Consider the following 57419-nt stretch of genomic DNA (forward strand, 5'->3'; position numbering starts at 1 on the left):
ATAAACCCCACCCAAAAAACCACCTCCCACCCCCCCCCCCCGCTCCCCGGCCCGCGGGCGGCCCCCGCGGCGCCCCCCCCCCGCGGCCCCCCCCCCCCGGCCCGGTCAGTGCGGCAGCGTCGCCGGGCTGCCGCCGTTGGCCTCGTAGCCGGCGACCGCCAGCGCCCGGTACACGGCGAACTCGGCCGCCGGATCCGGGGAGAGCGTCCACGGCAGGGCGCCGACATGGCCGTCGACGTGTATCAGCTCGGTCATGGCCTCGGCCCAGCGCTCGGCGCGGACCAGGAAGAACACCAGCAGATGGCGAACGTGCGCCAGCATCGGGTCGTCGGCGCGCGCCGAGTGCACCGCGTGCAGCGCGCCGTGCATCGCCTTGGTCACGACCTCGCTCTGGTAGAAGGCGCTGACCAGGTTGACCTCGGGCAGATGCTCGAACACCGCGAACAGCGGCATCGCGGCCAGCAGCGAACCCCGCGGGGCGCGCGCCGCGGCGGCCTCGGCGAAGCCGTACGCCTGCTCCCGCGAGCCGTGCCACTTCTCGCACCAGTAGTGCAGCGCCGCCAGATGCGCGCCCATGTGGTTCGGGGCGCGGTCCAGGATCTTCAGCCAGACCTGCTCGAACTCCGGCTGGGAGTACGCCAGCCCGCGGGCCACCGACAGCTCCACGATGTACGGGATCGGGTCGCCCGGCGCCAGCAGCGCCGCCTCGCCGCAGGCCGCCCGCGCCTCCTCCATGATGATCCGGAACGCGTCCGTGCCCGGCACCGCCGTACGCCACGCCTGCTGCACCAGGAACTCCGCGTGCACCGCCGCACCGCCCGCGTCCTTCGGCTGCTCGGTCCGCCACACCCGCAGCCACTGCCCGCCGGGGCTGTCACTCACCCCCCCGGGCCGCTGCGCGAGCTCCAGCGAGGCCGCGCCGGCGAAGGCCTGCACCCGCTGCCAGCGCCGCTCGCCCTCACCCTCGGTGCCCGCGAGGAGCTGCGCGGCCGCCCGGTAGTCCTGGCTGCGCTGCACCAGGTCCAGCACGTCCAGCAGGTCCTGGTCGGGGCCGGGCATGCGGACGTCCAGCTCCTCCTGCCGTGCGAAGCCGTAGTTCGCGGGGTCCGCCGCGTCCGGGTGGCCCGGCGGGACCTGCTCGATCATGCCCCGCCGGCGCCGCATGAACGGCAGCACCACAAAGCCGATCATGAGCAGTGCCATCAGGACGAAGAGAATCTCCATGACACAAGCGTTCCAGACGGCAGTGACAATTGGCCAACCCGGTCCGCGGCCTGTGGACAACTCCTCCGGACCCCGCGCAGCCGTCGGCCGCGTCCGTCATCACGGCCGTCGGCGCACTACGCTCGTGAACCATGAGCGACAGGCACATCAGTCAGCACTTCGAGACGCTCGCCATCCACGCGGGCAACACGGCGGACCCCCTCACCGGCGCGGTCGTGCCGCCGATCTACCAGGTCTCGACCTACAAGCAGGACGGCGTCGGCGGCCTGCGCGGCGGCTACGAGTACAGCCGCAGCGCCAACCCCACCAGGACCGCCCTGGAGGAGAACCTCGCAGCCCTGGAGGGCGGCCGGCGCGGCCTGGCGTTCGCGTCCGGGCTCGCCGCCGAGGACTGCCTGTTGCGTACGCTGCTCAGCCCCGGCGACCACGTGGTGATCCCGAACGACGCGTACGGCGGCACGTTCCGGCTCTTCGCCAAGGTCGTCGCCCGCTGGGGCGTGGAGTGGTCCGTCGCCGACACCAGCGACCCCTCCGCCGTACGCGCGGCCATCACCCCGAAGACCAAGGCCGTATGGGTGGAGACCCCCTCCAACCCGCTGCTCGGCATCACCGACATCGCCGCCGTCGCGCAGATCGCCCGGGACGCGGGCGCGCGGCTCGTCGTCGACAACACCTTCGCCACGCCCTACCTCCAGCAGCCGCTCTCGCTCGGCGCCGACGTCGTCGTGCACTCCCTGACCAAGTACATGGGCGGCCACTCCGACGTCGTCGGCGGCGCCCTGGTCGTCGGCGACGAGAGCCTCGGCGAGGAACTGGCCTACCACCAGAACGCCATGGGCGCCGTCGCCGGGCCCTTCGACTCCTGGCTGGTGCTGCGCGGCACCAAGACGCTGTCGGTGCGCATGGACCGGCACAGCGAGAACGCCACCAAGGTCGCCGACATGCTCTCCCGGCACGCGCGCGTGACGAAGGTGCTCTACCCGGGCCTGCCCGAGCACCCCGGTCACGAGGTGGCCGCCAAGCAGATGCGCGCCTTCGGCGGCATGGTCTCCTTCCAGGTAGACGGCGGCGAGGAGGCGGCCGTCGAGGTCTGCAACCGCGCCAAGGTGTTCACCCTCGGTGAGTCCCTCGGCGGCGTCGAGTCGCTGATCGAGCACCCGGGCCGCATGACCCACGCGTCGGTCGCCGGCTCCGCCCTGGAGGTCCCCGCCGACCTGGTCCGCCTGTCCGTCGGCATCGAGAACGTGGAGGACCTCCTGGAGGATCTCCAGCAGGCGCTCGGCTAGAGCGACATCACCAACCGGTGAGCGGTGGAGTCGTCTCCGACGGCGGCTCCACCCACGGCTGCACGGTCAGCGCCCACACCGTGAACACCACCACCGCCACGAACCCCAGCAGCCACATCAGCCGCCGTAGGGCACGCCGCCGCCGCAGCATTCGGCCACCCCGCCGGACCGCCTCCGCATGCAGATCGGGCGGTACGACGGGCCCGGTGCGCTCCATGATCCGCCGCGCCGCGGCCTCCCGCTCGCTCCGGCTCACGACGCGGCCGCCCTCGCCCGGACCACGGCGGGCGCCGGCCCGCGCGGCGGATGCAGCAACGTCGCCGTCGCCCGGTCGCAGATCGTCCGCACCCGCTCCAGGGGCAGCCCGAGCAGCGCCGCCGTCTGCTCCTCGGCGATCCCCTCGAACAGTCTGAGGACCAGGATCAGCCGCTCCTGCGGGCCGAGCACGGCCAGCACGCTGTCGGCGTGCGGGCGGGCCCGGCCGAGGCCGCCGTACTGATGCCACGCGCCGTGCGCGAAGCGGGTGGCCAGATACCGGCGGGTGCGGTCGTAGGGGTCCTCCCCGCGCAGCCGGTCCCAGTCGGCGTAAGTATGGGCCAGCGCCAGCGCCAGCAGGCGCCGCGCGCGCGGGTTGTCGGCCGGCGACTCCGCCGTCAACAGCGTGGCGGTGCTCAGCAGCCGGCCCGCCGCGCCCGCGACGAACGCCTCGAACTCCCTGGCCCGCCGGGCGTCCTGGGACGCATGCCGTTCCCGCACCGCGCCTCCCGCCTGAGAGCGACCTCCCGAGTGGTCGGATCCCGGCCACGTACGGACGTACGAACAGGACCCGGTCTCATATGAGGCCAGCGGCGGCCCGGGGTCAAGAGCCCGGCAGAAAGGCTCAGGACGCGGACGTCGGCGCCGGCTCCGCGCCGGGCACGCCGTGGGCCGCCATCCGGGCGGACAGCGCGGTGTTGAAGCGCGTCAGGAGCGTGCAGAACGCCACGCGCTCCTCCGGCGCCCAGTCGTGTGTCAGCTCGGCCATCAACTGACGCCTCGACGAGCGCACTTCCTCCAGCCGCGACTGCCCGCGCGGGGAGAGCTGGAGTACCACGGCCCGCCCGTCCTCGGGGTGCGAGGTGCGCTTGACGAGCCCGGTGTCGACCAGCGGCGCCACCTGCCGGGTGACCGTCGAGGAGTCGATCCCCATGCTCGCGGCGAGCGCCTTGACCCCCATGGGGCCTTCCTTGTCGAGCCGGTTGAGCAGCAGGTAGGCGGCGCGGTCCATGGAGTTGCGCACCTGCCCGACCCCGCCGAGCCGGGTCTGTTCGGCACGGCGGGCGAACACCGCCACCTCGTGCTGCAAGGTGTCGAGGAGACCGGTGTCGCCTGCGGTCGACATGTCCATCGACATTCCAGGTGTTGTGGGCATGGCCGGGGGCTCACTTCATGAGGGCTGCTGGGATGGGGGACAGGGTACGCGGCCGGAAGGCGGGCCGTACCGGCGCTGCGCAAACCGGTCTCGGTGGTTGGTCACAGCCGCACCCCACCGGTGTGAACTGCGAGACTCGAGTCATGAACTACCGCAAGGCCGACCTGCTGCCGCCGGTCACGCTCGACGACGTGCGCGGTGCTCAGAAGATGCTCACGGGCGTGGCGCGGGTGACGGCCATGGAGGGCAGCAGGTACCTCAGCCGGCTGGTGGGCGCGCCGGTGCACCTCAAGTGCGAGAACCTCCAGCGCACCGGCTCGTTCAAGCTGCGCGGCGCCTACGTCCGGATCGCCGGCCTGCTGCCCGAGGAGCGGGCCGCGGGGGTCGTCGCGGCGAGCGCGGGCAACCACGCCCAGGGAGTCGCCCTCGCCTCCACCCTGCTCGGCGTGGCTTCGACGGTGTTCATGCCCAAGGGCGCCCCCCTGCCGAAGATCAGTGCGACCAAGGACTACGGCGCCGAGGTCCGGCTGCACGGCCAGGTCGTCGACGAGACGCTGGCCGCCGCCCAGGAGTACGCGGCCGAGACCGGCGCGGTCTTCATCCACCCCTTCGACCACGCCGACGTCATCGCCGGCCAGGGCACGGTCGGCCTGGAGATCCTCGACCAGTGCCCGGAGGTGCGCACGATCGTCGTCGGCATCGGCGGCGGCGGACTCGCGGCCGGCATCGCCGTCGCGGTCAAGGCGCTGCGGCCCGACGTACGGATCGTGGGCGTCCAGGCCGAGGGCGCGGCCGCGTACCCGCCCTCGCTGGCGGCCGGCCGCCCGGTGTCCGTGCGCAACCCGGCGACGATGGCCGACGGCATCAAGGTCGGCCGGCCCGGCGACGTCCCCTTCGGGATCATCGGTGAACTGGTGGACGAGGTCCGCACGGTCACCGAGGACGAGCTGTCCACCGCGCTGCTGCTCTGCCTGGAGCGCGCCAAGCTGGTCGTCGAACCGGCCGGCGCGAGCCCCGTCGCCGCCCTGCTCGGCGACCCCGGCGCCTTCGAGGGCCCGGTGGTCGCGGTCCTGTCCGGCGGCAACGTCGACCCGGTGCTGATGGAGCGGGTGCTGCGGCACGGCATGGCCGCCCAGGGCCGCTACCTGGCCGTACGGCTGCGGCTGACGGACCGCCCGGGGGCGCTCGCCACCCTGCTCGGGGTGCTGTCGGCGGCCGACGCCAACGTCCTGGACGTCAGCCACGTACGGACCGACCCCCGGCTCGGACTGACCGAGGCGGAGGTCGAACTGCACCTGGAGACCAAGGGGCCGGTGCACTGCGCCGAACTCGGCCAGGCCCTGCGCGAGGCCGGGTACACGGTCATCGGCTGAGGCGGGCGGACGGGGTGGTGCCCGCAGGCTGATCCGGGCTGCCGGGCTGCCGGGCTGCCGGGCTGCCGGGCTGCCGGGCTGATTCGGGCTGATCCGGGTTGATACGGGGGCTTGCGGCGAGGCCCCACCGGCCCGTTCACTCGTTCGGGTAATTCCGTTGAGAGACGCGATACATCGCGTTACGGTGGTTCGCGTGTCGCTCTCCGCGTCCTCTCCCTGTCCACCGACCGGCCCGGCGGCGGAGGGGGGCGGAGCGCACCGCACCTACCCAGGCTCACCGAAGAATCCCCGAAGACGTGGAGACTCATATGCCAGGCGCCATCCATGCCGAAGGTCTGGTGAAGACCTTCGGCGACGTACGAGCGCTGGACGGAGTGGACCTCGACGTGCCGGAAGGCACCGTTCTGGGCCTGCTCGGGCCGAACGGCGCGGGCAAGACCACCACCGTCCGCTGTCTGACGACCCTGCTGCGCCCCGACAGCGGCCGGGCCGTCGTCGCCGGAATCGACGTGCTCGGCAACCCCGACGCCGTACGCCGCTCCATCGGCCTGTCCGGCCAGTTCGCGGCCGTCGACGAGTACCTCACAGGCCGCGAGAACCTCCAGATGGTCGGCCAGCTCTACCAGATGCGGGCCAAGGCCGCGAAGGCCCGGGCCGACGCCCTGCTGGAGCAGTTCGACCTCGCCGACGCCGCCGACCGGCCCACCAAGACCTACTCCGGCGGTATGCGCCGCCGCCTCGACCTCGCGGCCGCGCTGGTGGTCTCACCGCCCGTGATGTTCATGGACGAGCCGACCACCGGCCTCGACCCGCGCAACAGGCAACTGCTGTGGGAGGTCATCAAACAACTCGTCTCCGGCGGCACGACCCTGCTGCTGACCACCCAGTACCTGGAGGAGGCCGACCACCTCGCCCATGACATCGCCGTCGTCGACCACGGCAAGGTCATCGCCCAGGGCACCTCCGACCAGCTCAAGGCCCGCACCGGCGGCGAGCGCGTCGAAGTGGTGGTGCACGACAGGGAGCACATCCCGACCGCCGCCGAGGTGCTCGGCGGCTTCGGCAAGGGCGAGACCACCGTCGAGGACCACATGCGCAAGCTGACCGTCCCGGTCACCGGCGGCGCCAAGCTCCTCGCCGAGGTCATCCGCGAACTCGACACCCGCGGTATCGAGATCGACGACATCGGGCTGCGCCGCCCGACCCTCGACGACGTCTTCCTCTCCCTGACGGGCCACGTGGCCGAGGCCAAGGACCAGGAGAACGAGAAGGAGACCGCCCAGTGAGCGCCGTCACCGACGCCGTGCCGGTCGCGGCACCGTCCCACCCGCTGGTCCAGTCCGTACGGGACTCCCTGGTGGTGGCCAAGCGGAACCTGATCCGCATGAGCCGGATCCCCGAAATGATCATTTTCGGGCTCATCCAGCCAATTATGTTCGTGGTGCTGTTCAGTTATGTCTTCGGTGGCTCCATGAACATCGGGGGCACCACCGATCCGCAGGTCTACCGCGAGTTCCTGATGGCCGGCATCTTCGCGCAGACCGTCACCTTCGCCACCGCGGGCGCCGGCGCGGGCATCGCCGACGACATGCACAAGGGGCTCATCGACCGCTTCCGCTCCCTGCCCATGGCACGCGGCGCGGTCCTGACCGGACGCACCCTGGCCGACCTGGTGCAGACGGCCCTCACGCTGTTCGTGCTGGCGATCGTCGCCCTTCTGGTCGGGTGGCGCACCCACACGAGCTTCGGCGAGGTGCTCGGCGCCTTCGGCCTGCTGCTCCTGCTCGGCTACGCCTTCACCTGGGTCGGCGCGCTGATCGGCCTGTCCGTGCGCACCCCGGAGGCGGCCACCTCGGGCGGACTGATCTGGCTCTTCCCGGTCACGTTCATCTCGAACGCGTTCGTGGACTCCAGCCGGATGACCCCCTGGTTGCAGCACGTCGCCGACTGGAACCCCTTCAGCGCCACCGTCCAGGCCTGCAGAGTGCTCTTCGGCAACCCCGGGGTCTCCACCTCGGACGCCTGGCCCATGCAGCACTCGGTGTGGGCGTCCCTGATCTACTCCGTGCTGATCATCGCGCTCTTCCGGACCCTGGCCGTCCGCAAGTACCGGTCGGCGTCTGCCTGACCGCGCCCCCGGCGTGACCGCGCCCCCGGCGTGACGGTGCCCCCGGCATGACAGTGCCCCCGGTGTCACGGGGACGCCGGGGGCACTTCAAGGGCTTGCGCGCCGGGTGGGCGGCGGTGCCGGGTCAGCCGCTGTAGGGCTCGGCCTTCAGGATCCGCACCGAGGCCTTCTTGCCGTTCGGCAGCTCGTACTCCGCGTCCTCGCCGACCTTGTGGCCGATCACTCCGCTGCCCAGCGGGGACTGCGGGGAGTAGGTCTCGATGTCGGAGCTGGCGTATTCGCGCGACGCCAGCAGGAAGGAGAGGGTGTCGTCCTCGTCGCCGTCGAAGGCGATCGTCACGACCATGCCGGGCGCGACCTCGCCCTCGGCGGACGTGGGAGCCTCGCCGACCTTGGCGTTCTCCAGGAGCTGGGTCAGCTGGCGCACACGGAGCTCCTGCTTGCCCTGCTCCTCCTTGGCCGCGTGGTACCCGCCGTTCTCGCGCAGGTCGCCCTCCTCGCGCGCGGCCGCGATCTTGGCGGCGATCTCCGTGCGCGCAGGACCAGTAAGGTGCTCAAGCTCGTCCTTGAGCTTGGTGTACGCCTCCTGGGTAAGCCAGGTGACGGACTCGCTGGTCTGGGTCACAGGTGCTCCTCGTCGGTACTGGGAATACAAAGCATCGCCCTACCAAGAAGAATGTTCGCTCTCGGATGGGCGAAACCACGAGCCTAACAATTCAATCGCGCCAAGGGGAGGACATAAGCCACCAGAATTACGTCAACGCTGGTCAGCGCCTGTGTGACGAAGGCGGGCCCGGGAGCTGCGGACCGGTTCAGTCCGCGTGACAGCCCAGCAGCTGGGCCGTCGACCCCTCCGACGTCGTACGGAGCGTGACGACCTCGTCGATCCGGGTGGCGTCCCCGTCGAAGCGGAAGTCCGCCCGGCCGACCTCGGCGCCGTCCTCCGCCTGGGAGCGGATCGTGCAGTAGCCGGAGGCGCCGGAGTCCTTGCGGACCTCGATGTGGACCTGGACCGCGCTCGGGGTGGAGTCGAACTTGATGATCTCCGCGCTGATCTTGTTCTGGCCCACGTAGTGGTAGCCGAAGTAACCGACCAGGGCGATGAGCAGGGAGCCGAGGACGATCCCGGTGATCTTGAGGGTGCGGTCGGCGCGCTCGTCCGAGGAGCGCCCGTAACGGCCCTTGGGCGGCCGCGTGCTCGCCGTGCTCATGATCGTCCTCTCGGAGGGGCAGGGCCCCGGAATTATTCCGCCCCCGATTCGGTCACTATAGAAGCCGCCTTATGCGCCCGTTCACACCGGGGGCGCCGACCTATGAGGATTGAGTCTTGACTGACCAGCTGCGACTGATGGCCGTCCACGCCCACCCCGACGACGAGTCGAGCAAGGGCGCGGCCACCATGGCGAAGTACGTGTCCGAGGGGGTGGACGTGCTGGTCGTGACCTGCACGGGCGGGGAGCGCGGCTCCATCCTCAATCCCAAGCTTCAGGGCGACAAGTACATCGAGGAGCACATCCACGAGGTACGCAAGAAGGAGATGGACGAGGCCCGCGAGATCCTCGGCGTCAAGCAGGAGTGGCTCGGCTTCGTCGACTCGGGCCTGCCCGAGGGCGACCCGCTGCCGCCGCTGCCGGAGGGCTGCTTCGCCCTGGAGGACGTCGACAAGGCGGCCGGCGAACTGGTCCGCAAGATCCGCTCCTTCCGTCCCCAGGTGATCACCACCTATGACGAGAACGGCGGTTACCCGCACCCCGACCACATCATGACCCACAAGATCTCGATGGTGGCGTTCGAGGGCGCGGCGGACACCGGGAAGTACCCCGAGGCCGAGTTCGGCCCCGCCTACCAGCCGCAGAAGCTCTACTACAACCAGGGCTTCAACCGCCCCCGCACCGAGGCGCTGCACCAGGCGATGCTCGACCGGGGCATGGAGTCGCCGTACGGGGAGTGGCTCAAGCGCTGGGACGAGTTCCAGCGCGCCGAGCGCACGCTGACCACGCACGTCCCGTGCGCGGAGTTCTACGAGATCCGCGACAAGGCCCTGATCGCGCACGCCACGCAGATCGACCCCGACGGCGGCTGGTTCCGGGTGCCGATGGACCTGCAGAAGGAGGTCTGGCCGACGGAGGAGTACGAGCTGGCGAAGTCCCTCGTCGATACCTCCCTCCCCGAGGACGACCTGTTCGCGGGCGTCCGCGACAATGCCTGACATGAGCGCAAGCGCAAGCCTGGCAATGACGCACCTGGCCACCCTCGCCAAGGAGGTCGACGAGGACAAGGTCACCCCCGGTGTCCTCGGCTTCATCGTCTTCGCGGTGATGGCCCTGGCCGTGTGGGGCCTGATGAAGTCGATGAACAAGCACATGGGCAACGTCACCTTCACCGAGGCCCCCGACCCCGACGCGCCCGCCCCGGCGGACGCCACGGCGGGCGAGCGGGACGGCTCCCCGAAGGACTGACCTCACCGGGCGTGCGCCGCCAGTGACAGCAGCAGGTGCGCCGACTCCGGCCGTACGTGGTCGGAGTGGGCGCCCGACCAGCCGCGCCCGCGCACGAACACCTCCGAGGCGTCCACGCTGACGAACCGGTGGTCGAGGGCGCCCGGCGGATACGGCTCGGCCGGGCCGCGCATCAGGACCGAGGAGACCGGCGCGGGCGCCGTCCCGATGCCCGCGTGACCGATCCCCGGCCGTTTCTCGGCACGCACATGCCAGAAACCGGTGGCGCGGTCGGCCTGGGCGTACGTCGCCACGACCGGGCCGTGCAGCGGGGCCTCGTCGAGCGCGTCGAACAGGGTCGTGAACGCGTCCCGCGGCGCCGCCATCTGCAACAGCAGCATCGAGTCCGCGGTGAACGGCCGGCCCGGCGGCCGGGGCGTGCTCCAGCCCAGCGTGTCCGGCCCCTCCGCCGCCCACCGCACCGCCTCGCACAGCACCCGGCACCCGAAGGAGTGCCCGACCAGGTGCAGGTACTGCCCCTCGCGGTTGCCCAGCACCTCCGGCGCTGCCGGATCGCCCCGTGAGGCGTCCACGTAACCCAGCAGCCGGCCCAGGACCCGGCCCGCGTGCCCGACCCGGCTCAGGGCGTGCGCCCGGTCCCTCATCCTGCGGTACTCGCCCATGGTCCGCCGCTCGCCCGAGGGCCAGCACAGCAGCACCGTCCACGGCCGCCACCGGGGCAGCCCCGGGTACCGCGAGGGCGCGTACAGCGCGGCCGCGTGGGCCAGCAGTCCCTCGGCCTTCGCACGGGCGTCCTCGGGCGGGGTGCGCCAGCCGTGCGCGTACACGACCAGATCGGTGGCCCACTCCGGCGGGGCCAGCTCCTCGGCGAAGTGGTCGGCCAGCCGGTCGTCGGGCACGGGGGCCAGGCCGCCCCGGAACTCCTCCAGCAGCCGTCCGTCCGGCCCGAGGCGGACCAGGCACACCTCGCTCACACGGGGACCTCCCGCCCGGCGTCGGACGTGGGCGCGTCGGCCCGCTCCAGGCGGGTGTCCATCCCGTGGTGCAGGGCGTAGGCGAAGCCGAGGGGGTTGTGCAGGGTGTCGGCGAAGTGCCGGGCCACCGCGTGCGCGATACCGCCCGCCGTCTCGGTGCCGTGCAGATAGCGGGTCAGGAACTCCAGCGCGTACTCCGCGGCGAACGCCTGCGGCATCTCGATCTGCGGGCCGAGGACACCCCGCGCGCCCGCGTCGATCAGCGCCAGGCTCAGGAACCTGTGGTCACCGCCGCCGTCCGGCGCCCCCGCGTGGCAGGCGTTGAGCATGACGAACGGCTGGAAGGGGCTCTCGCTGCCGAAGCGCCGCCGACGGTCCCGGACGGTCTGGGCGTCGATGGTCTTGTTGTCGGTCAGGGTCAGGGCGAGGGAGGCGGGCCGGGGACCGTTCGGCACGAAGTGGCCGTGGCACCAGAAGTACATGAGCTGCTCGCACAGATCGTCCCGTCCCAGCGCCTGGACCAGCTCACCGTGGGTCCGACGCTCCACGAACCGGGTGCCCTTGGCGAGCACGGCGGCGACCTCCGCGGCCCGGGTACGGCCCTTGCGGTCGACCCGGACGTCGTGGTTGAGGCTGACGGCCGGCACCTCGGGGGCCTCGCGCAGTCCGGCCAGCCACGGGTAGGCGCCGCCGGTCTGCTCGATCTGGTGCCGGTAGCCGAGGAAGCGCCGGAAGAGCGGACCCGGGTCCCCGCCGCGCTGAAGCGGGGGCACCCCCGGCTCCTCCAGGCACACCATCGGCCACGGCACGTACAGGTCGGAGTCGAAGCGCACCCGGAGCCCCTCCTGGCCGCGCAGCGCCTCGGTGAGGTAGTTCCGGAACCGTACGACCCGCTCGTCGGTGCCGCCGAGCAGCGTGCCGTAGAGCAACTCCGAGCCGACCAGAGCCAGTTCGCTGACGATGTCGTACACCTCGACGAGCGGGCGGGTGCGCAGGTCCACGAGGGTCGCGTACGCGCTGTCGGGTGCGTCCGCCGGCCGGTGGTCGACGAAGTGCTCCTTCCACTGGCGGCACAGGCGGGCCGCCGCGTCCCGTACGTCGGCCGGGCGCACCGCGAGGTCCACGCGGTGCTCGGTGCCGTACAGCTGCGGTACGGCCGGGCCGTACAGCCGGGCGCGGATCCGGTCCTCGCCGACGCCGTCCAGGCAGACGGTGATGTCCGGGCCGCGGGTCAGCCGGTCGGGGAGCGTGGTGAAGCCACGGCTCGGGTCCTGTACGACGTGCACATGGAGTTCGGTGGGCATCGGCGGGCTACCGTCCGCGCGGGATGATGGCGTGCGGGGCGGCGTGGTCGCCCGGCCGGTCGTGGTCGAGGATGTCGAGCTCGGTTTCCACCTGTTGCAGGACCGTCCCGGTGCGTGCGAGGGCGATGGTGAACCGGAGGCGGTGCGTTCCGGTGCGGTGCGGGGTGAAGTCGAACTCCGCTCCGTGCGCCTCCTGTTCGGAGGGGACCAGGTGCGCGGAGGCCGGTTCGAGGGTGGCGCGGGTCAGCGGCAGCGCGGTCGCCGTCAGCCACGGCGCGGCCGCGCCTCCGGCCGCCCAGGGGTGCCCCGGCTCCGGCGAGACCCGCAGCAGGAGGCGGGCGGTGGTGCCGGTGGTGGGGGACTCGTCGAGGAGGGTGATCCGGACCCGGCAGCGGGGGCCGACCCCGGGGTCGCCCATGAGGTCGGAGCCGGCGGAGACGGTGACGGGGATGTCACGGGCGTGGAAGGGGATGGGGTGGCCGTTGAGGGGGCCGCCGGCGTCACAGAACATGGCGATCTGCTGGATCAGTTGCTCCCGGTCGGGTAGTTCCGGGGGCAGTGTGCTGGCGAGGGTGGCGCGGTCGGGACCGGTCCCCGGTTCGACCAGCACCGCGCGCACGGCCTCCGCCCAGGCGAGGCCCCGCGGGTTGGAGACGGCTCGGAACTCGGACGCCGCCATGGCCTGCAGGCGTCGTGCCGGCTCGCCAGGGGTGGTGCGGGAGGCTCGCTCCAGCAGCGTCCATGCCGTTCCGACGGTGCAGCCGGTCTCCTGGAACTGCTCGTGGATCAGCTCCCACTGTCCCATGTCGCCCTCGCTGTCGGTGGGCCCGAACAGCGCGAGCCGGTGCCGGGCCCAGGCCGAGCCGAGCGCGTCCTGACAGGTGACGAAGCTTCGGTCCGCCTGGCCCAATGTCGAGTGCGCGGCGCCCATGGTGCCCACCACGGCGTACCGCAGGGCCAGGTACAACTCGGTCCAGCCGACCCCTCGCAGGTCGTCGGCCTTTCGGTGGGCCGCCAGGGTGGCGCGACCGTCCGGGTCGGTGCGGAGCCCTCCCGGCAGCCGGATGCGTTCCGTGGCGATCCAGTTGAGCCCTCGCTGGTCACCGATGGATCGCAGCTCCTGCTCGGCCACATCGAGCATGTCTTCGGCCTGGGCCGCCCAACCACGCAGCAGATACGTCCGGGCAAGATGGAACAGGGCCCAGCCATGGCCGCGGCGGCACTTGAACCGGTCGAGTTGTTGGGCGGCGAAACTGAGGAGCCGGTCGGCGTCGTACGCGTTGCCCTGGTCGCACAGCACCGCTCCACGGATCAGCGCGTACCACGCGACATGGGGGCCGTCGGTGTCGGGGGGACGGGTGTCCAGGGTGGACAGGGCGGCGCGCAGGTTCCCCGACTGGTACTCGATCGCCGCCCGTTCATGGACGGCCCGGGCACTCTCGTCATCCTTGAGAAGGATCCGAGCGTGATCCGGCAGACCCAGTTCGCGTGCCATTGAGGCCAGCTCATGATTGATGGGCGGAGTGCTCCACTTTCGGTGGAGAGCCACGAGCCGATGCGCGTCGCCGAGGACCGCGAGGACGGTCGCCAGTGGCTCCGAGACCGCAACGCTTTCTCGCGAGGCAAGGGTCATGAATTCGTCGACCTCATCGACTACTTCGATCGGGCTGAGCGGCTCGAAGGGCATCGAAATGATTCCCGTGGGCCGACGCTCGCCGTCGAGCATGCATGACGCGCGATGAAGCGTGAGCTGTGCGTAGTTGGTCCGTGCGGAAGGGGACGCGTGCGGCATACGACGAGCCCGGGCACGCACAACGCTGATCAGCCGAGTCGGAAGCACGAACTCGTGCTCTCCTTTCCAGGGCTGTACCAACTGTCGACTCACCAGTCTGCCCAGCATCTCCTCTCCGAGGCGCAGGTCAGGGAGCAGGCGGAACATGTGCACGGCGGCGCGCAGGGAGAAGGGGGCACCGGACTCTCGTCGAGTGAGGACTTCCAGGGCGCGGTACTCGTCGAGTGTGCACCGGTTCAAGGCGAGATCGATCAGTGCGTCCGGTCCGTCGACTCCCTCGGGGACCTCGTTCAACCCCTCTTTGACAAGAGCCCCGACGATGCGTGCGAGATAGGGTAATCCCGCCGCTGCGAGGGTCAGCTCTGTCAAGGGTTCGGCCTTTGCCGTCTGAGCGACGGTCGCCGAGACCACCAGGGCGTCCACGCTCTCCAACGGCCGGACCTCCCGCAGGCGGGCCTTCTCGGGCCAGAAAGAAGCCTCGCGCGTGGTGGCGACGACCCTCAACCGAGGGCAGCCTCGTAACGCAGTGCGCAGCTTCTCGGCATTTGAAGGGCCCACGTTGTCCAGCACCAGGACACGGTCGACGGCGTACTGGGCGCACTGATTCCGCAGCTCACGGATGAACTTCCGATCGTTCAGCACGGCAGCCCGCACGATCGGCACCCGAGGTGCCCCGCACTCCGCGAGGAGCCGTAACAGAGTTCCCTCGACGTCGACCGTGTCGTCGAAGGTGATCCAGTGGACCGGGAGCCCCAGATCCCGGGTGGCCACCGCCGCCAGCGCCGACTTGCCGACGCCGGCCGGACCGTGCAGGACAAGCGGCGGCGGTTGCTCGTCGTCCACGGCGAGCAGCGCACGCAGCTCGGAGACTTCCCGCTCCCGCCCCGCGAACCCGCTCACCGTGGGCGGCCCCGTCGGCGCGCGCAGATCACGTGCCACCCGGACTCCTTCCGAAATGGGTCACCCCACCACATTCCCAGCCCAGGCCCCCGCCCGTCAGCCGAACCCCTCACCCCGCCACGGCGACCCTCACCCCGCCGCGGCCACCGGCACCCCCATCACCTCGCGCGCGTGCCGGTTCGGGACCATGCCCAGGCGCCACGCCTGCCAGTCCGCCTCCAGGTTCACGCCCCGTTCCAGGAGGAGCCGGTACGCGCCGACGTACTCCTCCAGCTTTCCGTCCCGCAGGGGGTGCCCGCTCCGGGAGAGCTGTGCCAGCTCCTCCTGGGCGACGGCCGTGCCGACCTCCACCCCGCCCGGTGCCGCGTACGGCAGGAGCGTGCAGCGCAGGAAGCGGGACCAGTCCTCGCCGCGGCGGTCGCCGTAGGACGTGAACAGGCCCGTCGCCTCGTCGCACAGGGCGAGCGCCTGCTGGGTGCGGGAGTTGCCGGCCTCCACGACTGCCAGCTCCAGGCAGGTCCACGCCTCGCCGTGGGCGACGCCGATGCGCTGGAAGTCCGCGCGGGCGTCGACCAGGAGCTGGCGGGCGAAACCGGAGTTGCGCAGCGAGCCCGTCTGCGCCGCGCGCAGGTCACGGGTGGCGCGGGCCGAGTGGTGACGGGCGCAGGCCAGCCCGTAGACGTCCCGCATCCGGGAGAACATCGTGCGGGAGCGCTCCAGTTCGCGGACCGCCTGGTCGAGGTTCCCGGTCTCCTCCAGGGACTGGCCCAGGTAGTAGATCGTCCACGCCTCGCCGCGCGCGTCCTCGTTCTCGCGGTGCCGGGCCGCCGCCTGCCGCAGCCCGTCCAGCGCGGCGGACGGGTCGCCGTCGACTAGGCGGGCGCGGGCCAGCTGGGTCATCGCCCACGCCTCGCCGCGCGCGTCATGGGTACGGCCGTACAGGTCCAGGGCCCTGCGCAGTTCGCGTTCCGCGCGCGGGACGTCCCCCATGCGCAGGCCCAGCTGGCCGAGTTGGAAGTGCGCCCACGCCTCGCCGTGCACGGACTCGCCGGCGCGGTGCAGGTCCAGGGAGCGGGTGAGCAGGTCCAGGGCCTCGGAGAGGCGCGCCCGGTCGCGTTCCACCGCGGCCAGTGCGTGCATGGTCCAGGCGCGGTCCGTGGCCAGTTGCGGCGCCGCCTGGAGGTCGAGCGCCTCACGGAGCTTGCGGGCCGCCTCCGTCAGCTGCCCCTGGTGGTGCAGGGTGATGCCCAGCGAACACAGGGCGCGGGCGGCGCCCGCGTCGTGATGGGCCTCCATGTAGAGGTCGACCACCGAGGTCAGCGTCGTCCTCGCCCGGTCCAGCTCGCCCAGCTGGCGGGCCGCGATACCGGTGCGCCACTGCACCGAGCGCATCAGCAGGCCCTGGTCCACCGCCTGCGCCAGCTCGCTGATCTCGCCCAGCCGGTACAGGTCCCCGCGCAGCAGGCAGTAGTCGCACAGCGCGCCCAGCAGCTCCAGCACCGCCGCCTGGTTGACGCCGTCCGCGTGCCGCAGCGCCGAGGTGATGAAGCTCGACTCGTCGTCCAGCCAGCGCAGCGCCTCGTCCAGGGAGGTGAAGCCGTGCGGGCTGAAACGGTCCGAGCGGGTCGACATGTTGCCGTCGACCAGGCGCAGCACCGAGTCGGCGAGGTCGGCGTAGTTGACGATGAGACGTTCCTGCGCGGAGGTGCGCTCGGCGGGCTCCTCCTCGTCCAGCAGCCGGGCCTGGGCGAAGGCGCGGACCAGGTCGTGCAGCCGGTAGCGGTTGCCGCGGACGTGGTCGATCAGGCCCGCCTCGCAGAGCGCGCCGAGATGGCGGGTCGCCTCCGCCTCGTCCGTCGCCAGCAGGGCGGCCGCGGCCGCCGCGCCCAGCGAGGTCCGGCCGGCCAGCGCCAGCCGCCGCAACAGCCGTCTGCCGGTGTCGGACTGGTCGGTGTAGCGCAGCCACAGCGCCCGCTCGACCGGCTCCACCGGGCCGTACGCGCCGAGGTCCGCCGCCAGCCGGCGCGGGGAGCGCGGACCGAGGGAGGAACCGGCGATGCGCAGGGCGAGGGGCAGGCCCCCGCACAACCGGTGGATGCCGTCGGCGGATTCGGCGTCGTAGGGGCCCGAGGAGTCCTGGGCCACCGCGCTCAGCAGCTCCTCCGCGCCCGCCGCGGCGAGCGGCTCGACCGCCAGCTCGTGCACCCGGGCGGGCAGGTCGGCGGGCAGGTCCAGCGGACGGCGGGCGGTCACCAGGACCAGGCTCTCGGACCGCTCCGGCAGCAGCGCGCGCACCTGTTCCGCGTCGCTCGCGTCGTCCAGGACGATGGTGACCGCCAGCCCCGTCAGATGCTGGTGGTACAGCTCGCCGAGCCGCTTGACCTGCTGCTCGGGGGAGGAGCGCTCCCGGAACAGCAACTGCTCACGGGGCGCCCCGAGCCGGTTCAGCAGGTGCAGCAGGGCGTCCCGGGTGGGCAGCGGCGCCTCCTGCGAGGTGTCGCCGCGCAGGTCGACGACGCAGGCCCCGCGGAACTGGTCCCGCAGATCGTGCGCCGCCCGCACCGCCAGCGCCGTACGCCCGCTGCCGGGGGCGCCGTGCAGGACGACGACCGTCGGACGGGTCTCGGTGCTCGCGCGGGCCGCCTGCACCCACTGCCTGATCCGCCCCAGCTCCTGCCGCCGCCCCGCGAACGGCTCCTCGGGCTGAGGGAGTTGACCGAAGGACTGCTCCAGCACGTTCCGCCCGCGGGCCGCCGCGCTCTTGTCCGTGCCGCGCAGCGGCGGCCCGGACTGCTTCGGCCCCGTCGACGCGCTCAGCACCCGCTGCTGATCCAGGAAGGGCCGGATGCCGCGCACCTCCAGCGCGGTCAGCCACTGCAGCCGCAGCTGTTCCGCGCCGCCGGGCTGTCCGGCCGCACCCGCCCGGTGGTGCGCGGCCGGCAGATGCGTCCCGGCCACCTTCACCACCGTCGCGGCGGCGCCCACCACACCCACGGTCACCCCCGCGCCCAGCGCGGTCCCGGCACCGGTGCCCAGCGCCAGGTCGGCGACCACGGCGGCGACCCCGGCCACCCCGGCGATCAGCAGCGGGGTCCCGCCGCCCTCCCGCGCGTAGCGCTGTCCGAAGCTGAGCCGGCCGGCCTCCGTCTCGTCCAGCGCCCGCGTGTACGCCTCGTACTCTTCCTGCGCCGTCCGCGCCATCGCCTCCAGCGAGCCGCGCGCCCGCGACAGCAGCACACCCCCGTCGGCACGCCCGCCCGAACGCCGCACCTCCTCCTCCACGGCCCGGCCCAACAGCCGCTCGGCCTCTGCCCGATGGCCGTCCCGCATGACACGTCCCCCTCCGGCGGCAACTGCGTTCTTGGTCAAGTGTGCTGCGTGCGGGACGCCCTGGGGAGGGGGCCGCAAGATCGGGCCGGTGGGGTGTGCTCCCGGGTGGGTCCGGCATCCTGGGGCAGGATGGTCCCCATGCCGAACCGACTGGCCCATGAGACGTCCCCGTACCTCCTTCAGCACGCCGACAACCCGGTCGACTGGTGGCCCTGGTCGGCCGAGGCGTTCGAGGAGGCCCGCGAACGGGGCGTGCCCGTGCTGCTCAGCGTCGGCTATTCGAGCTGCCACTGGTGCCATGTCATGGCGCACGAGTCGTTCGAGGACGAGGAGACGGCGGCCTACCTCAACGAACACTTCGTCAACATCAAGGTCGACCGCGAGGAGCGGCCCGACGTCGACGCCGTCTACATGGAGGCCGTGCAGGCGGCCACCGGGCAGGGCGGCTGGCCCATGACGGTGTTCCTGACGCCGGACGCCGAGCCGTTCTACTTCGGTACCTACTTCCCGCCCGCCCCGCGGCACGGCATGCCCTCCTTCCGGCAGGTGATGGAGGGCGTGCGGCAGGCGTGGACCGGGCGGCGGGACGAGGTCGCCGAGGTGGCGGGGAAGATCGTGCAGGACCTCTCCGGGCGGGAGATCTCCTACGGCGACGCGCGGGTGCCGGGCGAGGAGGAGCTCGCGAAGGCGCTGCTCGGGCTCACCCGGGAGTACGACGAGCAGCGCGGCGGGTTCGGGGGCGCGCCCAAGTTCCCGCCGTCCATGGTGATCGAGTTCCTGCTGCGCCATCACGCCCGCACGGGTGCCGAGGGTGCGCTGCAGATGGCCGCCGACACCTGTGAGCGGATGGCCCGGGGCGGGATCTACGACCAGCTCGGCGGGGGCTTCGCCCGGTACTCGGTGGACCGGGAGTGGGTCGTGCCGCACTTCGAGAAGATGCTGTACGACAACGCGCTGCTGTGCCGGGTGTACGCCCACCTGTGGCGTGCCACCGGCTCCGGACTCGCCCGGCGGGTCGCGTTGGAGACCGCCGACTTCATGGTGCGCGAACTGCGCACGAACGAGGGCGGGTTCGCCTCCGCGCTCGACGCCGACAGCGACGACGGAAGCGGCAGGCACGTCGAGGGCGCCTACTACGTGTGGACTCCGGCGCAGTTGCGCGAGGTGCTGGGGGAGGACGCCGAACTCGCCGCGCGGTACTTCGGGGTGACCGAGGAGGGCACCTTCGAGGAGGGCGCCTCCGTGCTGCAACTCCCGCAGCAGGAGGGCGTGTTCGACGCGGAGAAGGTCGCGGGGATCCGGGAGCGGCTGCTGGCCGCGCGGGCGGAGCGGCCGGCGCCGGGCCGGGACGACAAGGTGGTCGCCGCCTGGAACGGGCTGGCGGTCGCCGCGCTGGCCGAGACCGGCGCGTACTTCGACCGCCCCGATCTGGTCGAGGCGGCGGTGTGCGCCGCGGATCTGCTGGTGCGGGTGCATCTGGACGAGCAGGCCCGGGTGGCCCGGACCAGCAAGGACGGCAAGGTCGGCGCCAACGCGGGGGTGCTGGAGGACTACGCGGACGTCGCGGAGGGCTTCCTGGCGCTGGCGTCGGTCACCGGCGAGGGGGTGTGGCTGGAGTTCGCGGGGTTCCTGCTGGACCACGTCCTGACCCGCTTCGTGGACGAGGAGTCCGGCACGCTGTACGACACGGCGGCGGACGCCGAGAAGCTCATCCGCCGGCCGCAGGACCCGACCGACAACGCGGCCCCGTCCGGCTGGACCGCCGCCGCGGGCGCCCTGCTGAGCTACGCCGCCCAGACCGGGGCGGAGCCGCACCGCACGGCGGCGGAGAGGGCGCTCGGCGTGGTGAAGGCGCTCGGGCCGCGGGTGCCGCGGTTCATCGGCTGGGGGCTCGCCGCCGCCGAGGCGTGGCTGGACGGGCCGAAGGAGGTCGCGGTCGTGGGCCCCGCGCTCGACGATCCGGCGACCCGTCTGCTGCACCGGACGGCGCTGCTGGGGACCGCGCCCGGCGCGGTGGTCGCGGTCGGGGTGGCGGAGAGCGGGGAGCTGCCGCTGCTCGCGGGGCGGCCGCTGGTCGGCGGTGAGCCGGCGGCGTACGTCTGCCGCAACTTCACCTGTGACGCCCCGACGACCGATCCGGAGCGTCTGCGCGAGGCGCTGAGCGGCTGATATCGCCGGTCACGACCTGGTCAGGGGCGAAACTTTCCTGCCCTTATTGCGCGTGTGTTCGGTTAGATCCCACTAGGGCCCGCACCGTTCCGAAACAATCTATTTATCGGAAGAGCTCTCGCGCTTCACAGTTCCCCCCTAATCTCTGCACAGTGACGCGACGGGTGTGACTGCCCTCGCGGCAGGGGGACTTGGGGATCTGGGGGGATCTTTTGCTCACGTCTGTGTTCATCGCTGTCGTTTCGCTGGCCCTGTTCTGGATGGCTGCGTTCACCCTGTGGTGGCAGATGCACGCCTGGCGCACACCCGAGGTGCTCGCCTCCACCCGGTTCAGCAGACCGGACGGTGGCGAGCACCTGTCGTTCTCGCTGTTACTTCCCGCGCGGCACGAGCAGGCCGTGCTGGACCACACCATCCAGCGGCTGCTGGAGTCCAGCCACACCGACTTCGAGATCATCGTCATCGTCGGGCACGACGACCCGGAGACCGCGGCGGTCGCCGAACGGGCCGCGGACCGCGATCCGCGCGTCCGGGTCGTCGTCGACACCCACGAGAAGAAGAACAAGCCGAAGGCCATGAACACGGCGCTGCCGCACTGCCGCGGCGATGTCGTCGGGGTCTTCGACGCCGAGGACCAGGTCCACCCGGAGCTGCTCGCCCACGTCGACCACGCCTTCCGCTCCACCGGCGCCGACGTCGTCCAGGGCGGCGTGCAGCTGATCAACTTCCACTCCAGCTGGTACAGCCTGCGCAACTGCCTGGAGTACTTCTTCTGGTTCCGCTCGCGGCTGCACCTGCATGCGCAGAAAGGGTTCATCCCGCTCGGCGGCAACACCGTCTTCGTCCGCACCGGGGTACTGCGCGAAGCCGACGGCTGGGACCCCGACTGCCTCGCCGAGGACTGCGACCTGGGCGTACGGCTCTCCAGCGTCGGCAAGAAGGTCGTCGTCGCCTACGACTCCGACATGGTGACCAAGGAGGAGACGCCCGGCAGCCTGATGTCGCTGCTCAAGCAGCGCACCCGCTGGAACCAGGGCTTCCTCCAGGTCTACCGGAAGAAGGACTGGAAGCAGCTGCCCGGCTTCGGCCAGCGCCTGCTCGCCCGCTACACCCTCATGACACCGTTCCTCCAGGCGTTCTCCGGCGTCGTCATCCCGCTCAACGTCGCGATCGCCCTCTTCCTCGACGTCCCGGTGTCCGTCGCCTTCATCACCTTCCTGCCTGCCGTCACCGCCCTCGTCACCTTCGTCTTCGAGCTCGTCGGACTGCACGACTTCGGCAAGCAGTACGGACTGCGCGTCCGCTTCGTGCACTACCTGAAGCTGATCATCGGCGGCCCCTTCTACCAGGTGCTGCTCGCCGGTGCCGCGATCCGCGCCGTCTGGCGCGAGCAACGCGGCCGTAACGACTGGGAGTTGACGACCCACGTCGGCGCACACCTCAACCCGGCCGAAGTGATCCGAGAGGACATCCCCGCGTGACCTCCACCCTCCCCGCGGTGACCACCGAGGTCCCCGCGCAGCGGCAGCCTGCGCCCCAGACCGGTTCGGCCGGTCGAACGGCCCCGCCGAAGAGGCTCCGCGCCTCTCGGCCCGACCTCCTCCTGTGCGGCGTCCTCCTCGTGGCGATCCTCGTCGTGCAGGGGTGGAACATCGCCGACTACCCGACGCTCAGCGACGACGAGGGCACCTACCTGGCGCAGGCCTGGGCGGTCCAGGAGGGCCGCGGCCTGGCCCACTACACGTACTGGTACGACCACCCGCCCTTCGGCTGGATGCAGATCGCCCTGCTGACCTGGATACCCTCGCTGATCAGCCCCGAGTCGATGACCGTCGGCTCGATGCGGGCCGTGATGCTGGTGATCAGCGGCATCAGCGCGGTCCTGGTGTACGTGCTCGGGCGCCGGCTGTCCCTGCCGCGCTGGGCGGCGGGCCTCGGTATGGTCCTGTTCGGGCTCTCGCCGCTGTCGGTCGTCCTCCAGCGGGAGATCTTCCTCGACAACCTCGCCGTGATGTGGACGCTGCTGGCGTTCACCCTCGCCGCCTCCCCGAGCCGCCACCTCTGGCACCACTTCGGCGCCGGCATCGCGGCCGCCACGGCGGTGCTGACCAAGGAGACGATGCTCTTCGTCCTCCCCGCGATCCTCGTCACCATGTGGCGGCACAGCCACCGCGACACCCGCAAGTTCGCGGTCACCGGCGCCATCACCGCGTGCGCCCTGATCGGCCTGTCGTACCCGCTCTTCGCCCTGCTCAAGGGCGAGTTGTTCCCCGGCGCCGGGCACGTCTCCCTCTGGGACGGCATCGCCTACCAGATGACCAGGCCGGGTTCGGGCTTCATCCTCGACGAGGGCTCCGGCTCCCACGGCGTGCTCCGGTCGTGGCTCTACTACGACCGCGTCCTGCCCCTGGGCGGCCTGGCGGGCGCGCTGCTGCTGCTCGCCACCTGGCGCTGGTCGGTCACCGCCCGGGCGCTCGCCGGGCCCTGCGCGGCCGTCGCGATCCTCGCACTGGTCGCCATGCGGCCCAGCGGCTACCTGCCCGCCATGTACATCATCCAGGCGCTGCCCTTCCTCGCCCTGGTCCTCGCCGGCGGCACCGCCTCCGTCGCCCACGCCGTCCTGCGCAGGGGCCGGGTCCACCCGGCGGGCCGCTACACCCTCGCCGCCGTCCTCGCGCTCGGCGCCGGCGCCTATGTCGTGCCCCGCTGGTACGACGGCGCCCGCACCGCCGTCACCGCCGACGCCAACGCCCCCTACCGGGCGGCGTCGAAATGGCTCAGCACCGAGGTGGAGCAGCCCGAGAAGACCCGCGTGCTGGTCGACGACGCGCTCTGGCTGGACCTGGTGCACGCCGGGTACCGGCCCGGCAACGGCGTCATCTGGTTCTACAAGGCCGACCTCGACCCCGCCGTGACCAAGACCATGCCCCGCGGCTGGCGCGACATCGACTACGTCGTCGCCTCCCCGACCGTACGGCGCGACGCGGCCGACCTGCCGAACGTGAAGGCGGCCATGGAGCACTCCACGCCCGTCGCCGTCTTCGGCAAGGGCGAGGACCGCATCGAGATCCGGCAGATCCAGCCCGCGGGAGGCGCCCGATGAGCCAGGACTACACGACACCGGCAGCGGACCTGGACGCGGCCGAACTCCCCGAGCCCGGAGCGGTCACGATCGTCGTCCCGACGTTCAACGAGTCCGCCAACATCCGCCAACTCCTGCGCCAGATAACCGAGTCGGTGCCCTCACGGCTGCCGTGCGAGGTGCTCTTCGTCGACGACTCCACCGACGACACCCCCGAGGTGATCAAGGCGGCGGCACAGGACTGCCCGTTCCCGGTGGCCGTCATCCACCGCGACGAACCGGTCGGCGGACTCGGCGGGGCGGTGGTGGAGGGGCTGAAGGCGGCCACCTCGGACTGGATCGTCGTCATGGACGGCGACTGCCAGCATCCCCCGTCCCTGGTACCGGAGTTGGTGGCGACCGGCGAACGGACCAACGCCGGACTCGTCGTCGCCTCCCGGTACATCAAGGGCGGCAGCCGGGCCGGCCTCGCGGGCAGTTACCGGGTCGCCGTCTCCCGGGCGGCCACCTGGCTGACCAAGTCCCTCTTCCCGCGCCGGCTGCACGGCATCAGCGACCCGATGAGCGGCTTCTTCGCGCTGCGCCGCCAGGCCGTCACCGCCGACGTCCTCAAGCCCCTCGGCTACAAGATCCTCCTCGAACTCGCCGTGCGCAGCAGGCCCCGCGAGGTCGCCGAGGTCCCCTTCGTCTTCCAGGACCGCTTCGCCGGCGAGTCCAAGTCGACCGCGCAGGAGGGCATTCGCTTCCTGCGCCACCTGGCCGGACTGCGCACCGCGACCCCGGCCGCCCGCATGGTCGGCTTCGGACTGATCGGTGCCTCCGGCTTCGTGCCGAACCTGCTGGCCCTGTGGATCCTCACCGGTTCCGGCATGCACTACCTGCCCGCCGAGATCGTCGCCAACCAGTTCGGCGTCGCCTGGAACTTCCTGCTCATCGAGCAACTGCTCTTCCGTGACCGGCGACTTCACCGGCGCTGGTGGGACCGCGCCGGCCGGTTCGCGCTGCTCGCCAACGCCGATCTGGTGCTGCGCATCCCGCTGATCGCCCTGTTCGTGCACCAGTTGCACCTCGGTGCCCTGTCCGCGACCGCGCTCGCGCTGGTCACCACGTTCGTCCTGCGCTTCGCCGCCACCGAGGCGCTGGTCTACCTGCCCCGCAGGAACTCCGGCGGGGAGCAGCACAGGAGCCGTACAGCAAGGAGCACCGCATGAGACACAGACGGAGAACGGCCCTGATCGCGGTGGGCACCCTCACCGCCGGGCTCCTCCTGACCACACCTCAGTCCGCCTCCGCCGCCAACCTCGTCCAGAACCCCGGCTTCGAGACCGCCGGCACCGGGGACATGCCGTACTGCTGGTCCAAGTCCGGGTGGGGCGACAACGACTTCACCTTCGAGACCGTCGCCGACGCCCACTCGGGCTCCAAGGCGATGAAGGTCACCCTCACCCGCCGGCTCGAAGGGGACCGCAAGGCGCTGATCACCGAGTCGGCGTCCTGCGCGCCCGCGGTGGTGCCGGGCAAGCAGTACGACCTCGGCCTCTGGTACAAGACCACCACGCCGGACGCCAACCTCACCCTCTTCCGCCACGACACCACCGCCGGCTGGCAGTACTGGACCGACCTCAAGACCCTTGACATGGCGGGGAGTTGGACCGAGGCGACGGTCCGCACCCCCGAGGTCCCGGCCGGCACCGACCGGATCAGCTGGGGCGTCTCGGTGTACGGCACCGGCTCGGCGACCACCGACGACTACACGATGGAACAGGTCCCCGACGTCACCCCGCCGCCCCAGTGCACGGGCACCGCCGCCGAGTGCGCCAACGGCCGCTGGGACGTGCTGCCGGTGCAGAACCCGGTGCGCTCGATGCACTCCGTCGTGCTGCACAACGGCAAGGTGCTGCTGATCGCGGGCTCCGGCAACAGCGAGGAGCTGTTCGAGGCGGGCACCTTCACCTCGGCGGTCTACGACCCGGTCAACGGCACGTACAAGATCGTCCCCACCCCGAAGGACATGTTCTGCGCCGGTCACGTCCAGCTCCAGGACGGGCGGGTCCTGGTGATGAGCGGCAACAAGGGCTATCCCTCGGCGGACGGCACGATCGGCTACCAGGGGTACAAGGACTCGTACATCTTCGACCCGGTCACCGAGACGTACTCCAAGACCAACGACATGAACGACGGCCACTGGTATCCGTCGGCGACGGTCCTCGGCAACGGTGACGTGATCTCCTTCGGCGGGCTGAAGGAGGACTCCACCGGCTCGGTCACCGCCGAACTCTGGTCGGACGCCGAGCAGAAGTGGCTGGAGCTGTGGAAGGTCAACCAGACCTGGTCGTACTGGGGTCTGTACCCGTCGATGATCCTCATGCAGGACGGCCGCCTCTTCTACTCCGGCAGCCATGTCTTCGGCAACAACATCCCGGGCACCGGCTCCGCGATCTACGACTACGGCGCCAACTCCGTCACCCAGGTGCCGGGGCTCCAGCGCAAGGACGAGCGGGACCAGTCGGCGAGCGTGCTGCTGCCTCCGGCGCAGGACCAGAAGGTCCTCACCCTCGGCGGCGGCAACATCGAGTCCAACCCGGACGGCAACCGGCTGACCGACATCATCGACCTCAAGCAGCCCAACCCCGCGTACACGGCCGGGCCGCCGATCCCGCAGGGCACGGTCGACCTAGGCAACGGACCCGTGCCGCAGACCGGCGCCCAGGGCAAGATGTACGTCTCCGCGGTCCTGCTGCCCGACGGCAAGGTCCTGGAGACCGGCGGCGCCCTGCACAACCGCGCCAACCCGGTCTATGAGACATCGATCTTCGACCCGGAGACGGAGACCTTCGACCAGGTCGCCGCCGACCCGGAGGCCCGCGGCTACCACTCCTCCGCGTTCCTGCTCCCCGACGGCCGGGTCATGACCACCGGTGACAACCCGGGCAACGGCTCCTGGAACCACAACGTGTCGATCTACACCCCGCCCTACCTCCTCAAGGGCCAGCGCCCGACGATCACTTCGGTGATCGACACGGAGTGGACGTACGGCGACACGCAGCGGATCACCGTGGACCGGCCCATCGCCAAGGCGGAGCTGATCCGCCCGGCGGCGGTGACCCACTCCTCGGACCCGAACCAGCGCTTCGTCGACCTGCCGCTCTCCGTCGACGGCAACAACATCGACCTGAACGTGACGAGCAACCCCAACCTGGCGCCGCCCGGCTGGTACATGCTCTTCGCGGTCGACGCCAACGGAGTCCCGTCGGTGGCCGAGTGGGTCCACCTCTCCGGCCCCGCGGCCCTGAGCGCCACGGACGCCTCGGCGCACGTCCACTCCTTCGCCGACGACCTGTCAGGCAAGGTCACCGGCCCAGGCAAGAAGCGGGCCGCGCAGAAGGTCGGCCCGACCGTCTCCGGCTGCGACCGCCACTACGGCTCGGCGAACGTCTGCGTCCCGACGAACTTCCCCCCGACGGTGAAGGCCACGACCAAGTCCCGCTGCGACTGGCTGAAGAAGAACGACTACGGCCCGTTGAACCTCAACGGCAAGGACGACCCCCTGAACCTCGACAGGAACAACGACGGAAGGGCCTGCGGCAAGAAGGACCTCGGGTCCCGCTGACCCCACCGAAGGACGCGCCCTGGACGAACCCAGGGCGCGCCCCAACCGACCCGGGGCCCCGCACCGATCAAACTCAGGCCGCGATCAACCCACCCAGGGGCGCGAGGAACTGCGCGACCAGCCACGACGGAGAGTCAGCCGCCAACCGACCAGCTCCGGCACCCTCCAGGGGCGCGGGGAACTGCGCGACCAGCCACGACGGCGGGAAAGCCGCCAACCGGCAGACCGGGGCACCCTCAGCCCGCGAACTCCGCAAGGGCGCGCTCCACGATCGCGACGAGCTGATCGTGGTGCGCGCCCTTCCAGTACGCCCGCCCACACTCCCCGCACCGCGCGAACACGTCGTACGACCGCTGCGTCCCCCCGTGAAGCTGATCCGCGACCTCCTCCAGCGTCGCGGACTCCAGCACCCCGTTGCAGGCGGTGCACCGGGTCCACGGCCGCAGCTCCGGCCGGAACCGCTCCAGAACGTCCCGCAGCTGCTCCTCCGGCTGCGTGCTGTAGACGTACGCCCCGGCGAACAGCTCCCGCCGCCGCAGCAACCCCCGGTCCCGGCTGAGCATGACCCGCCGCTCGGCAGCCGAACGCGCCGCGAGGGCCGGATCACCGATGTCGGTGGACTCGTAGGCGGCGTCCACGCCGAGCAGCCGCAGCCGCCGCGCGAGGGTGCCCAGGTGCACGTCGAGCAGGAAGCGCAGGGGCGCGCCGGGGACCGACTGGGGCCGCCGGACGGCCCGTACCCGCACGGAGTCGCCGGCCCGGGCGACGTAGGAGACCGGGACCGGCCTGCCGTCCACCTCCAGCGTGCCGACCTCGGTGAGCGGCACGCCGAGGGACTCCACGACATGGCCGAGCGAGGAGACGCCGTCGGTGGCGAGCGCGGTGGCGCCCGCACGGCGTGCGTGCGGGACGAACAGGGCCAGTTCGGGGGCTACTTCGAGGTGGATCTCCACGGCGGTCACCGGGCCAGGATGCCATGGGGGAGGGGCTCCGGTTCAGGGCTTTTCCCCGCGCGGGCCGGGCTCCAGGGCGTCCAGGGCGCGGCGCAGCAGCGCGGCCGGGTCGTCGTGGAAGTCGCGCTCGGCCCAGTACAGGAGCGCCTCGGTGAGGCCGCCGACCAGGGCCGTGGTGCGGACGCGGATCTCCAGGCCGTCCGGGTCCGGGCCGGCGCGCCCGGCGAGGGCCTCGGCGAGGGCCCGCCCGGTGTCCGACAGGGCCTCCAGCAGCCGGGAGCGCACCGCGGGCACGGTGGCCACCAGCCGCGCCCGCAGCCGCAGGGTCCCGGGGTCCTCCGCCAGGCCGCGCAGGACGGCCCGCTCCAGCACCTGCCGCAGGGCGTCGGCCCAGGGCTCGTCGGCCGGCCGCTCGCGGATCTCGGCGGACAGGTCCGGGCCGAGCGGGTCGGGCAGGACGATGTCCTCCTTGGCGGGGAAGTAGCGCAGGACCGTGGAGGGGGAGACCTCGGCACGCTCGGCGATCTGCTCCACGGTGGTGGTGTCGTAGCCCCGCTCGCGGACGAGCGCGTGCGTCGCCTCGCGGATCGCCGCCCTGGTCCTGATCTTCTTCCGCTCGCGCAGTCCCGGCCGGGCCGGGACGGCGGAGGTGGTGCGTGCGGCCGTCATGACGATCATTCTCCGCCACGGCGGTGACGGGACGGCCTTCCGTACGGGAAGGAAAGGGCGAGGGGCCACGGTCGCCATGACCGTGGCCCCTCGTGCCCGCCGGGACGGCTCAGCCGTGCTGGTAGGCCACCAGGGAGATGCCGACGTAGTGCACCACGAAGGCGGCCAGGGTGAAGGAGTGGAAGACCTCGTGGAAGCCGAACCAGCGCGGTGAGGGGTTCGGGCGCTTGATGCCGTAGATGACGCCGCCCGCGCTGTAGAGCAGTCCGCCGACGATCACCAGGACCAGGACCGCGATGCCGCCGGTGCGCATGAAGTCGGGCAGGAAGAAGACGGCCGCCCAGCCCATGGCGATGTAGCACGGGGTGTAGAGCCAGCGGGGCGCGCCGACCCAGAAGACCCGGAAGACGATGCCCGCGGCCGCCGCGGCCCAGATCCCCCACAGCAGCCACTGCCCCTTGGCGCCGGGCAGGAGCAGCATGGTCAGCGGGGTGTAGGTGCCCGCGATGATCAGGAAGATGTTGGCGTGGTCCAGGCGGCGCAGGATGCCGTCCATCCGCGGGCTCCAGTCGCCCCGGTGGTACAGCGCGCTCACCCCGAACAGCAGGCAGGCCGTGAGGACGTAGATCCCGCAGGCCAGGCGGCCCCGGGAGGAGTCGGCGAGGGCCGTCAGTACCAGGCCGGCGATCAGTACGGGCGGGAACATGCCCAGATGCAGCCAGCCCCGGAGTTTGGGCTTGACGGGATGCGGCAGTGAGAGCGCGACGGGACCGCGGCCGGCGGCGGGCAGGTCCGTGGGCGCGTCAGGGACGGGCGCAGTCATGACGGAATCGTACCTACGCGACCGTAGGTTACATATCAGTACGACGCGCGGAGTGGCCATCGTCTCATGGCGGTTGACGGCCGTGTGGCCTCCGGTCGAACCGGACGTGGCCATCCTCACGCTCGCTCACCTGTGACGCCCTCTGGACATATGGGCGCGATCGTCGGATGATCAAATGAGTGCGGTCGGCACCGAATGAGCGCCAGGTACCCCTCTGGCGGGCACTCGGGTCGCAGCCCCCACGGGGCCTCCAACAAAAAATCCCTCATCTAGGAGCAATCGTGGCGCGCGACAACGCGGCTCCCTCCGTCGTTCCCACCAACCACCAGGAACTGATCTCGTGGGTCAACGAGATCGCCGAACTGACCCAGCCGGACGACGTGGTCTGGTGCGACGGCTCCGAGGCCGAGTACGAGCGCCTGTGCGGGGAGCTCGTGGCGAAGGGGACCTTCCGGAAACTCGACCCGATCAAGCGCCCCAACTCCTACTACGCGGCCTCCGACCCCACCGACGTCGCCCGGGTCGAGGACCGCACCTTCATCTGCTCCGAGCAGGAGGCGGACGCCGGCCCGACCAACCACTGGAAGGCCCCCGCGGAGATGCGGGAGATCTTCCAGGGGGACAAGGGCCTGTTCCGCGGCTCGATGAAGGGCCGCACCCTGTACGTGGTGCCCTTCTGCATGGGCCCGCTCGGCTCGCCGCTGTCCGCGATCGGCGTCGAGATCACCGACTCCGCCTACGTCGCCGTCTCCATGCGCACCATGACCCGCATGGGGCAGCCCGTCCTCGACGAGCTCGGTGACCAGGGCTTCTTCGTCAAGGCCGTCCACACCCTCGGCGCCCCGCTGGAGGCGGGCGAGCAGGACGTGCCGTGGCCGTGCAACAGCACGAAGTACATCTCCCACTTCCCCGAGACCCGCGAGATCTGGTCCTACGGCTCCGGCTACGGCGGCAACGCCCTGCTCGGCAAGAAGTGCTACGCCCTGCGCATCGCCTCCGTCATGGCCCGCGACGAGGGCTGGCTGGCCGAGCACATGCTCATCCTGAAGCTGACCCCGCCCACCGGCGAGTCCAAGTACGTCGCCGCCGCCTTCCCGTCCGCCTGCGGCAAGACCAACCTCGCCATGCTGGAGCCCACGATCTCCGGCTGGACGGTCGAGACCATCGGTGACGACATCGCCTGGATGCGCTTCGGCGAGGACGGCCGGCTGTACGCCATCAACCCCGAGGCCGGCTTCTTCGGCGTCGCGCCCGGCACCGGCGAGCACACCAACGCCAACGCCATGAAGACCCTGTGGGGCAACTCCGTCTTCACCAACGTCGCCCTCACCGACGACAACGACATCTGGTGGGAGGGCATGACGGAGGAGACCCCGGCCCACCTCACGGACTGGAAGGGCAACGACTGGACGCCCTCCGCCGAGGCCCCCGCCGCCCACCCCAACGCCCGCTTCACGGTCCCCGCCGCCCAGTGCCCGATCATCGCGCCCGAGTGGGAGGACCCCAGGGGCGTGCCGATCTCCGCGATCCTCTTCGGCGGCCGGCGTGCCTCCGCCGTCCCCCTGGTGACGGAGTCCTTCGACTGGAACCACGGCGTCTTCCTCGGCGCCAACGTGGCCTCCGAGAAGACCGCCGCCGCCGAGGGCAAGGTCGGCGAGCTGCGCCGCGACCCCTTCGCCATGCTGCCCTTCTGCGGCTACAACATGGGCGACTACATGGGCCACTGGGTCGACGTCGCCAAGGGCAAGGACGCCGCCAAGCTCCCGAAGATCTACTACGTCAACTGGTTCCGCAAGAACGACCAGGGCAAGTTCGTCTGGCCCGGCTTCGGCGAGAACTCCCGCGTCCTGAAGTGGATCGTGGAGCGCCTCGACGGCCGCGCCGAGGGCGTCGAGACCCCGATCGGCATCCTGCCGGCCAAGGGCGCCCTCGACACCAAGGGCCTGGAACTGGCCGAGTCCGACCTGGACTTCCTGCTCACGGTCGACAAGGAGGTCTGGCGCGAGGAGGCCGCGCTGGTCCCCGAGCACCTCAACACCTTCGGCGAGCACACCCCGAAGGAACTGTGGGACGAGTACCGGGCGCTCGTGGCGCGCCTGGGCTGACCCCCCACCGGTGGGCACCGCCCACCCCCTGATCCCCCGCGGCCGGCCCGATGGGAGCCCTGACCAGTGATCGTCACGGCCGGCCGCGGGTGGCGGCACATCGTCACGAACCGTGGCCCCGCACAATGGCGTGCGGGGCCGTGCTGCCGCCCTCTCGGCCCCTGACACGCTGAACGCCGGGTTCCGCACAACTGCCCTCGGAGCACCGGCGTTTCCTCCTTGCCGGAGCGATCTTCACGGCTGTTTCATGCTTCCTACAGGTGTCCCACGCATCCCGTGGGACCCTCAACACAGCCTGTGGGGGGCACAGTTGAATACAGCACGCCGTTCCGGACGCCTCGCGGCCGCACTGCTCGCCGCCGCACTCACCGGGACCGGACTCACCGTCGCCGTCGCACCCGCCGCGCACGCGGCCGCCTCCGACGTCGTGGCCAAGCTGCCGATCTCGTCGTACTCCGCGCTGACCGTCGACAACGCCCACCAGCGGGTCTACGTCGCCGACGCCCGCACCGACTACTACTACAACAGCGGCATGATCGCCGTGTACACCTTCGACGGCGAGCGCGTCACCACGATCAGCACCCAGCAGCACGTCTCCGGCCTGGCCCTGAGCGCCGACGGCGGCACCCTGTACGCCGGCGGACGGGACTGGATCTACCAGGTCGACACCACCACCTACGCGCTGAGCACCTTCAGCTCCGCCTCCACCGACACCTGCGGCCGCAGCGTCGCCCACTCCGGCGGCCGGCTGTACTTCACCACCCCGTACTCCCAGTACTACGCCCAGTGCGACTCCGCGCAGACCTACCTGGACAGCTCCCTCGGGCGCACCAACTGGCAGGACACGGGCAAGCTCCAGCTGGAGTCCGGCCCCGGGGACCGGATGCTGATGGGCCAGCCGCTCCACGCGGGCGCCGCCAACCCCTTCGTCACCGTCTACGACACCGGCGGCTCCACCCTGGTCCGCAACGCGGCCCGGCGCTTCGCCGACGCCGACGGCAAGGGCGCCCTGAACCTCAAGGACCTGGCGTTCTCCGCGGACGGCGAGAAGGTCGCCGTCGCCGACGCGGCGTACGGCCACCGGCTGCTGAACACCGCCGACCTCTCCGACGCCGCCGAGGGCTACCCGGCGCTGCCCGCCGGGGCCACCGCCAGCGCCGTCGCCTTCAGCGGGGACGGCAAGTACGTCGCACGCGGCGCCTCCGCGAGCGGCGCCACCCCGGACCTGCTGGTGCAGCCCGCCGACCCGGGCGACTCCACCGCACCGCTGGAGTTCGCCTTCGAGGGCAGCCTCGACGGCGACCGGGTGGCACCGCGCGGCATGGAGTGGTCCGCCGACGGCTCCCGCCTCTTCACCGTCACCACCAACGCGGCCGGCAGCCAGTACTGGCTGCACGTCATCCAGCCCCCGGCCGTCCAGTACGACGTCCGCCTGGCCGAGACCCTCACGCACAGCCCCGCCCAGGCCGTCGCCGGGGAGCCGCTGTCGGTGCGGGGCCGGCTGGAGCACGACGGCCCGGCGCCCGCCGAGCCGCTGAAGGTCACCGCGACCCGCACGGACGCGAACGGCACCCACGACCTGGGCGCCTTCACCGTCAAGGCGGACGGCTCCTACACCGTCCTCGACGAGCCCGACCTGATCGGGGACGCCACCTACACCGTCTCCTACCTCGGCGACCTCACCCACCGCCCGGCCACCGACGTCACCCACACGGTGTCCGTCGGCAAGGCGCCCGCCTCGATCGCGCTCACCGCACCCGCGGAGGCCTCGCTCGCCACCGGCGTCGAGATCACCGGCACCTTCACCGCCCAGGGCAAGGCGCTCCCGGACCGGGCGGTGCTGAAGGTGCAGCGCACCGACCGCCTCGGCACCGGCACCCTGTCGTCGGTGACGGTCGCCGCCGACGGCACCTTCACCCTCAACGACATCCCGCGCGCCCGGCGCGCCAACACCTACACGGTCAGCTGGCCCGGCGACGACCTGCACCAGGCCGCCACGGCCTCGGCGACGGTCACCGTCACACGCTGATCCCCTCACCCCCGCCCCGGTCCTCCAGGTACCGGGTGTGGGTCTCCTGGCGGCGGGCCTCCGCGTCCCGCAGGGCCGCCGCCAGGCTCTCCGCCTCCTGCCGCAGCACCCCGAGCTGTCGCTCCAGATGCCGTTCCGGCGGCTCCTGGCCCGGGGCGAGCCGGGTCCACCACCTGGCCCGCAGATAGCTGTCGACGGCCTCGGGCAGGTCCTGCCGCACCGCCCGGGACAGGGTGTGCAGGCCCTCCGCGTCCTGGGCCAGGAGCCGGGTCGCCCAGCCCGGGGCCAGCAGCGCGGTCAGCAGGTCCGTCAGCTCGGTGAGCCGGCCGGCGGCGGCCGGGGACAGCTCCACCTCCGCCAGGTACGCGCCCAGCTTCTCGAAGTCGGCCCGCAGCTCGTCCAGTTGGGCCGTCGGGTCGGGGAAGTCCGGCGGCGCGGGCCGCTCCGGCGGGGCGATCAGCGCGCCCGCGCCGTACAGTCCCGCCACCACCACCGGCCAGTACGGGCCCGCCACCCCGGTGAAGGTCAGTCCCAGCCCGGCCAGCCCGCACACGCTGCCGGCGATGTTCTTGCGGGACTCCAGGAACCTACTGATAGCCACGGATCTCCTCGAAGGCGCCGTCCAGCGAACCCCGTCGGGCGTCGAAGAGGCGGCCGCCGGTCAGGTCGGCGATGTGCTCCAGCTCGGACCGGTCGGAGTCGCCGAACAGGACGGTGAAGACGGGGGTGCGGCGCCGGTCGGCGTCGAGCCCGGCGTAGAAGGCGTCGAACTCGCCGGCCTCGGCGCCCGCGGTGTTCTCGCCGTCCGTCATCAGCACGATCGAGGTGAACGCGTCCCGGTCGGCGCCGAGATGGCCGTACGCCTCCTGGAGGGAGATGTAGATCGCGGTGTCGCCCTCGGCGGTCAGCGCCCCGGTGTCCGCGCGGATGGCGCGCAGACCGGCCTCGGGGTCGGCGGGGTCCACGACATGGGTGCGCACGCTCTTCACCGTCGAGCCGAACGGCATCAGCGTCACCTCCTCGCGGTCGCGGAAGTCGCCGGTCAGGCCGGTGAGGGCGGACTTCAGTCCGGCGAGGCGGTCGCCCTCCATCGAGCCCGAGGTGTCCAGCACGTACACCGTCCGGGAGGGGCGGCGCAGGTCGTTCTCGTAGGAGTCGAGGAGCCCGTCGGCGACGGACCGGCTGCCGGGGAAGGGCAGTTCGCGCCGCCGGCCGGGGTCCAGGCCCGCGCCGGGCGGCACCGAGGCGACGACCGGACGGCGGTGGGTGAGGTCGGTGATCTCCTTCTGCAGGTCGGGGCTGCGCAGCGACTCGGTCAGCCGGCGGACCTTCTCGCGGGTGGCGGTGTCCGTCCAGGCGAGCGAGGAGAGCGGGTAGTCGGCGGTGACGACGCCGTCGCTCGGGCGGATCACGGTCAGATCCGGGATGCCCTTGAGGACGGACTCGTAGTTCAGCATCGCGTCGACGTCACCGCGCCGCTCGTAGGCCGTGGCCAGCCAGCCCGAGGAGCCCGAGGTCAGCCGCTGCCCCCGGAAGAACTCCCTCAATCGGGGGCTCGCCTCGCGCACGTCCGCGTCGGTGAGCGCCGACTGGGCGTCGGAGAGCGCCGAGGCGACCGAAACCAGCGTGGCGAAACCGGAGTTGGAGCGCGCCGGGTCGGTCATGCCGTAGGTCAGCTCCCCGTCCCGCACGGCCTGTTCGACCTGCGACCAGGTGACGTCGGCAGGCTTCCAGCCGAGCTTCTCCACGGTCTCGGGGCGGACGCCGATGGCGACCGGGCTGGCCATGACCGGGGTCTCCGAGACGAGCTTCCCCGCTGCCTCCGGGTGCAGCCGCAGAGAGTCGTTGGAGGACAGCCACAGCGCGTCGTACTTGCCGTCCGCCCCGCCCTTCGCCAGCAGCTGCACGGCGTCCAGGGTGCCGGTGTACGTGGCCTCGACCCTGATGCCGGTGTCCTGCTCGACGAGGTCGAGGACGGGCTTCATGTCGGCCAGCTCGCTGGAGGCGAGGACCCGCAGGGTGCCGGGCCCGGGCGTCGACCCGGGGTTCTCGCCGTCGTCGGCGGTGCAGGCGGCGGCGAACAGGGCCGCGGCGAGCAGGGCGGCGGTGCGCCGCAGGTGGGGGCCTCTCATCCGAGGCCCCCTTCGAGGGCGCCCTGGTTGCGGCTGCGCTCCAAGTAGGCCGAGGCGTGCTGGAGTTCGGCCGTCAGGTTCTCCACCGTGGTGGCCATCACCTCGGTCGCCTGCACCTTGTAGGTGTCGATGGCGTCGAGGGTGCGGTAGATCTGCTGGAACGCCGAGCGCAGGGTCTCCGCGCCGACCGCGGGGTCGGCGGCGATCCGCTGGATCTCCCCGCTCTGCGTGGAGAGCATCTCGGCGTTGGCCCGCACGAGGTCCTCGGTGGTCCCGCGCAAGGCGTTGACCTGCTCGATGACCTTCTTCTGGTTGTCGAGCGCGGAGGCCAGCATCACGGAGATCCTGAGCGCGGACACGGTCGTCGTCGCGGCCCGGTCGACGCCCTTGATCAACTCGTCGTTGTTGCGCCGTACGACGTCCATGGCGAGGTAGCCCTGTGCGCACACCGCGAGCTGGGTCAGCAGGTCCTGGTGCTTCTGCCGGACCGGGAAGAGCACGTCCGCGCGGAGCGTGTCGGCGGCCTGGGGGTCGGCGACGGCGCCGATGTGCTCCTCCACGGCCGTGTCGAGGGCCTCGGTGAGCACCACGTACTCCTGGAGCTTGCCCATCGTCTCCCACAGGCGGACCCGCTCGGTCTGCAACGCGGCGTTGTCGCGCCGCAGTTCGTCCTGCCCGCCGCGCAGCGAGCCCACGATCCGATTCAGCGTGGTCTGCGAGGAGGCGTACTTGGCGACGTGGTCGCGCAGCTTGTTGCCGCCCGGCAGCCGGGAGAGGAACCTGCGGCCCTTGGACGCGGGCAGGTCCCGCGGGTCCAGGTCCTCGATCACCCGGCGCAGTTCGACGAGCGAGCCCGCGAACTGCGACTGCGCGTCGCCGCCCTTGTCGGGCAGGCTGCGCACGGTCCGCTCCAGCATCCGGTTGGACTGCGCGGCCGCGCTGCGCATCTCGCCCGCGCCGAGCCCGGTGATCTCACCGACCTTGCCGGCGAACTCCGGTGAGCGCGCGTCGAGTACGGCGAGCGAGCGGACGTAGTCGGCGGCCTTCCGCGCGATGCCCTCGCGGACGCCCTCGTCGACGGGGACGAGCCCGCCGGCCTTCTCCCGCGGCACCGGGGCGACGGCCTCGGGCGGGGTGAGCGTGAACGTGTCGTCGGTCATGTTGATTCCCCCTGGGAACCGGCCCGGCGCGCCATGTCGTGCAGCACCTCGGAGGTGGGCACGGGCGCCTGCCGGACACCGGTGAGCTTCTGGTTGAGATACGCCGCGTGCGCGGCGGTGGCGGAGGTGAACTCGGCGGTGGCGCCCTGCGGGCGGAACCCGTGCCGGACGGCCAGCCTGCGCAACTCCGGGTCCGAGCCGAGCAGCTCACCGAGGGCGCGGCCCTCCTCGGTGAGCGGTACGACGGTGTGGTCGCTGTTCGCCGTGGTGTCGGGGTAGAGAACGGTCAGGTCGTCCACGCCCTCGCCCGCCGCGAGCAGCGCGGCGACCTGGGACTCGTAGACGAGGACCAGCGGGTTGCCGGCGCCGCTGACGAAGTCCCGGAACGCCGCGTCCGAGCTGGACTGCTGGGCGCCCTGCACGCTGACCAGCTTGCGCATCAGCGGCGCGGTCGCGTCGACGTCCTCGCCGCTCGCGGCGACCCGGCCGCCGTTCGCGACGTAGGAGGCGGCGGCCAGGTAGAGGGCGCCGGAGCTGGAGGTCTCCGGGTCGGTGGAGGCGATGTACAGGGTGCCGGTCAGCTCCCCGTACTTACCTGCGCCCTTGAGCCGCTGCCAGGTGCGGTCCTCGTCGGCCGCGTCGAGGTAGGCGCTCATTCTCAGGGTGCCGCGGTGGTCTCCGTCCAGGGTGACCAGGCCGTTCGCGGCGAGGACCCCGGCCGCGGAGCGGTGGGCGACGACGACCAGCGGCGAGTAGAAGGGGCGCGGCAACGGCTGGCGCACCTCGTACTTGGCGGCGAGTTCGTCGGCGGGGGCCTTGCTGGAGGGGAACGCGAGGTCGTACCCCTCCAGGTCCAGTCCCTCCATGGCCCAGGACCCGGACGTCTCCGTCCGCACGGTGTAGCCCTTGGTGGCAAGGGCCTTCACCACGTCGGGATCGGCGAAGAACTCGGCCTTCTCCGATCCGATGACTGCCTGCACGGTCTTCGTTGCCGTGCCCTTGTCCCCGGATTCCCGGCCCGCCACGACGGCTGCCACCACGCCGCCGATCAGCAGGACCGCGAGGACGATTCCCACGATGCGTCTCACGCGAGGGAGCGTGCTCCCGGAACCGAACGTTCCAGGGTGCCCCGCATGAACGAGGAGTGAAGCCCCCGCCCCGGATCGCAACGGGAACCCGGGCCTCCGTCACAGGTTCACTCCACGGTGTCCCCGGCCTTGCCGTAGCGCCGGAACTCGGCGGTCTCCACCTGCCAGGGACCGAAGGGGACGAGGTCCCCGTAGATGTAGGGCTCGTGGCGGCGGTAGCGGTTCCCGCAGGGCTCGGAGTGGACCTGGACGGTCCCGTTGCGGGGGTCGACGATCAGGTAGTGCGGGATTCCCATGGCCGGGTAGTCGGCGAGCTTGTCGACGTAGTCGTGGTCGGGGCCGGACGGTGAGACGATCTCGACGACGGCGAGGACCTGCGTGGCGTCGACGGCCGGGCCCTCCTCGTCGAGGACCTCGACCGGGATGACGATCGCGTCGGGGCGGTGCATGCGCCCGATCGGGGGATGCTCGATCCAGGGGCCGCCGACGCAGATGCGGCCGGGGTGCGTGGTGGAGAGCTGGTGGTCCAGCTGCTTGCAGATCCGGCGGACCGTACCCTCGTGCCGCATCGGCCGACGGCTCATGGCCAGGACCGGTCCGGACGGGCCGATCTCCACGCTCCAGGCGCCTTCGAGCCGCTCGGCGAAGGCATCCAGGTCCGAGGCGATGGCGCGCATCTTCGCGTACTCCATGCCCATGCCGCTCAGGCTACTGGCGTTCATGGCGCCCGGTCCGCGCGTCGCTGCGGGTGCACGCGGACCGGGGCCGTTCGGGGGTGCGCCTCCGGGGTCAGTGGGAGGCGAGGGTGCGGGTGTCCAGGGCCGCCGTGTGGGCGTCCATGCGCTCGGCGGCCAGGATGGCGGCCGCCGTGTCGGCGCGGGAGGCCGCGACGACCAGGGCGCGGCCGGCGAGGGTGTGGGCCCGGCGGTGCAGGGCCGCGGGCTCGCGGTCCTCGCCGGTGGGGACGGCCCGGACCAGGCCGCCGCGCAGCCGGGTCACCTGCTCGGCGAGCCGCTCGGAGGCGGCGTCCAGATCGGCCGTCGGGGTCAGGGCCCGCAGCTCGTCGGTGACGGCGAGCAGTGCCGCGAGATGGCCCGCCAGCTGGATGTCCAGCTCCTCCTCACGCGTCCGGTGGGGGAAGTCGGAGGTGGGGCCGGCCATCGTGCTGTGGACCGACTTGGCTCGGATCGGTTCGTACATGGGGATGGCCTCCTGTGCTGACAGGAAGCCATCCTAGCTTAGATTTCGTCTAAAGTTGAGTCGTTCCAGGAACTGCAGGTCAGGGCTGGCTGTAGCCGTCGAGGAAGGTCCCGATCCGGGTCACCGCGTCCCGGAGGTCCCCGACGGTCGGAAGGGTCACGACCCGGAAGTGGTCGGGCTCGCTCCAGTTGAACCCGGTGCCCTGGACGACCATGATCTTCTCGCGCCGCAGCAGGTCCAGCACGAGCTGCCGGTCGTCCTTGACCTTGAAGACCTTGGGGTCCAGGCGCGGGAAGAGGTAGAGCGCCCCCCTGGGCCGTACGCAGCTCACGCCCGGGATCTGCGTCAGCAGCTCGTAGGCGACGTCCATCTGCTCCTTGAGCCGCCCGCCCGGCAGCACCAGGTCGTTGATGGTCTGCCGTCCGCTGAGCGCGGCGACGACGCCGTGCTGGCCCGGCATGTTGGCGCACAGCCGCATGTTCGCCAGGATCGTCAGACCCTCGATGTAGGAGTCGGCGTGCGCCCGCGGCCCGGAGACGGCCATCCAGCCGACCCGGTACCCGGCCACCCGGTACGCCTTGGACATGCCGTTGAAGGTGAGGGTCAGCAGGTCCGGGGCGACGGCCGAGGTCGGGGTGTGGGTGGCGCCGTCGTAGAGGATCTTGTCGTAGATCTCGTCGGAGCAGACCAGCAGGTTGTGCCGGCGGGCGATGTCGGTGAGCCCCCTGAGCACGGCCTCGTCGTAGACGGCGCCCGTCGGGTTGTTCGGGTTGATGATGACCAGCGCCTTGGTGCGGTCGGTGATCTTCCGCTCCACGTCCGCCAGGTCGGGCATCCAGTCGGACTGCTCGTCGCAGCGGTAGTGCACCGCCGTACCGCCGGACAGGGAGACCGCCGCCGTCCACAGCGGGTAGTCGGGCGACGGTACGAGGACCTCGTCGCCGTCGTCGAGGAGGGCCTGCATCGCCATGACGATCAGCTCGGAGACGCCGTTGCCGATGAAGACGTGCTCGACGTCCGTCTCGATGCCGAGGGTCTGGTTGTGCATGACGACCGCCCGGCGGGCCGCGAGCAGCCCCTTCGCGTCGCCGTAGCCGTGCGCGGAGGAGACGTTGCGCAGGATGTCCTCGAGGATCTCCGGCGGGCAGTCGAACCCGAAGGCCGCCGGATTGCCGGTGTTCAGCTTGAGGATGCGGTGGCCCGCCGCCTCTAGCCGCATGGCCTCCTCGAGAACCGGGCCCCGGATCTCGTAACAAACATTGGCGAGCTTGGTCGACTGGATCACCTGCATGTCTGGGAGCTTACGGCCAGGTAACGCCCCTTGGGCCGTGTTTTCCACCACGCGAGACGGGTGGTTTGGGCGGTTATCGCCGTCGGCTGTCGCCCGGGCCCCTCCGCTCCCTACAATCCGCGCCCATGTCCAGGCCACCGCACCCCGAAGGCTCGCCGAGCGTCTACGTCCCGCCGGCCGCCCCGGCCCCCGACTACGAGGAGTACCGGGACCCGGCCGCCGCGCACGGCTGGGAGAACGCGTACGACCGGACCAGCGAACTGCCGAGGGTCCCCGGGGTGCCGGAGGACGGGTGGGAGCCCGGGGGCGGTGTCGAGAGCCGTGCCGCCCGGCGCTCGCACCGCAGGCGGGACCGCCGGCGCCGGGGCCTGATGGCCGCCGGCGCGCTCGGCGCGGTCTCCGTCGCCGCCCTGGTCGCCGGTTTCGCGCAGTCCTCCGACTCCCCGGGCCCGTCGGGCCCGCCCGGGTCCTCGGGCGCGGCCGACACCTCGGCCGGGGCGGAGGAACCGGCGCGCCCGGCGAAGGACGGGAGCGGTCCGGCCGAGGACCCGGCCGCCACGGGCGAACCCGCCGCCCCGGATACCGCGACGCCCTCGCGCAAGGCGCCTTCCCCTTCCCCGTCCGCCACGCCCTCCGAGGAGGCCCCGACCTCCGCCGCCGCCGCGACCCCGTCGGCCGGGAGCGACGGGGAACCGGGCAACGGCCGGGGGTACGGCCGTACGAAGAAGCCGCGGTAGGCGCAACGGCCCGCGTCCCGGGCCCCGCGTGGCCGGAAACGGCTCCTTGTTCCCGCGGACCCCTCACATAACAATGCGCATGACAAGTCAGGGATGGCCTGTCAGCGGGTGACCGGAAGATCTCCGGTCGCCCTTGTCGCAAGAGGGGACCCCCACATGAGAAAGCCTCTCGTCGTCGCGCTCATCGCCCTGGCGACCGCCGGGGCCGGCGCGGCACCCGCGGTCGCCGCCCCCGAACGGGGCGACAGCGCCGCACCCGCGGTCCAGGCGGTCAACTTCGCCGGGACCGTGTCGCTCAGCAACTGCTCCGGCTCGGTCGTCCGGATGCCCGACTCCGAGGCCGACGACCCCGCGCTCGTCCTCACCAACGGCCACTGCCTGGAGAGCGGCTTCCCCGGACCCGGCGAGGTGATCGTCGACCGGGCGTCCACCCGCTCCTTCGGGCTGCTCAACTCCGCCGGCACCCGCGTCGCCACCCTGCGCGCCAGCAAGATCGCCTACGCGACGATGACCGACACCGACGCCGCCGTCTACCAGCTCACCCGCACCTACGCGCAGATCAGCTCCTCGTACGGGATCAGCGCGCTCACCCTGAACGACACCCGCCCCGTCGCCGGCACCGCCATCAGCGTCGTCTCCGGCTACTGGAAGCGGATCTACAACTGCTCCGCCGACGGCTTCGCGTACCGCCTGAAGGAGGGGGACTGGACCTGGAAGGACTCCCTGCGCTACACCTCGGCCTGCAACACCATCGGCGGCACCTCCGGCTCGCCCGTCCTCGACCAGGCCACCGGCCGGGTCGTCGCCGTGAACAACACCGGCAACGAGGACGGCCAGAGCTGCACCGTCAACAACCCCTGCGAGGTCGACGCGGCGGGCAACGTCACGGTCCGCCAGGGCATCAACTACGCCCAGCAGACCTACCAGTTCCCCGCCTGCTTCGGGATCGACAACAAGCTCGACCTGAGCGCCGCCGGGTGCGTGCTGCCCAAGCCCTGACCCCCCGCCGTCACGGGGCGGGCGTCCTGCGGACCGCCCGCCCCGCCAGCACGTCCGTCCGGCGGCCGTCCTCGATGACGAACCGGCCGTCGACCAGGACGTGCGGGATGCCCGTGGGGAGTCGCCGGGGGCTGTCGTAGGTCGAGCCGGCGGCCACCGTCAGCGGGTCGAACAGGACCAGGTCGGCCCGGTACCCCTCGCGGACCAGGCCCCGGTCCGCCAGCCGCAGCCGGGCCGCCGGGCGCGAGGTCAGGTGCGCCACGCACTCCTCCAGCGACAGCACCCCCAACTCCCTCACGTACCGGCCGAGATACTCGGGGAAGGTGCCGTACGCGCGCGGATGCGGCTTGGTGCCCTGGAGGATGCCGTCGGAGCCGCCCGTGTGGACGCGGTGGCGCATGATCGCCCGCACGTTCTCCTCGTGGCCGACGTGCTGGAGGATCGTCGTGCCCAGCCGGTCCGCCAGCAGCAGCCGGCGCGCGGTCTCCCAGCCGTCCACCCGGCCGCCGACGTGGGAGGCGAGTTCGGGGCTGCTCACCCCCGAGATCTCGATGGTGTCCCACTCCACCGGCACCCCGTGGCAGCCGTCCGAGCCGGTCTCCTCCAGGTGGTGGCGGATCCGCTCGGCGCTCGTGTCGTCCCGCAGCCGCGCCAGCACCGCCTCCGGTCCGCCCTCGCTCGCCCAGCTCGGCAGCAGCGCGGCCAGCGTCGTACAGCCCGGCGTGTACGGGTAGGTGTCGAGGCTGATGTCCGCGCCGGCGTCCAGTGCCTCGTCGAGCAGGTCCAGCAGCTGCGGCGCCCGGCCCCGGTTCACCCCGAAGTTCATGGTGGCGTGCGCCAGATGGAGGGCGCAGCCCGCCTCCCGGGTCAGCGCCACCATCTCCGCGTACGCCTCCAGCGCGCCCGCGCCGTAGGAGCGGTGGTGCGGGCAGTAGTAGCCGCCGTAGGACGCCACCACCCGGCACAGCTCGGTCAGTTCGGCGTCCTTGGCGTACATGCCCGGGGTGTACGTCAGGCCCGAGGACATGCCGACCGCGCCCTGCTCCAGGCCCTCGGCGACCAGTTGCCGCATCCGGTCCAGCTCCGCGGGGGTCGCCTCCCGGTCCTCCCAGCCGACGACGAGGGCGCGGACCGTGCCCTGCGGGATCAGATAGGCGGCGTTGACGGCCGTACCGCGGTCCAGGCGGTCCAGGTACTCGCCCACCGACCGCCAGTCGAAGTCGATGTCGTCGCCGTCCCCGTTCCAGCCGGTGATGGCGCACCGCACCTCGGCGAGCGTCCGGTCGTCGACCGGCGCGTACGACAGCCCGTCCTGGCCGAGTACTTCGAGCGTCACGCCCTGCGCGGCCTTCGCGCTGTGGTCCGGGTCGCGCAGCAGCGCCAGATCGCTGTGCGCGTGCATGTCGATGAAGCCCGGCGCGAGGACCAGGCCCTCGGCGTCCAGTTCCCTTGTCGCGCGCGGCCGTTGACAGCCCGCCGCCGCGGCCTCGCGCACGATCGAGACGATCCGGCCGTCGTCGACGACCACGTCGGCGCGGTAGGAGTCGGCGCCGGAGCCGTCCACCACGTCCGCGTCCCGGATGACCAGGTCCTCCACTGCGGGCCTCCTCAGAAATAGGTGCGGACGTAGTCGACGACCGTGCCGTCCGCCTCGGCCACCGGGATCAGCTGCCACTTGTCGAACGACGTGCACGGGTGGGACAGGCCGAGGCCCACCCAGTCCCCGACCTCCAGATCGGCCTCCGGGTCCGTGCGCAGCCAGGTGTGCTGGTCGGACAGGCCCGTCACCTCGACACCGGCGGCCGGACGCTCCACACCGTCCCGGCGCACCACCTGGGCGACGGGCAGGTCCAGGTCGTGGGCGGCGTCCCGCTTGCCCGCGTTGAGGAACCCCTGGTCCGGGGAGGGCCGGGACACCACCTGCGCCCACAGCCGGAACGCGGGCTCCAGCGCGCCCTCCTCGGGGACCCGGTTGAACGGCGTCAGCCGGCGGTAGTGGCCGTCGTCGTGCGAGACGTACGCGCCCGAGCGCAGCAGCTTCAGCACCGGGCGGGACAGCGCGGGCAGCTCCGCGAAGACCTCGGCCACCGTGTCGAACCAGGCGCTGCCGCCCGCGCTGACCACGATCTCCTCGACGTCGTCGAAACGGCCCGCCTCGTCGAAGGCGGCGGCGAGCGCGGTCAGCCGGCGCAGCCAGGCGCGCACCCGCTCCCCGGTGGCCTGCGGCACCTCGCCCTCGTACCCGGCGACCCCGACCAGACGCAGGCTCCGGGAGGCCGCCACGGCGTCGGCGACCGCCGCGCACCCGGCCTCGGTGCGCACCCCGGTCCGGGCGCCGTCACCGGCGGCCAGCTCCACGACGACGTCCACGGGGCGGGCGGCGCCGTCGAGCGCCGCGTCCATCAGCTCCACGCCGCGCACGGAGTCGACGTAGCAGACGAAGCGGAAGCCGGGGTCGGCGGCCAGTTCCGCGGCGAGCCGGCGCAGGGCGGCCGCGTCCACCAGCTCGTTGGCGAGGAACACCCGCCGGACGCCGAACTCGCGGGCCACCCACACCTGGTGCGGCACGGCGAGGGTGATGCCCCAGGCGCCGTGCTCGATCTGGCGGCGGAAGAGCTGGGGGGCCATCGAGGTCTTGCCGTGCGGGGCGAAGGCGAGGCCGTGGCGTTCGGCGTACGTCTCCATCAGCCGCAGGTTGTGCTCCAGCCGCTCGGCGGACAGGGCCAGTACCGGGGTGGCGAAACCGCCGGTGAAGAGGTTGCGCCGCTCGGCGGCCAGCTCGCCGACCGTCCGGCCCGCGGCGTCCGGCGGGAGGCCCTTGAAGCGGTGGTCGACCCGTTCCTCGGCCAGTCGGGCGAGGGCTTCAGCGGCCATGGAACCTCCCTGATCAGGAGCGTTGCGTTCACTGCAACGCCCATTGCGTATGTCGCTCAGTGCTGTCTAACATCTCGGCCAACACGAACACAAGGTTGGGGAGCTACGACGATCGTGACCAGGACAGGACACCGCGACACCCCGGGAGCCGAGGGCGACGCCGCCGACGGACCCGTCGACGGGCCGGCCGACGTCGTCGCGCTCGGCGAGTCCATGGTCGCCTTCCTGCCCACCCGGCCCGGGCGCCTCGCCGACGTGCCCTCCTTCGACCGGTCCATCGGCGGCGCCGAGTCCAACGTCGTCTGCGCCCTCGCCGCGGCCGGACACCGCACCCGCTGGGTCGGCCGGGTCGGCGCCGACGGCTTCGGCGACCACCTGCTGGCCGCGATCGGCGCCTGGGGCGTCGACGTGTCGGCCGTCCGGCGCGACCCGGGACGGCCCACCGGCGTCTACTTCCGCACCGCCGGGGACCGCGGCACCGACGCCCACGAAGTCGCCTACTACCGCGCCGGCTCGGCCGCCTCGGCGATGTCCCCGCACTCGGTCGACCTGGCCGCGGCCCGGTCCGGGCGCATCCTCCACCTCTCCGGCATCACCGCCGCCCTCTCCGCCGACTGCCTCGGCCTGCTGCGCGAACTCACCGCCCCCCGCCCCGGCCGCCCGCTGATCTCCTTCGACGTCAACCACCGCCCCGGCCTGTGGGGCGACGGCACCGACCCCCGGGTCCTGCTGGAACTCGCCCGCGGCGCCGACCTCGTGTTCGTCGGCGAGGACGAGGCCCAGCATGCCTGGGGCGTCGAAGGCGGCCCCGACGCGATCAGGGCGCTGCTCCCGGAACCCGCCCTGCTGGTCGTCAAGGAGGGCGCGGCCGGCGCCACCGTCCTCGACCACGACACCGCCGTGTCCCGGCCCGCGCTCCACGTCGACGTCGTCGCCACCACCGGAGCCGGGGACGCCTTCGCCGCCGGCTTCCTCTCCGCCACCCTGCGGAACCTCCCCCTCGGCGACCGGGCGCGCCACGGCCACCTCTGGGCCGCCGCCGCCCTCACCGCCCCCGGCGACCTCGCCGCACCCCCCGCCCGCGACACGGCCGACCGCCTGGCCGCCCTGCCCGAGGACGCGTGGGGGAGACTGCGACTCGGCCCCGGCTGGACACAGGCCGAACAGCGGGCCGAGGAGGAGGTACCCACCCCATGAGCCAGACCGTCGACCGCGCGCTCAGCATCCTGCCGCTGCTCGCCGAGGGCCCCGCCGACCTCGGGCAGGTCGCCGACCGGCTCGGGGTGCACAAGTCCACCGCCCTGCGGCTGCTGCGCACCCTGCACGAACACGGCATGGTCTACCGCCAGTCCGACCAGCGCTACCGGCTCGGCGCCCGGCTCATCGCCCTGGCCCAGGAGGCGATGGAGAACCTCGACATCCGCGAGATCGCCCACCCCCACCTGGCCCGCCTCAACGAGACCTGCGGCCACACCGTCCACCTCGCCGTCCGCGAGGAGGACGAGGTGCTCTACATCGACAAGGTCGACAGCCGCTACCCGGTGCGGATGTACTCCCGGATCGGCAAGCCCGTCGCCATCACCGTCGCCGCCGTCGCCAAACTCCTCCTCGCCGACCTCACCGAGGCGGAGCGCCGGGCCTTCGCGGAGAAGCTCGACTACCCCATGTACACGTCCCGTTCGACACCCAACGCCCCCGCCTTCCTGCGGGAGTTGGAGAAGGTGCGCGAACAGGGCTGGGCCACCGACCTCGGCGGCCACGAGGAGTCCATCAACTGCGTCGCCGCGCCGATCCGCGGCGCCGACGGCCGGGTCGTCGCGGCGATGTCGGTCTCCGCGCCGAACGTCGTCGTCACCGCCGACGAACTCCTCACCCTGCTCCCGCTGGTCCGCCGCACCGCGGACGACATCAGCGGCGAGTACTCCGGCAAGACTCCTACGAAAGAGCCCGTATGACCGAGAAGACCGCCCTCACCCCCAGCACCCACACCACCCCGCCCGCGAAGTTCTCGCACGGCGTGAAGAAGGGCAACATCCTCCAGGTCGCCGGCCAGGTCGGCTTCCTGCCCGCCGAGGAGGGCAAGCCGCCCACCCCGGCCGGCCCCACCCTGCGCGAGCAGACCCTCCAGACCCTCGCCAACGTCGAGGCGATCCTCCAGGAGGGCGGCGCCTCCTGGGACGACGTGATGATGATCCGCGTCTACCTCACGGACGTGGCCCACTTCGCCGAGATGAACGAGATCTACAACGCCTACTTCGAGGCGCAGGCGCTCACCGCCCCGCCGGCCGCGCGCACGACGGTCTACGTCGGCCTCCCGGCCGGCCTCCTCGTCGAGATCGACGCCCTCGCCGTCCTCGGCTGACGCCTCCTCACCCCACACCCCCCGCACGACGCACACGGCACGGCACCCACGCGGTGCCGTGCCGCGCTCCCCCCTGCCCGAAAGCCGCATGCCCTTACCCAGAGGACCCCCGTATGTCCTTCCCGCTCGCCGCGTCGGCCCCCACCACCGACGCACCCCCGCACACCGGCGGACTGCTCCTCCTGATCGACGGCACCGCCGGTCTGCTGACCGTCGCCGCCATCGGCATCGCCCTGCTGCTGTTCCTGATCATCAAGGTCCGGCTCCAGCCGTTCGTGGCCCTGCTCGCCGTCTCCATAGCCGTCGGCCTGCTCGCCGGACTGTCGGTCACCGAACTCTTCGGCACCGTCCAGCGCTCCGACGCCGTCTCCACCATCGAGTCCGGCATGGGCGGCATCCTCGGCCATGTCGCCATCATCATCGGCCTGGGCACCATGCTCGGCGCGATCCTCGAAGTCAGCGGCGGAGCGGAGGTGTTGGCCTCCCGGCTGCTGAACCTCTTCGGCGAGAAGCGCGCCCCGCTCGCCATGGGCGTCACCGGCGTCGTCTTCGGCATCCCGGTCTTCTTCGACGTCGGCATCTTCGTCCTCGCCCCGATCGTCTACGCGGCCGCCAAGCGCTCCGGCAAGTCGATCCTGCTGTACTGCCTGCCCCTGCTGGCCGGCCTGTCGATGACCCACGCCTTCCTGCCGCCGCACCCCGGTCCCGTCGCCGCCGCCGGACTGCTCGACGTGGACCTCGGCTGGGTCATCCTGATGGGCGTGGTCTGCGGCATCCCGGCCGTCCTCGCCGCCTGGGTCTTCTCCGCCTGGATCGGCCGCCGCATCTTCGTCGCCGTGCCGCAGGACATGGTGGAGGCCGCCGAGGAGGCCCGGCGCGCCGTCCGCGCCGAGCAGGGCGAGCAGCCGCGCGAACAGCCCGTCGCCCTCGGCACGGTGCTCGCCATCATCGGCACCCCGCTGGTCCTGATCCTCGCCGCCACCTTCTCCTCGATCGCGCTGGACCCCTCCACCGCGCGTTCGGTCGTCGAGTTCTTCGGCCACCCCTTCGTGGCCCTCACCATCGCCCTGCTGCTCGCCTACTACCTCCTCGGCGTCCGCCGCGGCTGGTCCCGCAAGTCCCTGGAGACCGTCTCCACGTCCTCGCTCAAGCCGGTCGGCAACATCCTGCTGGTGGTCGGCGCGGGCGGTGTCTTCGGCGCCGTGCTGAAAGCGAGCGGGGTGGCGCAGGCGCTGTCGGACACCTTCCACGACGTGGGCCTGCCGGTGCTGGTGCTGTCGTACCTGATCTCGGTCGTGCTGCGGGTCGCCCAGGGCTCGGCGACCGTCGCCATCGTCACCACGGCCGGCATCGTGGCGCCGCTGCTCGCCGAGGGCGACCACTCCCAGGCGTTCGTCGCCCTCGTCATCATGGCGATCTCGGCCGGCTCGATCTTCGCGTCGCACGTCAACGACGGCGGCTTCTGGATGGTGGCGAAGTACTTCGGCATCAGCGAGCGGGACACCCTCAAGACCTGGACCGTCCTGGAGACCGTTCTGTCCGTGGCCGGGTTCGCGGTCGCCGCCGCGCTGAGCGTCGTCGTCTAGCCGGATTCGTATAACGATGCAGGGGCTGGCTGTGTGCGGCACAGGATCGTCGACCATACTGCCCGCTGTGGAGCAGCGCATAGGTACGAGCAGCCAGCCCCTGGAGGGCGCCGGATTCGACCCGGCCTTCGTCCCCGGGCTCACCTCGCCCGTGTCCAAGGCGACGGAGCCGGAGGAGTCGGAGTCGAAGGAGTCGGAGGACCGGCGGGAGGAGACCGCCGAGGTCACCGAGGAGGTCGCCGAGGACACGGCCGAGGACACGGCCGAAGCCGCCGACGCGGCCGAACCGGCCGACGAGAAAGGGGAGTCGGCGGACGACCGAGCCACCGACGACACCGACACCGAGGACGACGACGAGGCGGCCGCCGACGGTCCCGTCTTCGAGGCGTCCGACCGCCGGGCGAAAATCGTCGCCGACCGGCGCGGTGTCCGGCTCACCCTGGACGACCAGGAGTGCGAGTTCCGCTGGGACGAGATCGGCGCGGTGGAGACGGAGACCGCCCGCTTCGGCAAGCGGTTCACCGTCACCGTGCACACCCCTGACCGCCGTTGGTACCCGATCGAGATCGAGGCGGCGGCCAGGAGCCGCTTCAGCGAGTGGGAGTCACAGCTCGACGCCGTGCTGGACGCCTACTTCGAGGAGTCCGACTAGCAGTACTGGGCTTCCTTCCCGATCGACCGGTACATGCAGTCCGCGTTCTCCAGCAGTTGCAGGACGGCGTCCCGGTTGCGCGAGGTCTCCCGCTCGATCACCTCGTCGGGCGGGTAGAACCCGCCCCCGGAGCTCGACCTCGGGTACATCTCGAAGGTGTACCCGAAGATCTTGTGGGCGCCCCAGAGGTAGTCGTCGATCGAACCGTCGGTGATGTACAGGTCGCTGGACTGCTCGGGGGTGTACCCGTTGCTGGCCGCCATCTTCCCGCCGACGGTGGCGAAGGCGTTGCGGTCGTCGGCCGTCATCCCGGTCGTGGTGTCGGAGTAGGTGTACCCGAAGGGCCACAGCACCAGTTCGCTGTAGGTGTGGAAGTCGATGCCGGCCTTGATCTGCTGGACGCCGCCGACGACCCGGCTGCGCACGAAGTTCGCCACCACCCGCACCTCGGGCGCCGACTCGGCGGCCGTGCCCCGGTAGGTCTCCGACGAGGTGGACCCCGAGGAGCCGCCGCAGCAGCCCCAGCGGTAGTTCCAGTTGCGGTTGAGGTCCGTACCGACGTACGAGGAACCGGAGTTGGGCTGGCGGTTCTTGCGCCACGACCGGTACGAGCCGGACGCGATGTCGTACTCGCCGCCGTCCGGGTTGATGTCCGGCACGATCCAGATCTCCCGGCTGTTGACCAGACCGGTCACCCTGGAGTCCGTGCCGTAGTCGGAGGTCAGCTCGCGCAGCAGGTACAGCGCCATCTCGACGGTGAGGTGCTCACGGGCGTGCTGGTGGTGGGTGAACAGCACCTCGGGCTCGGACTCGTCCGTGGCCACGTTGTCGCTGATCTTGATGGCGGTGATGTTCCGGCCCTGGTACGAGGTGCCGATCACCCGGGTGCTGGCGATGGACGGGTTGGCCGAGACGATCGAGTTGATCTCGCTCGTCATCTCCGCGTAGTTGTGGTACCGCGAGTCGGCGGAGGGGAAGTCGAGCAGCCGCATCTCGTCGGCGGCGCTCGACCGGTCCGGTACGGCCGCCAACGCCGTGACGTCGTAGCCCTGTTGGCGCAGCTTGCGGATCTGGTCGGCGCGGCCGGAGACCACCAGGCCGTGCGCGTCGACCTCGTCCACACTGACGCCCGAGCGCTGGATCGCGGTGCGGTCCTCGGCGGTCGAGTGGGTGTGGATCTCGTACTGGCGGATGTCGTCGGCCGAGGCGGCCGCCCGGGTGCCGCTGTCGGCGTTGGCCGTGACGCTCCCGGAGAGGGGTGCCGCGAGGGCCAGGGCGATGAGGGTGACGAGCGCGGCGGTGCGGGTGCGGGAGCCGCCGCGGGCGCCCGAGCCTCGGATGCGAAGTCGCATGAATTCTCCTTGTTTCTCCAGGGCTTCCGGGATCTCCGGAAGGTGGGGAGTGGAGCGGGGGGTGGTTCAGCGACGTGCTGGTGCGGGTGGCGCTCATCGTCCGCGCATGGCATGACCCGGTCAAGAGGGAAAGCGGTCGCGATGGCGCGAACCGTTCCCCGCGCGTGCGCCGGGAACTGTACGGGCGCTGACGACAGGTCAGGCGGAGGCGCGCACCGGACCCGCCCCGCCGGCCCGCCGCCGGGGTACGCAGGTAGGTAAGCAGGTATATCCACCCCTGTGCCGGACGCCCGGCCGCACCACCATGGCCGCATGCTGCAACTCCGCGCCGACCGGTTCCGCCGACCCCTGATCGGAGCAGGCCGGGTGACCCGTGACTACGACCCCCGCCCCGCCTCGGTCCGCGAGGCCCGCAGGGAGGTGCGCGGACGGCTGGAGGACTGGGGGCTCGGCGACCGCGAGGAGCTGCTCGACACCGCGGAGCTGCTGGTGAGCGAGCTGGCGACCAACGCGCTGCTGCACACCGCGAGCCGGTTCACGGTGACCCTGTCCCTCGCCGGCGGCGTGCTGCGCTGCGAGGTGCGGGACGCCGGCCGGCGCGTCCCGCAGGTGCTGGACGCGGGCGGCTCGGAGAGCGGCCGGGGGATGTTCCTGGTGGACGCCCTGGCCCGCCGCTGGGGCTGCCACCAGGACCGCGAACACAAGACCGTCTGGTTCGAACTCTGACGCGCCCCCTTGTCGGCTCCGGCGGGACGCGGTTTCTTGATCTGCATGGCGGACGACTCGGGAAACACTCGGACCACACACGTCGACGCGGACGGCCCCCCTCCCCGTAAGTCGAGTTGGAAGTACATCGGACCCGGCATCGTGGTCGCCGCGACCGGCGTCGGCGCCGGCGACCTGGTGGCCACGCTGATCGCGGGCAGCAGCTTCGGCTACACCCTGCTCTGGGCGGCGGTCATCGGCTGTCTGGTGAAGATCTCGCTCGCTGAGGCGGCCGGCCGCTGGCACCTGTCCACCGGACGGACCCTCTTCGACGGCTGGGCGAGCCTCGGCCGCTGGACCACCTGGTTCTTCGTCGGATACGTCGTGATCTGGGGCTTCGTCTACGGCGCCGCGGCGATGTCGTCGAGCGCGCTGCCCCTTCAGGCGCTGTTCCCCGACGTGATGGACCTCGAATGGTGGGGCGTGGCCTGCGGCCTGGTGGGCCTGGTGTTCGTCTGGTTCAACCGGTACGCCGTCTTCGAGAAGGTGATGACGGTCCTGGTGGGCGTCATGTTCGTGGTGACCGTGTACCTCGCGGTCCGGGTGACCCCGAACCTCGGCGACGCCTTCGCGGGCCTGCTGCCCGTGCTGCCCGACGAGAAGGACTCGGTGCTCAACACCCTCGGTCTGATCGGCGGGGTCGGCGGCACCATCACGCTGGCCGCCTACGGCTACTGGGTCAACGCCAAGGGCTGGACGAACGCCGGCTGGATGAAGGTGATGCGGTTCGACAACCGCGTCGCCTACGCCACCACCGGCGTCTTCGTCGTGGCGATGCTCTTCGTCGGCGCCGAGCTGCTGCACTCGGCGAACGTGGCCATCGCCAGTGGCGACAAGGGCCTGCTCCAGCTGAGCGACATCCTGGAGGACCGGTACGGCACGGCGACCGCGAAGTTCTTCCTGATCGGCTTCTTCGCCACCTCGTTCACCTCGCTGATCGGCGTCTGGCACGGGGTGAGCCTGATGTTCGCCGACTTCGTCGCCCGCTACCGGGGCGGCGAGACCGGCCGGGGCGAGGAGATCGCCGCCGGCTCCCGGGAGCGCAGCCTGCCCTTCCGCCTCTACCTGCTCTGGCTGACCTTCCCCCCGATCGTCCTGCTCTTCCAGGGCCAGCCGTTCCGCCTGATCATCATCTACGGCGTGCTCGGCGCGGCCTTCCTGCCCTTCCTGGCCGGCACCCTGCTCTGCCTGCTCAACTCCTCCCGCACACCCGCCCAGTGGCGCAACGGAGCCCTCAGCAACACCATGCTGGTGCTGGCCGGCCTGCTCTTCCTGGTCCTGTGCGTGAAGCAGATCTGGGACCAGCCGTGGTCGGAGTTCCTGTGACGGCTCCGACCACGGCGGCCCGGGGGGTGGCTAGGGGAGCGCGTGGACGTGCGGGCCCACCGCGTTCGACCAGGCGTTGCCCGCCGTCGCGTCCCAGTTGGTGGACCAGGTCATCGCACCGCGCAGGTCGGGATACGTCCTCGACGGCTTGAAGGAACCGCAGTTGGTGCCCTTCGCCAGACAGTCGAGGGCGTTGTTCACGACGCTCGGGGAGACGTAACCGCTGCCCGCGCCCCGGGTCGAGGCCGGCAGACCGAGGCCCACCTGGGACGGGGCCAGCCCGCCCTCCAGCTGGATGCAGGCGAGCGCGGTCAGGAAGTCGACCGAGCCCTGGCTGTACACCTTGCCGTCACAGCCGAGCATCGAACCGCTGTTGTAGTACTGCATGTTGACGACCGTGAGGATGTCCTTCACGTTCAGCGCCGTCTGGAAGTACGAGTTCGACGTCGACTGCATGTCGATGGTCTGCGGTGCCATCGTCAGGATCATCGACGAGCCGGCCTTCGCCGACAGCGACCGCAGGGCCTGCGTCATGTACGTGGCGTTGAGCCCGTTCTCCAGGTCGATGTCGACGCCGTCGAAGCCGTACTCCTGCATCACCGCGTAGACGGAGTTGGCGAAGTTCGCCGCCGAGGCGGAGTCGTTCACCGACACCGTGCCCTTCTCGCCGCCGACCGAGATGATGACCTTCTTCCCGGCCGCCTGCTTCGCCCGGACGTCCGCCTTGAACTGGTCGACGGTGTAGCCGCCGAGCCCGGCCGAGTCCAGGTTGAAGGTCACCGCGCCCGGCGTCCCGGTGGCGTCGGCGAAGGCGACGGCGATGATGTCGTACTGCGCCTGCACGTCCGACAGCTTCTGCACGGCGGCGCCGTTGTTGAAGTTCTGCCAGTAGCCGGTCACCGCGTGCTTGGGCAGCGCCGGACCGGTCGGGGTCGTCGTGGTCGTCCCCGTCACGGCCGTCGACTTCGCCGACTCACCGGCCGAGTTGGTCGCCGTCACCTGGAAGGAGTACGACGTGGACGCGGCGAGCCCGGTCACCGTCGCCGAGGTCCCGGTCACCGCGGTGACCTTGGTGCCGTTGCGGTAGACGTTGTACCCGGTCGCCCCCGAGACGGTGTTCCAGGCCAGGGAGACGGACGACGAGGTCCGCCCCGACACCGCCAGACCGGCCGGGGTGCCCGGCACGGTGGGCTCCGGGTCGGTGCCGCCACCGCCGTCCGGCCCGAACACCGAGACGTCGTCGACGTGGTAGGCGGCCGTGCCGTACCAGCCGTGCGTGTACACCGACACCGAGCGGGTCCCGGAACCGGTGGTGAAGGTGGCGGTCAGCTGCTTCCAGCTGCCGGAGTCGGGCGTCCAGGTCGACACGTCGGTGGTGCCCGTGCCGGTCACGCCCAGATAGGCGTACCCGCCCTGCACCCAGGCGCTGAGCGTGTACGTCGAGTTCGGCTGGACCGCCACCGACTGGGTGCAGCGGGCGTTGTCGTGGCCGGCCGGGGTCGCCTTCAGGGCGGCCGCGCCGCCGTGCACGGGCGAGGAGACGGCCGTACCGCTGCCCGCCGAGCAGGTCCAGTTGGCCAGGCCGGACTCGAAGCCGGCGTTCCTGGCGTTGTTGACGTCGGCGGCGGACGCCTGGCCGGTGCCCGCGAGGGAGAGGGCGAGCGCCAGGGTGACGGCGCCCGTCCACAGACGGGTGGACCGGCCGTGGGGGGACGTACGGTCGCGCGGGGACATGCGACGGGGGAATGGCATGCGTATGGACATGTCAAATAAGTTGGTCCAGACCAATCCCGCTGTCAAGAGGTGGCACCGAGATGCTCAACCTGCCCCGCTTTGCGGCAACTTGTGAAACAGCAGTTCCCTCATAGCTGCAGAAACGCTGTTCTCCGGTCACGTACCCGTGGATACAGTGCTCAGGTAGTCACTCAGTGAAGTCGGCCGGGTGTACCGGAGTGACGCCGGCCGGACCGGCGGGCATGGGGAGTGGGGAGCTGCGCGTGCCAACTGCCATCGCCGTGACCAGTGCCGACCTGGCGCTGCCGCCGCAGGACGAACGCACCGTCCCCGCGGTCGTGCTCCAGGGCCTGGACCGGCAGCCCCTGGAACGGTCCCTGACCGCCCTCCAGGCGGTTGTCGAACAGCACGGCCACCTCATCGTCGTCTGCTCCCCGACCCCCGACCCCGCCGTCGAACGCCGGCTGTACACCCTGCGCTCCCTCATGGAGAGCGACCGCATCGCCCTCTTCCGCCCGGAACTGCCCCCGCTCGCGGTCGCCGTCCTCGCCCGCCAGCTGCGCCAGCTCGCCTCCTGCGACCTCGGCCCCGGAGTCCTCGCCTCGGCGGCCCGGCTGCTCACCCACTACATCCACGCGGGGGCGCTCCTCGGCTCCGTCGCCAAACTCGACCGCCTCCCCGTCGGCCTGAAGTCCCACGCCAAGTCCTGGGTCCCGGGCAGCCAGTTCGGCGTCCTCGCCCACCCCGAACCGCAACTCGTCCGGATCGGCCCCGAAGCCGCGCTGACCGGACCGGAGTTCGGCACCCGCATGATCGTCGCCAAGGGCCAGCTCCAGTCCGAGTGGGTCACCGACACCCTCGCCAGGTCCTGGAGCGTGCAGGGCCTGCGCGAGGCGCCGCTGCCCGCCGAGTCACCGCTGTGGTGGGGCACCGGACGCCTCATCGAGTTCTGCGCCTACCTGCCCGACCTGTCCGTGCTCTACCAGCTCGTCACCTCGGTGCGTCGGAGCGCCTGCCACTGGTGCGGCATCGACGTCATCGGCGACCGCTGTGTGTTCTGCTCGGCGACCCCGCCCGTACCGGAGATCCGCGCGGGCTGACCGGCCCCGCAAAGCCGCATCCGACCGATCCCGACCGATTCCCCCAATGAGGTTGCACGGTTCATGAACTCCCGTCAGCGCCGCGGCGTGATACTCCTGATCCTGTCCGTCGTCTGCGCCCTCGGCGCCTTCGCCGGCGTGCTGTCCGTCATCGACGACGCCGAGTCCAAGGTCGGCCCCGAGGTCGCCGCCTACCGGCTCAAGACGGACGTGGAGCCCTACGAGCCCCTCGGCGCAGCCCAGTTCGAGAAGATCTCGATGCCCGAGCGCTGGCTCTCCGACAACGCCGTCACCGATCTGCGCGACGTCGAGGGCAAGATCGCGGTGACCCCCCTGAAGAAGGGCTCCCTGCTCCAGAGCGACATGATCGTGGCGCAGCCCGCCCTGCGGCCCGGGCAGCAGGAGGTCGCCATCATGATCGACGCGGCGACCGGGGTGGCCGGCAAGATCACACCGAACTCCACGGTCAACGTCTACGCCACCTTCGAGGGCCAACGGGAGGGCGACCCCGACCAGTCCAAGATCATCGTCACCAACGCCAAGGTCCTCGACGTCGGCGACCTGACCGCCCTCCGGCCGGACTCCGACGACCGGAGCCGGCAGCCCACCGACGCCGTCCCGATCACCTTCGCGCTCTCCACCCTCGACGCCCAGCGCCTCACCTACGCCGAGTCGTTCGCCGCGCGGGTCCGGCTCGCGCTGGTGGCACCCGGCAGCGACACCGCGGTCCCCGAGTCGGACCGGACGTACGAACTCGCTAAGGACAGGTGAGAGGCCCGCATGCCCACGAGGATCCTCCCGGCGGTCGGTGACGCGGACGCGGTCCGCGCGGTCACCACCCTGCTCAGCCAGCTCCCGGACGCCGAGCCGGTCACCCCCGTGACCGACTCCACCCAGCTCGTCGACACCCTTGCCCGGCTGGCCGCCGAGTCCGTCGACGAACTGCCCGAGGTCGTCGTCGTCCACGAGCGCATCGGCCCCGTCCCCGCCCTGGAACTCATCCGCGAAGTCGCCCTCCGCTTCCCCGCGGTCGGCGTCATCCTCGTCACCTCCGACGCCTCGCCCGGCCTCTTCCAGGCCGCCATGGACCACGGCGCCCGGGGCCTGGTCGCCCTGCCCCTGAACTACGAGGAACTCGCCGTCCGGGTCCAGGCCGTCGCCTCCTGGTCGGCCGGCGTACGACGGCACCTCGGCGGCGCGCTGGAGGTGTTCACCGGCGTCGGCGGCACCGTCGTCACCGTCAGCGGCGCCAAGGGCGGCGTCGGGACCACCCTCACCGCCGTCCAGCTCGCCCTCGCCGCGCAGGCGTCCGGCCGCCCCACCGCCCTGCTCGACATGGACCTCCAGACCGGCGACATCGCCTCCTGCCTGGACGTCCAGTTCCGCCGCTCGGTCGTCGACCTCGCGGCCATCACCGACATCACCCCCCGCGTCCTCGCC

At 71.6% G+C, this 57419-nt stretch carries 49 protein-coding genes (1 of these 49 running past the window's edge); 25 read left to right on the forward strand and 24 right to left on the reverse strand.

Annotation, left to right across the window (positions count from 1 at the left end):
* Nucleotides 1–105: 105 nt before the first annotated feature.
* Nucleotides 106–1224 carry a hypothetical protein gene (locus tag ABT296_RS28190; RefSeq protein ID WP_351931470.1) on the reverse strand — a complete coding sequence of 373 codons (1119 nt, stop codon included), beginning with the start codon at nt 1222–1224 and terminating at the stop codon, nt 106–108.
* 131 nt (nt 1225–1355) lie between these two features.
* On the opposite strand from ABT296_RS28190, the gene ABT296_RS28195 reads away from it, so the two are divergent.
* On the forward strand, nt 1356–2510 hold the full coding sequence (locus ABT296_RS28195) for a cystathionine gamma-synthase (protein ID WP_351931471.1): 1155 nt from the start codon (nt 1356–1358) through the stop codon (nt 2508–2510).
* A 7-nt stretch (nt 2511–2517) separates the two neighbouring features.
* Here ABT296_RS28195 and ABT296_RS28200 read toward each other — a convergent pair whose 3' ends face one another.
* The 3 genes from ABT296_RS28200 to ABT296_RS28210 form a co-directional block, all read right to left on the reverse strand.
* Nucleotides 2518–2766 carry a hypothetical protein gene (locus ABT296_RS28200; RefSeq protein WP_351931472.1) on the reverse strand — a complete coding sequence of 83 codons (249 nt, stop codon included), beginning with the start codon at nt 2764–2766 and terminating at the stop codon, nt 2518–2520.
* Entirely contained in the window at nt 2763–3266 is a 504-nt protein-coding gene (locus ABT296_RS28205) for a sigma factor-like helix-turn-helix DNA-binding protein (protein ID WP_351931473.1), read from the reverse strand. Before ABT296_RS28205 ends, ABT296_RS28200 begins: the two co-directional genes overlap by 4 nt.
* A gap of 124 nt (nt 3267–3390) precedes the next feature.
* The gene (locus tag ABT296_RS28210; protein WP_351931552.1) at nt 3391–3903 is read right to left on the reverse strand and encodes a MarR family winged helix-turn-helix transcriptional regulator; all 513 of its coding nucleotides are present in this window, start codon (nt 3901–3903) and stop codon (nt 3391–3393) included.
* Between the two features lie 161 nt (nt 3904–4064).
* Here ABT296_RS28210 and ilvA point away from each other — a divergent pair, with 161 nt between their 5' ends.
* From ilvA to ABT296_RS28225, 3 genes are all read left to right on the forward strand, one after another.
* The gene (ilvA, locus tag ABT296_RS28215) at nt 4065–5294 is read left to right on the forward strand and encodes a threonine ammonia-lyase (RefSeq protein ID WP_351931474.1); all 1230 of its coding nucleotides are present in this window, start codon (nt 4065–4067) and stop codon (nt 5292–5294) included.
* Between the two features lie 308 nt (nt 5295–5602).
* Nucleotides 5603–6580, forward strand: coding sequence for an ATP-binding cassette domain-containing protein (locus ABT296_RS28220; protein ID WP_351931475.1), 978 nt, complete (start codon nt 5603–5605; stop codon nt 6578–6580).
* Entirely contained in the window at nt 6577–7422 is an 846-nt protein-coding gene (locus ABT296_RS28225; RefSeq protein WP_351931476.1) for an ABC transporter permease, read from the forward strand. Before ABT296_RS28220 ends, ABT296_RS28225 begins: the two co-directional genes overlap by 4 nt.
* A 124-nt stretch (nt 7423–7546) precedes the next feature.
* Here ABT296_RS28225 and greA read toward each other — a convergent pair whose 3' ends face one another.
* The gene (gene greA / locus ABT296_RS28230) at nt 7547–8047 is read right to left on the reverse strand and encodes a transcription elongation factor GreA (RefSeq protein ID WP_351931477.1); all 501 of its coding nucleotides are present in this window, start codon (nt 8045–8047) and stop codon (nt 7547–7549) included.
* 187 nt (nt 8048–8234) lie between these two features.
* On the reverse strand, nt 8235–8633 hold the full coding sequence (locus tag ABT296_RS28235) for a DUF4307 domain-containing protein (protein ID WP_351931478.1): 399 nt from the start codon (nt 8631–8633) through the stop codon (nt 8235–8237).
* 116 nt (nt 8634–8749) lie between these two features.
* Between ABT296_RS28235 and mca the strand changes: the two genes are divergently transcribed.
* On the forward strand, nt 8750–9631 hold the full coding sequence (mca, locus tag ABT296_RS28240) for a mycothiol conjugate amidase Mca (protein WP_351931479.1): 882 nt from the start codon (nt 8750–8752) through the stop codon (nt 9629–9631).
* On the forward strand, nt 9624–9881 hold the full coding sequence (locus ABT296_RS28245) for a hypothetical protein (RefSeq protein ID WP_351931480.1): 258 nt from the start codon (nt 9624–9626) through the stop codon (nt 9879–9881). Before mca ends, ABT296_RS28245 begins: the two co-directional genes overlap by 8 nt.
* A 2-nt stretch (nt 9882–9883) precedes the next feature.
* Here the strand turns inward: ABT296_RS28245 and ABT296_RS28250 are convergent, their stop codons facing one another.
* From ABT296_RS28250 to ABT296_RS28265, 4 genes are all read right to left on the reverse strand, one after another.
* On the reverse strand, nt 9884–10855 hold the full coding sequence (locus ABT296_RS28250) for a hypothetical protein (RefSeq protein ID WP_351931481.1): 972 nt from the start codon (nt 10853–10855) through the stop codon (nt 9884–9886).
* A complete protein-coding gene (locus ABT296_RS28255) occupies nt 10852–12159 on the reverse strand; it encodes a CHAT domain-containing protein (RefSeq protein ID WP_351931482.1) in 1308 nt (435 codons plus the stop codon). The genes ABT296_RS28250 and ABT296_RS28255 overlap by 4 nt, the downstream gene beginning before the upstream one ends.
* Nucleotides 12160–12166: 7 nt before the next feature.
* Nucleotides 12167–14890 (reverse strand): AAA family ATPase, encoded by a 2724-nt coding sequence (locus ABT296_RS28260; RefSeq protein ID WP_351931483.1) that lies wholly within the window; start codon nt 14888–14890, stop codon nt 12167–12169.
* Between the two features lie 90 nt (nt 14891–14980).
* Nucleotides 14981–18181 (reverse strand): tetratricopeptide repeat protein, encoded by a 3201-nt coding sequence (locus ABT296_RS28265; RefSeq protein ID WP_351931484.1) that lies wholly within the window; start codon nt 18179–18181, stop codon nt 14981–14983.
* 138 nt (nt 18182–18319) lie between these two features.
* Here ABT296_RS28265 and ABT296_RS28270 point away from each other — a divergent pair, with 138 nt between their 5' ends.
* The 5 genes from ABT296_RS28270 to ABT296_RS28290 all read left to right on the forward strand — a co-directional run bounded on the left by ABT296_RS28270 (nt 18320) and on the right by ABT296_RS28290 (nt 27042).
* On the forward strand, nt 18320–20350 hold the full coding sequence (locus tag ABT296_RS28270) for a thioredoxin domain-containing protein (protein WP_351931485.1): 2031 nt from the start codon (nt 18320–18322) through the stop codon (nt 20348–20350).
* 212 nt (nt 20351–20562) lie between these two features.
* A complete protein-coding gene (locus ABT296_RS28275; protein ID WP_351931486.1) occupies nt 20563–21831 on the forward strand; it encodes a glycosyltransferase in 1269 nt (422 codons plus the stop codon).
* Entirely contained in the window at nt 21828–23453 is a 1626-nt protein-coding gene (locus ABT296_RS28280; RefSeq protein WP_351931487.1) for an ArnT family glycosyltransferase, read from the forward strand. The genes ABT296_RS28275 and ABT296_RS28280 overlap by 4 nt, the downstream gene beginning before the upstream one ends.
* The gene (locus ABT296_RS28285) at nt 23450–24643 is read left to right on the forward strand and encodes a glycosyltransferase (protein WP_351931488.1); all 1194 of its coding nucleotides are present in this window, start codon (nt 23450–23452) and stop codon (nt 24641–24643) included. Before ABT296_RS28280 ends, ABT296_RS28285 begins: the two co-directional genes overlap by 4 nt.
* Nucleotides 24640–27042, forward strand: coding sequence for a galactose oxidase early set domain-containing protein (locus ABT296_RS28290; protein WP_351931489.1), 2403 nt, complete (start codon nt 24640–24642; stop codon nt 27040–27042). The genes ABT296_RS28285 and ABT296_RS28290 overlap by 4 nt, the downstream gene beginning before the upstream one ends.
* A gap of 236 nt (nt 27043–27278) precedes the next feature.
* Here the strand turns inward: ABT296_RS28290 and ABT296_RS28295 are convergent, their stop codons facing one another.
* The 3 genes from ABT296_RS28295 to trhA all read right to left on the reverse strand — a co-directional run bounded on the left by ABT296_RS28295 (nt 27279) and on the right by trhA (nt 29487).
* Entirely contained in the window at nt 27279–28004 is a 726-nt protein-coding gene (locus ABT296_RS28295) for a Mut7-C RNAse domain-containing protein (protein ID WP_351931490.1), read from the reverse strand.
* Between the two features lie 33 nt (nt 28005–28037).
* Nucleotides 28038–28664 (reverse strand): TetR/AcrR family transcriptional regulator, encoded by a 627-nt coding sequence (locus ABT296_RS28300; RefSeq protein WP_502977346.1) that lies wholly within the window; start codon nt 28662–28664, stop codon nt 28038–28040.
* 109 nt (nt 28665–28773) lie between these two features.
* Nucleotides 28774–29487: a PAQR family membrane homeostasis protein TrhA gene (gene trhA, locus ABT296_RS28305; protein ID WP_351931492.1), complete on the reverse strand. Its 714-nt coding sequence runs from the start codon at nt 29485–29487 to the stop codon at nt 28774–28776.
* A gap of 281 nt (nt 29488–29768) precedes the next feature.
* Between trhA and ABT296_RS28310 the strand changes: the two genes are divergently transcribed.
* Nucleotides 29769–31592 carry a phosphoenolpyruvate carboxykinase (GTP) gene (locus ABT296_RS28310; RefSeq protein WP_351931493.1) on the forward strand — a complete coding sequence of 608 codons (1824 nt, stop codon included), beginning with the start codon at nt 29769–29771 and terminating at the stop codon, nt 31590–31592.
* A 310-nt stretch (nt 31593–31902) separates the two neighbouring features.
* Entirely contained in the window at nt 31903–33621 is a 1719-nt protein-coding gene (locus tag ABT296_RS28315) for a YncE family protein (protein WP_351931494.1), read from the forward strand.
* On the opposite strand, the gene ABT296_RS28320 is transcribed toward ABT296_RS28315, so the two are convergent.
* From ABT296_RS28320 to ABT296_RS28350, 7 genes are all read right to left on the reverse strand, one after another.
* Complete coding sequence (locus tag ABT296_RS28320) at nt 33611–34222, reverse strand: hypothetical protein (RefSeq protein ID WP_351931495.1); 612 nt, start codon at nt 34220–34222, stop codon at nt 33611–33613. The genes ABT296_RS28315 and ABT296_RS28320 overlap by 11 nt on opposite strands.
* Nucleotides 34209–35753 (reverse strand): substrate-binding and vWA domain-containing protein, encoded by a 1545-nt coding sequence (locus ABT296_RS28325; protein WP_351931496.1) that lies wholly within the window; start codon nt 35751–35753, stop codon nt 34209–34211. Before ABT296_RS28325 ends, ABT296_RS28320 begins: the two co-directional genes overlap by 14 nt.
* The gene (locus ABT296_RS28330) at nt 35750–36913 is read right to left on the reverse strand and encodes a toxic anion resistance protein (protein WP_351931497.1); all 1164 of its coding nucleotides are present in this window, start codon (nt 36911–36913) and stop codon (nt 35750–35752) included. The genes ABT296_RS28325 and ABT296_RS28330 overlap by 4 nt, the downstream gene beginning before the upstream one ends.
* Complete coding sequence (locus ABT296_RS28335) at nt 36910–38001, reverse strand: substrate-binding domain-containing protein (RefSeq protein WP_351931498.1); 1092 nt, start codon at nt 37999–38001, stop codon at nt 36910–36912. Before ABT296_RS28335 ends, ABT296_RS28330 begins: the two co-directional genes overlap by 4 nt.
* Before the next feature lie 107 nt (nt 38002–38108).
* On the reverse strand, nt 38109–38693 hold the full coding sequence (locus tag ABT296_RS28340; protein WP_351931553.1) for a Uma2 family endonuclease: 585 nt from the start codon (nt 38691–38693) through the stop codon (nt 38109–38111).
* A gap of 97 nt (nt 38694–38790) precedes the next feature.
* Nucleotides 38791–39201, reverse strand: a complete 411-nt coding sequence (locus tag ABT296_RS28345; RefSeq protein WP_351931499.1) for an SCO4983 family protein — start codon at nt 39199–39201, stop codon at nt 38791–38793.
* 79 nt (nt 39202–39280) lie between these two features.
* Nucleotides 39281–40492, reverse strand: coding sequence for a pyridoxal phosphate-dependent aminotransferase (locus ABT296_RS28350; RefSeq protein WP_351931500.1), 1212 nt, complete (start codon nt 40490–40492; stop codon nt 39281–39283).
* 125 nt (nt 40493–40617) lie between these two features.
* On the opposite strand from ABT296_RS28350, the gene ABT296_RS28355 reads away from it, so the two are divergent.
* Complete coding sequence (locus ABT296_RS28355) at nt 40618–41229, forward strand: hypothetical protein (protein WP_351931501.1); 612 nt, start codon at nt 40618–40620, stop codon at nt 41227–41229.
* A gap of 156 nt (nt 41230–41385) precedes the next feature.
* Nucleotides 41386–42228, forward strand: coding sequence for a trypsin-like serine peptidase (locus tag ABT296_RS28360; protein ID WP_351931502.1), 843 nt, complete (start codon nt 41386–41388; stop codon nt 42226–42228).
* 10 nt (nt 42229–42238) lie between these two features.
* Here ABT296_RS28360 and ABT296_RS28365 read toward each other — a convergent pair whose 3' ends face one another.
* On the reverse strand, nt 42239–43825 hold the full coding sequence (locus ABT296_RS28365; protein ID WP_351931503.1) for an N-acyl-D-amino-acid deacylase family protein: 1587 nt from the start codon (nt 43823–43825) through the stop codon (nt 42239–42241).
* 11 nt (nt 43826–43836) lie between these two features.
* Nucleotides 43837–45102, reverse strand: a complete 1266-nt coding sequence (locus tag ABT296_RS28370) for an amino acid deaminase (RefSeq protein ID WP_351931504.1) — start codon at nt 45100–45102, stop codon at nt 43837–43839.
* 114 nt (nt 45103–45216) lie between these two features.
* Between ABT296_RS28370 and ABT296_RS28375 the strand changes: the two genes are divergently transcribed.
* The 5 genes from ABT296_RS28375 to ABT296_RS28395 all read left to right on the forward strand — a co-directional run bounded on the left by ABT296_RS28375 (nt 45217) and on the right by ABT296_RS28395 (nt 49702).
* Nucleotides 45217–46299, forward strand: a complete 1083-nt coding sequence (locus ABT296_RS28375) for a sugar kinase (protein ID WP_351931505.1) — start codon at nt 45217–45219, stop codon at nt 46297–46299.
* Nucleotides 46296–47057 carry an IclR family transcriptional regulator gene (locus ABT296_RS28380; protein WP_351931506.1) on the forward strand — a complete coding sequence of 254 codons (762 nt, stop codon included), beginning with the start codon at nt 46296–46298 and terminating at the stop codon, nt 47055–47057. Before ABT296_RS28375 ends, ABT296_RS28380 begins: the two co-directional genes overlap by 4 nt.
* Nucleotides 47054–47464 carry a RidA family protein gene (locus ABT296_RS28385; RefSeq protein ID WP_351931507.1) on the forward strand — a complete coding sequence of 137 codons (411 nt, stop codon included), beginning with the start codon at nt 47054–47056 and terminating at the stop codon, nt 47462–47464. The genes ABT296_RS28380 and ABT296_RS28385 overlap by 4 nt, the downstream gene beginning before the upstream one ends.
* Before the next feature lie 113 nt (nt 47465–47577).
* Entirely contained in the window at nt 47578–49050 is a 1473-nt protein-coding gene (locus ABT296_RS28390; protein WP_351931508.1) for a GntP family permease, read from the forward strand.
* Nucleotides 49051–49117: 67 nt separating this feature from the next.
* On the forward strand, nt 49118–49702 hold the full coding sequence (locus tag ABT296_RS28395; protein ID WP_351931509.1) for a hypothetical protein: 585 nt from the start codon (nt 49118–49120) through the stop codon (nt 49700–49702).
* Here ABT296_RS28395 and ABT296_RS28400 read toward each other — a convergent pair.
* The gene (locus ABT296_RS28400; protein ID WP_351931510.1) at nt 49699–51054 is read right to left on the reverse strand and encodes a M14 family metallopeptidase; all 1356 of its coding nucleotides are present in this window, start codon (nt 51052–51054) and stop codon (nt 49699–49701) included. The two genes, ABT296_RS28395 and ABT296_RS28400, sit on opposite strands and share 4 nt — an antisense overlap.
* A gap of 312 nt (nt 51055–51366) precedes the next feature.
* On the opposite strand from ABT296_RS28400, the gene ABT296_RS28405 reads away from it, so the two are divergent.
* Nucleotides 51367–51780 carry an ATP-binding protein gene (locus ABT296_RS28405; RefSeq protein ID WP_351931511.1) on the forward strand — a complete coding sequence of 138 codons (414 nt, stop codon included), beginning with the start codon at nt 51367–51369 and terminating at the stop codon, nt 51778–51780.
* A 45-nt stretch (nt 51781–51825) separates the two neighbouring features.
* On the forward strand, nt 51826–53145 hold the full coding sequence (locus ABT296_RS28410) for an Nramp family divalent metal transporter (protein WP_351931512.1): 1320 nt from the start codon (nt 51826–51828) through the stop codon (nt 53143–53145).
* Nucleotides 53146–53175: 30 nt separating this feature from the next.
* Here ABT296_RS28410 and ABT296_RS28415 read toward each other — a convergent pair whose 3' ends face one another.
* Nucleotides 53176–54879, reverse strand: coding sequence for a chitinase (locus ABT296_RS28415; protein WP_351931513.1), 1704 nt, complete (start codon nt 54877–54879; stop codon nt 53176–53178).
* A gap of 242 nt (nt 54880–55121) precedes the next feature.
* Between ABT296_RS28415 and ABT296_RS28420 the strand changes: the two genes are divergently transcribed.
* The 3 genes from ABT296_RS28420 to ABT296_RS28430 form a co-directional block, all read left to right on the forward strand.
* Nucleotides 55122–55979, forward strand: a complete 858-nt coding sequence (locus ABT296_RS28420; protein ID WP_351931514.1) for a hypothetical protein — start codon at nt 55122–55124, stop codon at nt 55977–55979.
* A gap of 63 nt (nt 55980–56042) precedes the next feature.
* Entirely contained in the window at nt 56043–56750 is a 708-nt protein-coding gene (cpaB, locus tag ABT296_RS28425) for a Flp pilus assembly protein CpaB (RefSeq protein WP_351931515.1), read from the forward strand.
* A gap of 9 nt (nt 56751–56759) precedes the next feature.
* Nucleotides 56760–57419: the 5' portion of a CpaE/TadZ family protein gene (locus tag ABT296_RS28430; RefSeq protein WP_351931516.1), read on the forward strand. It continues 579 nt past the right edge of the window; only the first 660 of its 1239 coding nucleotides appear in the window; its start codon is at nt 56760–56762; its stop codon lies off the right edge, out of view.

The organism is Streptomyces sp. NPDC000983, from assembly GCF_040299205.1.
GTDB lineage: Bacteria > Actinomycetota > Actinomycetes > Streptomycetales > Streptomycetaceae > Streptomyces.

What these genes read in the sequence shown, in the direction of transcription:
- ABT296_RS28190 (WP_351931470.1), bottom strand. Translation starts at nt 1,224, where the DNA reads ATGGAGATTCTCTTCGTCCTGATGGCACTGCTCATGATCGGCTTTGTG.
- ABT296_RS28195 (WP_351931471.1), top strand. Translation starts at nt 1,356, where the DNA reads ATGAGCGACAGGCACATCAGTCAGCACTTCGAGACGCTCGCCATCCAC.
- ABT296_RS28210 (WP_351931552.1), bottom strand. Translation starts at nt 3,903, where the DNA reads ATGTCGATGGACATGTCGACCGCAGGCGACACCGGTCTCCTCGACACC.
- ilvA (WP_351931474.1), top strand. Translation starts at nt 4,065, where the DNA reads ATGAACTACCGCAAGGCCGACCTGCTGCCGCCGGTCACGCTCGACGAC.
- ABT296_RS28220 (WP_351931475.1), top strand. Translation starts at nt 5,603, where the DNA reads ATGCCAGGCGCCATCCATGCCGAAGGTCTGGTGAAGACCTTCGGCGAC.
- ABT296_RS28235 (WP_351931478.1), bottom strand. Translation starts at nt 8,633, where the DNA reads ATGAGCACGGCGAGCACGCGGCCGCCCAAGGGCCGTTACGGGCGCTCC.
- ABT296_RS28245 (WP_351931480.1), top strand. Translation starts at nt 9,624, where the DNA reads ATGCCTGACATGAGCGCAAGCGCAAGCCTGGCAATGACGCACCTGGCC.
- ABT296_RS28255 (WP_351931482.1), bottom strand. Translation starts at nt 12,159, where the DNA reads ATGCCCACCGAACTCCATGTGCACGTCGTACAGGACCCGAGCCGTGGC.
- ABT296_RS28265 (WP_351931484.1), bottom strand. Translation starts at nt 18,181, where the DNA reads ATGCGGGACGGCCATCGGGCAGAGGCCGAGCGGCTGTTGGGCCGGGCC.
- ABT296_RS28270 (WP_351931485.1), top strand. Translation starts at nt 18,320, where the DNA reads ATGCCGAACCGACTGGCCCATGAGACGTCCCCGTACCTCCTTCAGCAC.
- ABT296_RS28285 (WP_351931488.1), top strand. Translation starts at nt 23,450, where the DNA reads ATGAGCCAGGACTACACGACACCGGCAGCGGACCTGGACGCGGCCGAA.
- ABT296_RS28290 (WP_351931489.1), top strand. Translation starts at nt 24,640, where the DNA reads ATGAGACACAGACGGAGAACGGCCCTGATCGCGGTGGGCACCCTCACC.
- ABT296_RS28300 (WP_502977346.1), bottom strand. Translation starts at nt 28,664, where the DNA reads ATGACGGCCGCACGCACCACCTCCGCCGTCCCGGCCCGGCCGGGACTG.
- trhA (WP_351931492.1), bottom strand. Translation starts at nt 29,487, where the DNA reads ATGACTGCGCCCGTCCCTGACGCGCCCACGGACCTGCCCGCCGCCGGC.
- ABT296_RS28325 (WP_351931496.1), bottom strand. Translation starts at nt 35,753, where the DNA reads ATGAGAGGCCCCCACCTGCGGCGCACCGCCGCCCTGCTCGCCGCGGCC.
- ABT296_RS28330 (WP_351931497.1), bottom strand. Translation starts at nt 36,913, where the DNA reads ATGACCGACGACACGTTCACGCTCACCCCGCCCGAGGCCGTCGCCCCG.
- ABT296_RS28340 (WP_351931553.1), bottom strand. Translation starts at nt 38,693, where the DNA reads ATGGAGTACGCGAAGATGCGCGCCATCGCCTCGGACCTGGATGCCTTC.
- ABT296_RS28345 (WP_351931499.1), bottom strand. Translation starts at nt 39,201, where the DNA reads ATGTACGAACCGATCCGAGCCAAGTCGGTCCACAGCACGATGGCCGGC.
- ABT296_RS28350 (WP_351931500.1), bottom strand. Translation starts at nt 40,492, where the DNA reads ATGCAGGTGATCCAGTCGACCAAGCTCGCCAATGTTTGTTACGAGATC.
- ABT296_RS28355 (WP_351931501.1), top strand. Translation starts at nt 40,618, where the DNA reads ATGTCCAGGCCACCGCACCCCGAAGGCTCGCCGAGCGTCTACGTCCCG.
- ABT296_RS28360 (WP_351931502.1), top strand. Translation starts at nt 41,386, where the DNA reads ATGAGAAAGCCTCTCGTCGTCGCGCTCATCGCCCTGGCGACCGCCGGG.
- ABT296_RS28370 (WP_351931504.1), bottom strand. Translation starts at nt 45,102, where the DNA reads ATGGCCGCTGAAGCCCTCGCCCGACTGGCCGAGGAACGGGTCGACCAC.
- ABT296_RS28380 (WP_351931506.1), top strand. Translation starts at nt 46,296, where the DNA reads ATGAGCCAGACCGTCGACCGCGCGCTCAGCATCCTGCCGCTGCTCGCC.
- ABT296_RS28385 (WP_351931507.1), top strand. Translation starts at nt 47,054, where the DNA reads ATGACCGAGAAGACCGCCCTCACCCCCAGCACCCACACCACCCCGCCC.
- ABT296_RS28390 (WP_351931508.1), top strand. Translation starts at nt 47,578, where the DNA reads ATGTCCTTCCCGCTCGCCGCGTCGGCCCCCACCACCGACGCACCCCCG.
- ABT296_RS28400 (WP_351931510.1), bottom strand. Translation starts at nt 51,054, where the DNA reads ATGCGACTTCGCATCCGAGGCTCGGGCGCCCGCGGCGGCTCCCGCACC.
- ABT296_RS28405 (WP_351931511.1), top strand. Translation starts at nt 51,367, where the DNA reads ATGCTGCAACTCCGCGCCGACCGGTTCCGCCGACCCCTGATCGGAGCA.
- ABT296_RS28410 (WP_351931512.1), top strand. Translation starts at nt 51,826, where the DNA reads ATGGCGGACGACTCGGGAAACACTCGGACCACACACGTCGACGCGGAC.
- ABT296_RS28415 (WP_351931513.1), bottom strand. Translation starts at nt 54,879, where the DNA reads ATGTCCCCGCGCGACCGTACGTCCCCCCACGGCCGGTCCACCCGTCTG.
- ABT296_RS28420 (WP_351931514.1), top strand. Translation starts at nt 55,122, where the DNA reads ATGGGGAGTGGGGAGCTGCGCGTGCCAACTGCCATCGCCGTGACCAGT.
- cpaB (WP_351931515.1), top strand. Translation starts at nt 56,043, where the DNA reads ATGAACTCCCGTCAGCGCCGCGGCGTGATACTCCTGATCCTGTCCGTC.